Source organism: Candidatus Eisenbacteria bacterium, from assembly GCA_016235265.1.
Classification (GTDB): domain Bacteria; phylum Eisenbacteria; class RBG-16-71-46; order RBG-16-71-46; family JACRLI01; genus JACRLI01.
This window is the reverse complement of record JACRLI010000022.1, coordinates 1-57671: the sequence shown is the minus strand read 5'-3', so window position 1 is coordinate 57671 and position 57671 is coordinate 1. Positions and strand designations below refer to the sequence as shown.

The window sequence follows — 57671 nt, the reverse complement described above, 5'->3', positions numbered from 1 at the left end:
GAACGGATCACGACCCCGACCAGGACCGCCGCGAGCACTCCTCCGAGAGCGACGAACGAGGCCACCACGATGCGCGGCAGCACCTCCGCCAGCCGCTGGCCCACGGCATCCCGCACGTGGATCCCCACGAGGTCCAGCGACACCATCATAGCCAGCAGCATGATTCCCCAGAACACGATCCAGCCGGCTGTGGTGGATGCCTCCAGACTCCCGGCCAGCGAGGACTGGCCGAGAATTCGCCGGACGACGTGGTTGAACCGCAGCTTGCGCAGCAGCCACTGCACCAGTGCCAGACACACGCGGGCCAGCAGCCAGCCGACCGCGAGGACCACCAGCGCCAGGCCGACGTTGGTGGCGGCATCCCTCACCCCGGTGCCCAGCCAGCCCAGCCGATCGCCCAGCGGGGCCGGTGTGGACGCACCCACTGCAAGCAAAACGCTTTTCAAGGGTCACCTCGCTTCATGAGGACCGGGCCCGAGCCTCCGGATGGACTCCAGGAGCTCCTTCGCCCAGTCATAAATCGTGTGTCGGTGCAGCCTCTCGCGCAGTGCCGCCATGCGCGCTCGCGAAGTCTCGGGTGGCCCGCTGAGTACCTGATGGAACGCATCCGCCAGCGCATCCGCGTCGTACGGGTTGACCAGCACCGCTTCCTGCAGCTCCCGGGCCGCACCGGTGAACGGGCTCAGAATGAGCGCCCCGCCCAGGTCGCTGCGCGCAGCGACGTATTCCTTGGCCACCAGGTTCATCCCGTCGTGCAGTGACGTGACGGCGGCGAAGTCACCCAGACGGTACCGGGCGATCACGTCCGCGAAGTCGAAATCCCCCTTGAGGAAATGCACCACCGGGTCGTCCGGAGATCCGAACTCCGCGTTCAGCGCGCGGACCTGCTCATCCAGCCGCTCCGTGAGCCGGCGGTACTCGTCGAGCATCACCCTGCTGGGCACGCCCAGTTGGATGAACTTGAGGCGCCCCCGCCATTCCGGGTGCTTCTCAAAGAGCCGACGCAACGCGGTCATGCGCTCGGGGATGCCCTTCGTGTAGTCCAGGCGATCCACCCCCAGCCCGACGAGATGCCCACCGACACCTAGGCGCTCCCGCCAGCGTGCCGTGGCCCGAAGGCACTCGGGGCTCTCCGCCTGGGCGGCGATCCCATCGATGTCAGTGCTGATTGGGAACGCCCGCACCTTGGTGAGGTGCCCGCGCCGCTCCACGGACATCCGGGCCAGGTCTACCCGCGCCTCCAGCTCCGCGGACACCGTGTCCAGGAAGTTCATCCCGTGGTACCGGAGGTGAAAACCGAGCAGGTCGTTGGCCAGCAGGCCCTCGAGGAAGGGGGTCTTCCATGGGAGGATCCGGAAGATCTCCGGGTTGGGCCACGGAATGTGCCAAAACAGTCCCACCGGGATGTCGGGACGCTCCTCCTTGATGAATTTCGCGCACAGCCCGAGGTGATAGTCCTGGAGCAGCACCACCGCCCGCGTCGATCCCGCCACACCCAACACCGCCTGGGCGAACTTGCGGTTCACCGCCTCGTACTGGTTCCAGTCCGAGAGCTCGAATCGAGGCCGGACGTAGGCCACGTGGCACAGCGGCCACAGCGCGCCGTTCGAGAATCCGGAATAGTACCCATCCTGTTCCTCCTGGCTCAGCCACGTCCGCGCCAGCGTGTAGGCTGGGGCATCCACGGGAACGCGAACCCGCCCGGCGGAATCGGACTGCTCAAGATCGGCATCGCCGGACCCGTGCGCCACCCAAACACCCCCGGTGGCGCGCAGGACGGCGTCGAGCGCGACCACCAGCCCGCCGGGGTTGCGTAGCACACGAACTCCATCTCCAGACCGGACATGAGAATAGGGCTCGCGGTTGGAGACGATAATCAGGCGCCGGCCGGATAAGGCCTCCTCGGCCCAAGCACGCAACAGAACCGCGTCGAAATGGCCCGTCAGCGGACGGTGCAGGAACTGACGCTTCACGGCCTGGCTGAGCGCGCCCTGCACGCGCTCGAGGACCCCGGGATTGGCGCCCGCGCCGCGAGGCTCATTCCGGTCGTTCATGCCGCGCCTCCGTTCTCCTCACGGTCGGTGCTCGCAAACAAGCCCGGTGCGCCCTCAGGCCTCCGGCCGCCAGCCGAAGGAACGTAGCCAGCTCGCCGATGTCGGCCAGGTGGAACTCCGCCTCGGGCGGAGCGTCCCCCCCAACACCGAGGGCAATCCCACCGAGCACCTGCACCTCGCGCATCGCCTCGGCGTCGTTCTCGTCGTCTCCGGCGTAGAGCAATATATCGTACTCCGACCTCTCCCAGCGCTCCAGCAGCGCGCGCAGGCCGCGCTCCTTGCCCGCCCCAGCCGGAGCCCACTCCAGCGTCTGCCGGCACCTCATCCATCCTGACTTCGCAGCGGCGCGGGCGGGATTGCCGGGTAGAGTCCGCAGGCGGCGCTCAAGTTCCACGCGGCTGCCTTGCCGGAGGTTTCGCAGATGCACCGCCAGGGCAGCGGGTTTGATCTCCAGCCAGCTGCCGGGGTAGTCCACTAGCACACCTTGGATTGCTGCGCTCCAGAACGGATCCACCTCACCGAAACTGGGGAGCGTCAACTCCTGGTCGTCAACCCGCAACTCCAAGCCCTGGCTGGCCACAAGATCGACCCCGGCCACCCCCACGCGCTCCTCCAGGTCGTGCAGGCCCCGACTGCTCACGATGGCGACCCGCGCCCCAGGATCCCGGGCCAGCGTTTCCACGGCGTTGCGCACGTGTTCGTCCATGCGCGCGAGGTGTGGATGCTCGACGAAGGGGGCCAATGTCCCGTCGAAGTCGAGGCCAACCAGCAGCCGATGGCCCTCCTCAGCGCTGACGCGGATCCGCCTGATCGTGTCTGAGAGATTGCGCACCTCCGACCTCCTCTGGCGCATTCAGCAACGGAGTACGGCCGCCACGCAACCACCTCCAAGGAACTCCGTTGGCGGAAAGCCGAAGACGTCTCCGACCTTTGTTATCGTCCTCGGGCTCTCAGGGCAGCTGGGACTGCGCCGAAGGCAACCAACTCTGTGGGCACTCCAAGGCTCCGCTTGCGAACCGCTTGAGGACGCAGGCACATCCGTACCCACCCAGTGTCCCGATGCGGAGAGCATAGCTGCCCGACCCATATGGGTGCGATGCAATTCGGGGGCTGTTGGTGTGATCATCGGTGGGCACGTACAGGATCTCTGCACACGCTGCTCCAATCCTCCGAAACTTCCGGGTGAAGGGGGCCCTCGGAAGTCGGAAGACTCATTCTGGGGCACAGGTGCTCCCGGCCTGCGGTTGGAGGCAGGCATTCATTCCTGACCTGCCTGGACTACTTCACACACTTCCTCACCCAGCACGTGATGCGCGGTCCGCCCCGGAAATAGCCCAGGAACTCGTGCCCCGCGGAATGGCACCATGCGGGCACGTCAATGATCACGCCCGGGTCGGTGGCGCGGATCTCGAGCACTTCGCCCGCCGCGACGGTGACCATGCGCTCGGTCGCGCGCGCGATGGGGATGGGGCAGAACAGCCCCTCCACCGCCAGCACGTGGTCGGCGCGCACGGCATCACAGGAGTCGAGACGCAAGCTCGTACTCCCCGCGCGGCGCCACGTCCAGCTCGCGGGACTCGCCGCTCCGGCGCGAGGCCAGCACCCGCACTTTCGGCTCCCGCTTGCCGTCGCAGTAGCGGGCCGCGATGCGCGCGCACTCCAGCAACTGCTCAGCGGTGGGCTCGCCGTCCAGCAGCGTCAGCGGGCCGGGGTGGTCGGGGGTGCCCAGCAGCCACCGCTCTCCGCGCCACATCTCGAGGAACTTGTTCTCGCCCTCGTTGCGGCCCACGATCAGCTTGAGCCCCGGCGCCAGCCTCAGGTGCCGGCCCAGCTTGAGCATCACGTACTCCTCGGGCTGGATGGACTCCGGGTCGCGGTGCGCGTAGAGGTCGCGCAGGCGCCGCCCGAAGTTGGCGTCCACCAGCGAGCAGCAGCCCCCGGCGGGCTGCGGGTACTCGCCGATCTGGAACTGGTCCGCCAGCTCGATCTGGGCCCGGCGGCTGCGCCCCGAGATGTTCATCAGCTGCTCGCGGTCCACCCAGCCTTCCTTCTCCGGGATCGTCGGCGGCAGCAACCGGGCGGACAGCGGGCGCAACACCAGCCCCTCCAGCCCGGCCTCGCGCTCGATGAGCTGCAGCGCGCGCAGGTGCTGGGTCATGGGGCGCTGGCCCAGCACCTCACCGGTGAACACGAACTTCGCGCCGATCTCGTCCATGAGCGTGCGCGCGCGGCGGAGCATGAAGATGCGGCAGTCGATGCACGGGTTCATCGCCGAGCCATAGCCGTAACGGGGCTGTGTCACCACCGGCAGGTAGTCCTTCGAGACATCCACCACCCGCACCGGGATCCGCTCGTGCGCGCCGGCGCGCAGCGCCTCGTTGCGGTACGGCGTGCCATTCTTGTTGGCCGTCTGGCCCAGCGCCCGGTGGGCGTCGGTGAGACAGAAGCCCGTGTGGAAGTTCACCGCTTCGACCTCGATCCCCTGCGCCTTGATCAGGTGCAGCGCCAGGGATGAATCGAGGCCGCCGGAGAGCATGGCGAGGGCCTTGATCGGCTCGCGTTCGGTCATGTGGGGCTCTTTCAGAGATGTGGGCGACTCGGGACGGCCGCCCCCGGAAGGATGCGTGTACCGGGGACCGCGTCGGGAAATGTGTGGATATGGTACGGCTCCCCGGGCGGGCCCGTCAATGGACACCCCCCCACCCACCGCGCTACCCTGACGCTCCCGTCCCGGCACGCCGCCGGGACACCCGTTCCAGCACGGAGGCATCGGCGAACGTGACCCACAAGCAACGGGCGGCCGGCCCCTGGGCCGCGCCCACCACCCGCCTCACCTCCCTGGACTTCCTGCGCGGCGTGGCCGCCCTCTCCGTGGTGGCCCACCACGCCATCAACTTCGGCTGGGGCCAGAACATGCCCATGCACCTGGGCTGGTTCCGGGCGCTCCACGCGGTGGTGGATCGCGGCGACCTGGGCGTGCCGCTGTTCTTCGTGATTTCCGGATTCTGCATCCACATGCGCTGGGCCCGCCGCTTCGCGGAGACAGGGGTGGGCGATTCGGACTTCGCCGGCTTCTGGAAGCGGCGCATCCACCGCCTGTATCCCCCCTACTTCTTCATGCTGCTGATCAGCACCGCGCTGCTGCTGACCGCGGTGTGGATGGGCCGCCAGACGCCCCTGGTGACCCGCTACCCCGAGCCCCGCCTGCCGTGGATCGCGTGGGACTTCGTGAGCCACGTGTTCATGCTGCACGGGCTCCACCCGCTTTTCGACCTGGGCGGCGGCAATCCCCCGTTCTGGACGCTGGCGCGCGAGGAGTACTTCTACGCGCTGTACTTCGTGCTGCTGGCGTGGCGGAGGCCGCGCGGCGTGGGCGGCGCGGTGATGGCGAGCCTGGTGCTGGGCATCCTCTTCCCCGCAGCGATCGCCCCGCTGCTCATGCGCGTGCCGGGCGGAGCCGAGTGGTGGACGCTGGTGCGCACCTCCGCGTTCTCCCTGTGGATCCAGTGGACGCTGGGGATGCTGGCGGTGGAGGGGTACTTCGGGCTGGTGAAGCTCCCCCGCATCTGCTCGGCGCCCTGGCTGGTGCCCGTGTGGGCGGCGCTGGCGCTGCTGGCGGAATCGCGCTTCCCGGTGGCCGGCCCCGCCCCGGTGCCCTCGCTCTCCCCCGCGCTGTGGGGCATGACCTTCTTCACGCTGCTCAATTACTGCGTGCGGCTGGAGCGCGGGGGCCGCTGGCCCTCCGGCCGCGTGGTCGCCTGGCTGACGCGGGCCGGCATCTTCTCGTACTCGCTCTACCTGGTGCACGTCCCCGCAAGGGCGGTGATGAAGCAGCTCCTGGGACCGCTGGCGGCCACCCACAACCCGTACCTGTACCTGGCGCTGGCCGTGGCGCTGGCGGTGGGAGGCTACTTCGCCGGCAAGGCCTACTTCCTGGCGGTGGAAAGCAGGTTCCTCAACACGCGCCCCTCGACAGCGACAAGGAAGTCGTAGCAGCCCGGTGGGCAGTCGTGCCTGCCGGAGCGGCGCCGCGATGAAGTCCGGTCACGCAGGCCCGCCCCGCATACGACGAGGGAGGACGTCCCGGACGTCCTCCCTCGTTCGCTGTCGGTCCACCGGCCGGCGGCCAGACCGGCCGGCAGGCAGACATGTTGCCGGAAATTAGCGGCGGCGCAGGGCGACCACGCCCAGCAGGCCCAGGCCCAGCAGGCCGAGGGTCGACGGCTCGGGGATGGGGTCCTTCGAGCGGGCGTTCGGGCGCTGCGCCAGCAGGAACGGCTGGTTGTGCTGGTTGTCGCGCAGGCCGAAGCTCATGAGGTCGGTGCCACCGAGGCCGCCGACGGAGCCGTCGAAGAAGTCGATGAAGTCACGGGCGTCGGTCAGCTCGTCGGAGAACACCGAGGCGAACGCGCCGGAGGTGCGGGGGATTCCCGAACCCTGGGCGAAGCTCAGTCCGTCGTAATCGTTCGAGGTGGAGAACCGCTCCGGCACGAAGGCCGGGTACGGCTGCGGGTCCAGGTCGTCGTTGCTGCCGGGGCCGTCGAACGGGTCCAGCAGCTCGTTGGCGAAGCGGGTCCAAGTGAGGCCGGTGTTGTTGGTGATGTGCTTGTACACCACGTAGTCGGCGCCGGTCACCAGGTCGTCGAGCATGACGAACCCAAAGCCCACCGAGCCCCAGGTCTCGTAAAGGTCGATGCGGTTGCCATCCACCGTGTAGTCGAACGAGGTGATGCCGACGTTGGCCGGCGCGTACAGCGAGGCGGTCACGGCAAACGTGGTGCCGGCGCTGCCCGTGATGGCGATGACAGCCAGCAGTGCGAGAGCGAGAGCCTTTTTCATTGGAGACTTCTCCTACCCCAAGGGGGCGCTGGCGGCGGGACGCCGCGTGGGACATGGTCCGCGTCGCTCGATCCGGCCGGGACCGGCGGGAAACACAGACTGTTGCGTTCAGTTGACATAAACATTCTATCAGATTACGGCCGGGCATGACAAGCGGATTTTCTGCGTCACTATTCTCAACAGTCACATAGTACGTTGCGGCCATTGACTTTACAAGATTGAATCGTTGCGCCATGCGGCCGCCTGTGGTAGCTTCGCCGCTCGGACTTCTTCGAGACAAGGGGGGACTGCCGTGAACTGGATGCTCCTCGTGGCGCTGGGGGCGGGAGTGGGTGCCACCGCCGGGTTCTTCGGGATCGGCGGGGGCATCATCGCCATCCCCGCGCTGGTCTACCTCTTCAAGTTTGGCCAGAAGGAGGCCCAGGGGACCTCGCTGATGATGATGGTGCCGCCCCTGGGCCTGGTGGCGGTGTACGAGTACTGGAAGCAGGGCTGCGTCGGCCCGAGAAACCTGCACGCCGCAGTGTTCCTGGCGGTGGGCTTCGTCGTGGGCTCACTGATCACCTCGTCGCTCATCGGGAAGGTCTCCGAGCCGCTGCTCCGAAAGGCCTTCGCGGTCTTCCTGTTCCTGGTGGCCGGAAGGATGTTCTTCGAGAAATGACCCCCCCGCGGGCGGACGACCGCCCCTGAACCGGAGGCACTCGTGAGCCAGGCATTCCGGGCGCTCTTCGGCCCGAAGGACCGCGACCGGCCGCTGCTGGTGGGCGTGGTGCACCTGCTGCCGCTCCCCGGGGCGCCGCGCCACCGCCCCGCCGCGGAGGGCCGCGGGGGCATGAACGCGGTGATCGAACACGCCCTGGCCGACGCGAGCTCGCTTCAGGCGGGAGGGGCGCGGGCGATCATCGTGGAGAACTTCGGTGACGAGCCGTTTCACGCCGACCGCGTGCCCCCGGTGACCACGGCCGCCATGGCCCGCGCGGTGGCGGAACTGCGGCGCGAGGCGCGCGTGCCCCTGGGCGTGAACGTGCTGCGCAGCGACGCGGAAGCCGCGCTGGGCATCGCCGCGGCCTGTGACGCCGACTTCATCCGGGTGAACGTGCACACCGGCGCAATGGTCACCGACCAGGGCCTGATCCAGGGCCGGGCGGCCGGGACGGTGCGGCTGCGGCGCGCCCTGGGCAGCGCCGCGCTGATCTTCGCGGACATCCTGGTGAAGCATGCCTCCCCCCTGGCGCCGCTAGAGCTGGAGCAGGCTGCCGAGGACACCTACCTGCGCGGGGCCGCCGACGCGCTGCTGGTCACCGGCTCGGGCACCGGCAAGCCGGCCTCCCTCGAGGATGCCGCCCGGGTGAGGGCCGCGCTGCCATCGGCGCCGCTGCTGGTGGCCAGCGGGGTCACGCTGGAGACCGCCGCGGCGTGGTTCGCGGCCTGCGACGGCGCGGTGGTGGGTACGTGGGTGAAGCGCGAGGGCGACGTCTCGAACCCGGTAGACGCGGAGCGGGTGAAGCAGCTGGTGGCCGCGGCCCGGGGCTGACCGTACAGTACACCGAACCCCGGGCGGCGGCTGGCCGCCACGGGCCGCGGGAAGCCAGGAAGTCGGCGGCCCCGCGATCCCCCATCATCCCCCGTCATCGAACCCGGAATCGGAGGAATCCATGAGACGTGTGATCCCGTTCCTGCTGCTGGCCGCCGTCGCGCTCCCGGTGGCCCTCCTTGCCGCCGACGTGTTCAGCCAGTACGAGATCGACAAGGACCAGGCGAAAGAGCACCTGTACTACGGCCTCGCGCGCGGCCTCAAGGGCGTGCCGGACGGGGCATCGGCCCTCAAGGCCATTCCCGCCGGCAGGCGCGCGGAGGTGGTGCGAGCCCTCGGCTCGTTCACGCGGGCCTACTTCGAGTCCGCCGAGTTCAAGACGCGCTACTCCCAGTACGTCGCCTCCGAGACCCCGCGCAAGCCGGTCCCGCCCCTGGACAACGCCGCCGGGGCCGAACAGGCCGACGCGAACGCCGCCAAGGCCATGAAGGCGATGAAGGACAACATGGCCAACATGCCGCCCGAGATGCAGGAGCAGATGAAGCAGGCCATGGCCCAGGTGAAGTCCAGCAAGGGCGCGGCGAAGGCCGACTACGACAAGCGGAAGGCGCGCTATGACAAGGAGCTGGCGGAGTACAACGCGAAGATGGCATCCGCGAAGATCCCGCCCGCCGATCCCAACGTGTCGCTGCGCAAGCGGCTCAGCGAGTTCCTGGCCACCACCGCGGACATCAACTTCGACGCCGAGCTCACCAAGGTGGGCTACAAGAAGCACTTCGCGGACAAGACCCTCGAGGCCAGGCCCGAGGAGTGGAAGATGTGGTACCGCGCGGGTCGCGAGGCCACCGGGGCGGCGCGCGAGTTCGCGCAGGAGTGGCTGAAGGACCTGCCGAAGGCGAAGTAGCGGCGCGCGGGGAGCTGGCGCGGGCCCGGTGCGGGTGTGGGATCGGCGCAGGCTGGCGCCCGGAGCGGACTGCGGGATCAGCGCAGGCGCAGGAAGCGGGTCACCTGGCGGCGGCCGGCTCCGCCGACCTCCAGGAAGTAGATTCCCGAGGCCGCCGGAACGCCCGAGCGCAGGCGCCCGCCCCACTCGAGCACCGGATCCCGGCCTGCCGCGGGGGCCTCGAGTCGCGCCGCCTCACGGCCGGCCACATCCAGCACCCGGGCTCGAAAGCCCGCCACCGCGGCCCACGAGGCGCCGAGTCGGAACCGCGCCGCGGCGCCCGGGGCCATGGGCATCGGGGTGACACGGTAGTCTTCGGCGCGCCCGGCGATGGCCGGGGACTTCGCCACCCCCCCGGGGGTCGCGGCCGAGTCGCGGTCCCCGGACGTCTTCGGCGCCGTCGCGGTGACACTCACTTCGAACGGCACCCGCGGTGACTCCGGGTCGTTGGACCGGATCTCGGAGCGGAACACCACGGTGCTGCCCTCGGCGATGTCGGTGGCGTCCACGTCCACGCGCACCCGGGCCGAGTCGTGCGCGGCGATCTTGAACAGGTCGATTCCCACCACCGAGATCCCCCACGCCACCCCGGGCGCGTCGAAGGGCGGCAGCGAACCGTCCAGTCTCGCGTCCCCGAGGTTGTGGATCCTGAAGAACCTCGAGGCGTTGGCGCCCGCGGAAACCTGCACCGCCAGCGAAGCCGGCGACACCATGATGGTGGGCGGCGCCTGCAGGGTCACCACCACGTCGTTGGAGACCGGCCCGCGCGTGTGGTAGCGGTCCAGCGCGCGCAGCGCCAGGTGCACCGTCCGCCGCGGCGGCAGCCCGGAGAAGACCACCGTGTCGCGCGAGCCACCGAACGCCGGCCGGCGCGCCACGACCACGGGCTGTGCGGTGTCGAATGAGGCTTCGCCCAGCGGAGCAGTGGACCAGCGCGCTTCGTAGGCGGCGGCGCGCCCGCGCCGGCCGTCCTCGCCGGGAGCGGTAAGCGTGCAGGTGGCGCGGTTCACTCCCAGCAGCAGCGGCGCCAGGTCCACGGCCCGCGCCGGCGGGAACGAGTCCCCCAGCGCCTCGTCCACCAGGTGCGCCAGGTCCAGGCGGCCGCCGGTCGCCACCTTGCCCGCCAGCCCCTCCACGGGTTTTACCGCGGCTGCCAGGGCATCCATCACCTGGCGGTAGTTCTCCCACGGCCGGAGTGTCCAGTACAGCGCCGCGGCCGCGGCCGCCTGCGGCGCGGCGAACGAGGTGCCGCTGGCCGCCTCGTAGCCTCCCCCCCGCTTCGTGGTCCAGATCTCGATGCCCGGCGCCGACAGCGTCACGCGGCTGCCGCGGCCGGAGAACAGCAACAGCGTGTCGGCCAGGTCGCTGGCCCCGACCACCACCAGGTTGTCGAGGTCGAAGGAAGCCGGGTACCTGGGGCTCACGTCCAGGTTGGCACCGTCGTTGCCTGCGGCCAGCACCGCCAGCGCGCCGCGGTCGCGCGCGTAGGCCAGCGCGTCGCGCAGCGGGGTGGAGAAGTCCTCCCCGGACACGCTGAGATTGAGGATGCGGGCGCCCGAGTCCACCGCGTACACCACCCCGGCGGCGATCTGCGTCCCGCTGCCCGTGCCCCGGGCACCGAGCACCTTCACGCTGAGCAGCTGGGTGCGCCACAGCACCCCGGCCACGCCGCGCCGGTTGTCGCCCAGCGCGCCGAGCACGCCGGCCACGCCGGTGCCGTGCCCGAAGTCGTCCGTCGGGTCGGGGGTGTTGGAGATGAAGTTCCACCCCAGGGTGTCGCCCGGGAACGGGTCCGCGGGTTCGCCGGGAGCCGGGGGCCGGCGCACCGGGCGGCGGAAGAGGTTGGTGCCGAGGTCGGGGTGCGCGAAGTCCGAGCCGGAATCCAGCACGCCGATCAGCAGGAAGCCGGAGTCGCGCACCCGATTCCAGGCCGGCTCCGCGCCGAGGTCGTGTCCGGCAGTGCCCGGCTGCAGCTGGCCGGAGTTGCGCAGGTGCCACTGGCGCGGGTAGAGCGAGTCGGAGGGCGCGATGGCCGCATGGAACAGCGCGTCCGGCTCGGCATAGCGGATCCCGGGCTCGTCCCGCAGCCGCGCGGCCCAGGAGCGCTCGGTGCCCGCGGGGACCTCGAGCACGACCGCGCCCAGCGGCGCCAGCCCGGCCTCCCGCGAGGGATCCGGGCGGGGCGCGGCCAGGCCCCAGGCGCGCGCCCGCGCCGCGAGGGGCGCGGAGCCGGCGCCCGATGCCAGGCCCACCACGACGCGGCCGGGCACGATCTCCGCGCGAACCGGCACGGCTGGCTGGCACAGGAGCGCCGGGAAGAGCAGCGAGCAGCGGAGCACGGCGCGGATCGCGGCGATCCGGGCGGCCATGGGCGGGCCTACCAGTGCCCCAGCAGCGAGGGGTCGGGCATCATGGAGGGGTCCCACGGATCGGCCAGCACGTCCACCTTGGCGGGGCCGGCGGTGACGCGCTCCACGACGGCGGTGATCTGCTCCACCAGCATGGGCCCGTAGGGACAGAAGGGCGTGGTGAGGATGAGGTCCACCTCGGTGGGGTGGCCGTCCATGCCGAGGCGCACCTCGCGGACCATGCCGAGGTCCACCACCGAGAGCAGCAGCTCCGGGTCCATCACCTCTTCGAGCGCGGTTCGGATTTCGGCTTCGGTGGCCACGGTGATGATTTCCTTTCGGATGTTCAGTCGCGCTGCCCGGTCTCCGCTCCGGGCTCCCCGGCGTCGCCTTCCCCGGACGGACCCTCCCCGGGCCACTCGTGGATGCCGTACACGCCACCCTTCATCACCTTGAGCGCCAGCAGCGCGCACTTCAACCGCACCGGACCGAGGGCGATGCCCAGGTCCTCCAGGATCGCCTCGCGGGAAATGCCCTTCAGCGCCTCCACCGGCTGGCCCTTGATCCGCTCGGTGAGCATGGAGGCCGCGGCCTGGCTGATGGAGCAGCCGTTCCCGGAGAATTTCACGTCCACCACCACGCCGTTCTCCACCCGCATGTCGATGCGCAGCTCGTCGCCGCACAGCGGGTTGGAGTCCTCGAAGGTGATGTCGGGGTTCTCGATCGTGCCCCGGTTCCGGGGGTGCTTGTAGTGGTCGAGAATGTGCTCCCGGTACAGGTCTTCCACGTTCCCTACGCCCTGAAGAGGTCCACGGCCTTGCGCAGCCCGCGCAGCAGCGCGTCCACGTCCGAGGCCTGATTATACACGTGGAAGCTGGCCCGCGCACTGGCGTGCACGCCCAGTTTCTCGTGCAGCGGCATGGCACAGTGGTGGCCGGCGCGCACCGCCACGCCCTCCCGGTCCAGGACCGCGGCGATGTCGTGGGGGTGCACCCCGTCCACGGTGAAGGCCGCCAGGGCGCAACGCTCGGCGGCCGGCGGGCCCAGCACGGTGAGCCCGGGGATTTCGGCCAGACGCTCCAGCGCGAGCCTCACCAGCGCCTGCTCGTGGGCGTGGACCGTCTCCCGGCCCGCCGCCTCCATGAAGTCCACCGCCGCCCCCAGCCCCACCGCCTCGGCGATCGCCGGCGTGCCGGCCTCGAACTTGTGCGGGACTTCGTTCCACCGCGAGCCCGTGAGGCGCACCTCGCGGATCATGTCCCCGCCACCCATGAACGGCGGCATGGCCTCCAGCAGCTCGCGGCGCGCCCACAGGCCGCCGATACCGGTCGGCCCGAGCATCTTGTGCCCGGTGAAGGCGAAGAAATCGCAGCCCAGTTCCGGCACCGACAGCGGCAGGTGCGGCGCGCTCTGGGCGCCGTCCACCAGCACCAGGGCGCCGGCCGCGTGGGCGCGGGCCGCCAGGTCGCGCACCGGGTTGATGGTGCCGACCACGTTGGAGACGTGGGTCACCCCCAGCAGCTTCGCCCCGTCCAGCAGCCGGTCGAGGCCGGAGAGGTCCAGCCGGCCCTCGGGGGTGACGGGGATGTAGCGGAGCTCGATGCCGCGCTCGTCGCGCAGGATGTGCCACGGAACCAGGTTCGCGTGGTGCTCCATCTCGGTGAGCACCACGGCATCGCCGGCCTTGAGCGTGGAGCGGGCCCAGGCGTACGAGACCAGGTTCACCGCCTCGGTGGCATTGCGGGTGAACACCAGTTCCCGGGCGGGCACCCCCAGGAAGCGCGCCACGCGCGAGCGCGCCCCCTCGAAGAGCGCCGTGGCCTCCTCGCTGAGTGAATACACGCCGCGGTGGATGTTCGAGTTGGTGTGCTCGTAGAAATGCTCCATGACCCGGAGCACCGCCCGCGGCTTCTGGCTGGTGGCGGCGCTGTCGAGGTAGACCAGCGGCTTGCCGTGGATCCTGCGCGCGAGGATGGGGAACTCCGCGCGCAGCGATTCCAGGCCCTCCCGGGTCGATGGCGTCATGGTCACAAGATCAGCCTCCCGGTGAGCCGCGCGCGCGCCAGGTCGCGCAGCGATTCCGCGCCCAGGCGGTCGAACACCGGCTCGTAGAACCCCTCCACGATCAGGCGCGCCGCCTCGGAGCGCCGGATGCCGCGGCTGCGGAGGTAGAACAGCTGCTCCTCGTCGAGCTGGCCCACGGTGGCGCCGTGGGTGCAGCGCACGTCGTTGGCCTCGATCTCCAGCGAGGGGATCGAGTCCGCGCGCGCGGTGTCGGCCAGGAGCAGGTTGCGGTTGGCCTGGTAGGCGTCGGAGCGCTGCGCGTCCTTGTGCACCTTGATCAGGCCGGTGTACACCGAGCTGCCTCTCTGCTCCAGCGCTCCCTTGTACAGCAGGTCCGAGGTGGTGTGGCCCTTTACGTGGTCCTGGAACGTGCGGTGGTCCAGGTGGCGCGTGCCGGCGCCGTGGTAGAAGCCCGCCAGCACCGCGTGTGATCCCTCGCCGCGCAGGCTCGCGGTCATCTCGGAACGGGCCACCGCCGCGCCCAACGCCCCCCAGCCCCACTCGGCGCTGGCGTCGCGCTCCAGCAGGAGCCGCTCGCTGGAGAGGAACGCGGTGGCGGCCCCCAGCTCCTGGATGCGCAGGTAGCGCAGCCGGCCGCCCGCCTCCACCCGCACGTCCAGTTCCTGATGCGCCAGCGAGGCCGCGGCGTCGTCCCCGTGGAGCAACTCCACCACGGTGACGGAGGCCCCGGCCTCGACGTGGATCACGGTGTGCAGGAACGCGGCGCGGCCCGGGGCGTCCACCCGGTGCAGGACCCAGAGCGGGGCCTCCACCGTGGCACCGCGCGGCACGCGCACCAGCGCGCCGCCGGTGACGAACGCGGCGTTCAGGTGGGACCAGCGGTCCGCGCGCGCGGTGGCCGGAGGCAGGCCGGCCTGCAGCATGTCGCCGTGCCCGCGCGCGGCGGAATCGAACCCGGCCAGCACCGTGCCGGCGGCCGCCACTTCCGGGGAGACGTCCTCCCGGACGACCACCCCGTCCACCGTGGCCACCAGGCCGCCACGCCCCTCGGCCTGCGGCAGGTCGCGGAGCAGCGCGTTCAGCGCCTCGCCGGAGCCCGGGCCCGCCGCGGGCGCGGGGGTGAGCCCGTCGAGCCGGAAGCGCGCCGGGTCGGTGCGGCGCCACTGCGGGTCGTCGCGCATCGGGAATGCCCGTTCGGCGGCGCGCTCCAGCGCCTCGCGGCGCCGGGCCGAGAGCCATGCGGGCTCCTTCGCCGCGGACGGCAACGCCCGCAGCGCCTCCTCGCCGAATGTGGCAGGCAGTTCCCGGGTCGCCGGGGACCTCTTGAGGATGGCCATCAACCCACCGATCCTTCCATCTGCAGCTGGATCAGCCGGTTCATTTCCACGGCGTACTCCATCGGCAGTTCCTTCACCACCGGCTCGATGAAGCCGCTCACGATCATCGCGGACGCCTCGGCTTCGCTCAGGCCCCGGCTCATCAGGTAGAACATCTGCTCCTCCCCGATCTTGGAGACGGTGGCCTCGTGGCCCACCGAAACGCGGTCCTCCTCGATCTCCATCGTCGGGTAGGTGTCGGAGCGCGACTGGTCGTCCAGGATCAGGGCGTCGCAGCGCACCGTGGACTTGCAGTCCACCGCCCCCTTGGCGATCTTCACCAGCCCGCGATAGCCGGCGCGGCCGCCGCCCTGCGAGATGGACTTGGACACCACGCTGGAGGTGGTGTTGGAGGCGAAGTGCACCGCCTTGGCCCCGGCGTCCTGGTGCTGGCCCTTGCCCGCGAAGGCGATCGAAAGCACCTCCGCCTTCGCGCCCGGCTCCATCAGGTGCACCGCGGGGTATTTCATGGTCAGCTTGCTGCCCAGGTTGCCGTCCACCCACTCCATGGTGGCGTCGCGGTAGGCGGCGGCGCGCTTGGTCACCAGGTTGTACACGTTGTTCGACCAGTTCTGGATGGTGGTGTAGCGGCAGCGCCCGCCGGGGCGCACATAGATCTCCACCACCGCCGAGTGCAGCGAGTCGCTGGAGTACGTGGGCGCGGTGCAGCCTTCCACGTAGTGCACGTAGGCGCCCTCGTCCACGATGATCAGCGTGCGCTCGAACTGTCCCATGTCCTTGGTGTTGATGCGGAAGTACGCCTGCAGCGGCACGTCCACCCGCACGCCCTTGGGGACGTAGATGAACGACCCGCCGGACCACACGGCCGAGTTCAGCGCCGCGAACTTGTTGTCGGAGGGCGGGATCAGCTTGCCGAAGTACTCCCGGAACAGCTCGGGCCGTTCCTTCAGGCCGTGATCGCACGACAGGAACACCACGCCCTTCTTCTCGAGGTCCTCCTTGATGCGGTGGTACACCACCTCGGAGTCGTACTGCGCGCCGACGCCCGACAGGAACTTCTGCTCCGCCTCGGGGATCCCCAGGCGGTCGAAGGTCCGCTTCATGTCCGCCGGGATGTCCTCCCAGGTGCGGGACTCCTGGTCGGTGGGCTTCACATAGTAGTAGATGTCCTGGAAGTCGATGCCCGAGAGGTCGCCGCCCCAGTTGGGCATGGGCTTCTTCATGAAGATGTCGAGCGACTTCAACCGGAATTCCCGCATCCAGTCCGGCTCGCCCTTCATGCGCGAGATCTCCTCCACGATGGACGCGTCCAGGCCCTTGCGGATCTTGAACACGTGCTGCTCGTCATCGTGGAACCCGTATTTCTCGGTGTAGCCTTCGCGCGAAACATCCAACGCGTCCGCCATGATGTCGTACTCCGATCCGGCCCGCGGGCCCGGCTCCGGGGTCAGGCCCCGATGTTCTCCGCCTCGGGTTCACGCAGCCAGTCGTAGCCCTTCGATTCCAGTTCGTGCGCCAGTTCCGGCCCGCCGGAATGCACCACGCGCCCGGCCACCAGCACGTGGACGAAGTCCGGGGTGATGTAGTTCAGGATCCGCTGGTAGTGGGTGATCACCACCACGCCCAGTTCCGGTCCGCGCAGCGCGTTCACGCCGTCCGAGACGATCTTGAGGGCGTCGATGTCCAGCCCCGAGTCGGTCTCGTCCAGCACCGCCACCTGGGGGCGGAGCACCGCCATCTGGAGCACCTCCGCGCGCTTCTTCTCCCCTCCCGAGAATCCCTCGTTCAGGTAGCGGCCGGCGAAGGAATCGTCCATCTTGAGCGTGGCCATGTGCCGCTTCACCAGGTCCCGGAACTCCTTGACCGGGATCGCGCCCAGGCCCTCTTCCTTGCGGCGCGCGTTGAGCGCGGTGCGCAGGAAATTGGCCACGCTCACGCCCGGGATGGGCGTGGGGTACTGGAAGGCCAGGAACAGGCCCTTGCGCGACCGCTCGTCCACCGACATCTCGAGGATGCTCTGGCCGTCGAGCAGGATGTCACCCTGGTCCACGACATATTTCGGGTTGCCCATCATGGTGTTGGCCAGCGTGCTCTTGCCGGAGCCGTTGGGTCCCATGATGGCGTGCACCTCCCCCTTGCGGACCTCGAGGTTGAGGCCCTTCAGGATCGGCTTGCCGTCCACGCTGACGTGGAGGTCCTTCACGATCAGGTTCGCCGGGTTCATGCTGCGTCCTTCGCCAAGCGGCGGTTCGTGATGTTCCAGGGCGCTCCGGGCATCACCGCACCCGCACGCCGTTCTCGCTTCCATCGTCCACGCTCACCGTCGCGGCGTGCTCCGCGGCACGCACGGCGACGTACACGTAGGTCCACAGGGGCGCGCACCCGGTGAGGCACAGCTCGGCGCCGCGGTAGCGCGTCCAGTCGTGCCCCTCGAGCGCCGCCTTGAAGGCAGCCTCCTCCACCCGGCCGGGGAGCACCTCGGACAGGTCGAACGTCACCCGGGCACCGGCGGACGGCGCGCTCATACCGTGAAGCTCTCGCCGCACGAGCAGCTGCGCTTCACGTTCGGGTTGTTGAACTTGAACCCGGCGCCCATCAGTCCCTCCACGTAGTCCAGCTCGGTGCCGTTCAGGTACAGATAGCTCTTCAGGTCCACGTGCACCCGGACGCCCCCGAACTCGAATGTCTCGTCGCCCGGCTTCTCCGCACCGAATTCCATGACATAGCTCATGCCCGAGCAGCCGCCACCCTGAACGGCGATGCGCAGGCCCACGGCCTCGCGCTTTTCGCGGGCCATGACTTCCTTGAGCCGCACAACGGCGGCGGGGGTCAGCGTGATCATTCGGCGGCGCCCTCCGGCGATGAAGACGAGGGCGCGCCGGCTGCGGGGCTCGCCTCGATCTGGACGAGCTCCCCGGCGCGGGCGCGCCCGTGGGGGTTGAGCATGTGGAGGCCGGCGACCAGCGCCGGCTCCTCGGTCATTCCGTGGTCATGCGGACACCGGGTACACGTGGCCACGTCCGAAAACGGGGAGCACGAGCTGCTGCAGGTCTCGATGTAGCGGATGGAGCTCTCCAGCTCGCGCGCCAGCGACTGGTACCGGCGCGCCTGGCGGCGGGCGTCCTCCAGGCGGGACTCGAAGACCTCGCGGACCCGCCGCATGGCGGCGGGCCCCAGCTCGTGGCTCCACCAGTTCTGGAGCAACTCCCGGATCTGCTGCAGCGAGAGCCCCATTTCCTGGAGCAGCCCGATCCAGTGGATGCGCCGGAGCGCCTCCTCGTCGAACAGGCGGAAACCCCCCGTGGTGCGCGTGACCGGTCGGAGCAGGTCCAGCTCCTCGTACAGGTGCAGCGCGCGCACGCTCTTGCCCGAGCGCCGGGCGAGGTCACCGATCTTCAGCAGTTCCATGGGCTCCCGCATCGGGTTTTCCATCTCGCACTCTCACGTATGGGTTAGATTTGATTTCACCGTAAAGGATTCCCCTGCGCGGGTCAAGTCAGGTCTTCCCAAAGCGGCGCGCCGCCCGGTCAGGGAGCCCGGGCGGCGCGTCGTAGGCACTTACGTGATATAGGTTTGTCGTATCCGCCTGCGGGCTACCGGCGGCGGGGGGGCTCGTCGTTCCGGCGGGATTCGGGAGCCGCGGCCTCCCTGCGGGGCGCGGTCTCCTCCCGGCGCGGCTGGGGCGCGGCTTCCTCGCGCCGCGGCTGTGGTGCCGCCTCCTCGCGCCGCGGCTGCGGTGCGGCCTCCTCCCGGTGCGGCCGGGGGGCCGGCTCCTCGCGGCGCGGTGGCGGCGGGGCCTGCTCCTGGCGCGGCTGGGGGGCAGGCTCCTCGCGGCGCGGCGGAGGCGGGTCGCGGCGGGCCTCGGTGTCCTTGCGCGGCTCGCGGGTCTCCTGGCGGGCCGGATCGCGGGCCGGGTCCCGGGCCTCGCCACGGCGTCCCTCGATGCCGCGCGGCGGCTCCTGCCCCTCGGGCGGGTTGGAGCGCCGGTTCACGATCGGCGGGGCCTCATCCGGCGGCACGCGGCGCTTCTCCACCCGGGGCGCGTCGGGCGGGGCCAGGTCGCGACTGCGCGAGCGGAACCGGACGGGCTCGCTGCCGGGCGCGACTTCGCGGATGTTCTCCTTCACCGGCTGGGTGCGGACGGTGCGCCGGCGGTCCCCCATGCCGGGCAGCGCCGAGGGCGGAGGCGAGTCCTTGCGCCCGTCCCAGCGCGGCGGGGAATTTCCGGCCTTGGGGTCCGGCCCGGGGTTCTTCTTCCACAGCACGCGCTCGCCGAAGCTGTCGCGGAAGTGGACCCAACCATCCTCGCTGGACCAGCGCGGCTTGTACGTGAAGTAGCGCGGCGGACAGTCGTTGCGCCGGAAGTAGTACCAGTAGGGCGCGCCGTAGAACGGCCAGTGGTTGCGCCAGCGCCAGTCGTAGTCCACCCGGATCTCGAACACCGAGCATTGCATGCCGTACGGGTCGTAGCTGTAGGCGGCATACGGCCCGTGGCAGTCGGCGCACACGTAGCGCGGATACGACACCTTCCTCTCGACGTAGTAGCTGGTGTACGCGGCCGAGTAGCAGTCGTCCTCGTCGCAGTCGTAGGGCAGGATGGCGCGGTTGATCCGCTCCATCCCCACGAACGGGTCGCCCGCCAGCTGGCCCCCGTTGCGCCAGTCGGTCCGGTCCAGGTCGTAATCGCCCGGGTCGTACTCGGGATCGAGGTAGTCGGGTAGCTGCTGGAACGGCTCGAGGCTCGCCAGCGCCTGGACGTACTCCACCCCCGCCGGTCCCTGCACCGTGAGCTCGTAGGTGGAGCGAGGTGCCGGCAGCACGTAGTCTCGCCCGCCCTCGACCCAGTGCGGGTCGAAGCGCCGGTATGGGAACAGCAGGTGGGCACGGCCCTCGGTGTCCACGTTGTAGATCACCACGTAGCAGTCACGCGAGGCCCGGAAGTGCACCCGGATGGCGTCCCCCACCCGGTACACCGCACCCTCGCCCCGGTCGGTCCACACGTCCACCACCAGGCGCGCGGCGGCCGTCTCGATGTGCGCGGGTCGCGGAGCGGCCGCCTTCACACTCACCGCCCCGGCCGCGGCCGGGGCCATCCCGGCCAGCGCCAGCAGAAGCCCCAGGGTCCGCAGTTTCATGGCGTTCTCCTCACTTCACCGAGGTGGCGGCGCGGTCGCCCGCGCGGGGGGAGACCGGCTTCAGCTCCCGGTTCCCCTGGTCCACCTGGAAAGCCCAGTCCATGAGCACCCGATCGTCCGTCAGGTCCTTGACGATCACCATTGCATAGTGGTTGTCGCGCGTCCACACCACGTAGGCGTGCCCCCGGGTCACCGTGACCTTGCCGGTGGCGGACCAGCCGTCGAGCGGCGCGAAGTCGATGTCCGCGAGCGAGGCCGCCGGGCCCATGTCCTGGATCTGGGTGTCCACGTCGCCGGCGTACAGGTACGGGTTGCCGGGCGCACCGTAGTAGTACACGTCGCATTTCAGGTTGCGCCAGCTGAGCAACTGCGGCTGGGTGTCGAATCGCAGCCCGCTCTTGGAGCTGTAGTCCCCGCCGCGCGTTTCGTCGTACCACGCGTTGTACAACGGCAGGTTGGCGCCCGCCGGACGCGGCGTGTCATGGACGTTCGCGGCCGAGAGCTCGCTCTCCATCCCGCCGTCGTTGACTGCCGTCACCGCGTAGTAATAGGTGACGCCGTTCGAAACGTCGGTGTCCATCCACTGGGTGTGCGAGGTGAATCCCAGCTTCTTGTACGGGCCCGTGCCCTTGCTGCTGCCGGGGGCCCAGTACACGTTGTAGCCGCGGACGTCCTTCTCGGTGTTCGCCTGCCAGTAGACCGAGACCTTGCCGTCCCCGGTCACCGAGTACACACCCCGCGGCGCGGCCGGAGCCACCCAGTGACGCTCGTCGCACCCGGCGACGGCAAGACCGGCGATCAGCAGTGCGGGAAGCAGTATGGCGTTCTTCATGTGTTCCCTCCCTTCTCCCACCCGGATGTATCGCACGGCGCGTGCCAGCGGCGCCCCAGTGCGGAGGGTCTGCCGTAACCGATGAAAAAGCAAGTGGATCGCGGCGTGGCGGGCGCTGGCCGGGCGGCCTGCGAAGCGGCACGGGTCACCATGTGTGTGACGCCCCGGCTCCCGGGTGTGACGGGAATGCGACAGGTCGGAGGCGGCGAGTCTTGAGGTCAGCGCACGGGCCCGGGACTCCGGTCCAGGCCCGTGGCCACGAGCCCCCGATGTCCCGCCCGGAGATGAAGCGGGCCGCGACCCCGTTTGCGGAGTCGCGGCCCAAGAGACGAGGTATCAGTCTCCACATCCACCAGGGCGCCGCCCGGAACATATCCGTTTCGGTGGTCGCGCGCCGAGGTCACTGACACCCCATCTTCGAGATCTGTAACGCCCCGGCCCTCTCCGTGGCCGGCACGTCCCATTAAGGTGCGCGCTCCGAGGCGGCTGCCGGGTCTCTCGTGTGCCTCCGAGGTACCCGATCGCAGGTGAGCCGGGACCCCCTGAATCTCTGAAGCGGCTCACCGGACCGCGCGCTCCGGGGAGCCCGGGCAGGACTTCCGGAGTCTTCGCGCGCACAATGGTGAATGGCATCTCAAAGAACTGGGTCTGGAACAAGTCTCCCGGGCAGGTCGGTGCGGAGCTACCTGGTGCGTCTCGTGGACCGGGCTATTGCCTTTTTTGGCGGCCCCGACGGCCGACCGGCCCAGGTGGACTTGTCTTGGAGGTCCCCCCCCTCCGACTACCTGCTATCGCAATGCCCGTGCCATATCACATTGCGGCGCGAAGCACGCTTGGGATTCGTGCAGAACGTGTTGTCCTGCAATATGTTGGATGACACGCATCGAATCACCCGGGCAACCGGGTCGGGATCGCCCGGGGGTCATTCCTGGAAATGAAATTCACAATTTGGATCGGGATGGGATTCAAGTGATTGCGGGACAACAAGGTGGGATTAGAAAGAACGTTTCCAGCTATTTGTGAAGACTCTTGCCCCTGCTGCGCCGGTCGAGCGAGAAGAGTTTCACCTTCTGAAGCAGTGCGGGGTAGGAAATGCCAAGTTCACGCGCGGTCTGGCTCTTGTTCCATGCGCACTCCTCGAGGGCCTGGGCAATCACGCGCCGTTCGGTGTCGGCCACCTGCGCCCAGAGCTTGCCCCGGACGCCGTTGATGACCGGGCGCTCCTCGAAGAACTCCTCCGGCAGCAGGTCCGCGCCCAGATCCGAGCCGGCGTCTGCCAGCACCACCATGCGCTTGACCACCTTCTCCATCTCGCGCACGTTGCCGCGCCACTGGTGACGCAGGAAGTGCTGGCGGACCTCCAGGGTGAACTCGCCGATCTCCTTGCTGAACTGGCCGGCGAACTGGCGGCGGAAGAAGTCCGCCAGCAGCGGGATGTCCTCGCGTCGGTCGCGCAGGGGCGGGACCTGGATCAGGATGTCATTCAGGCGGTAGTACAGGTCCTCGAGGAACCGCCCCTCGGAGATCCGCTGCTTCAGGTCCGCGTTGGTGGCGCAGATCACGCGGACGTTCACCTTCTTCCAGCGGTTGGCGCCCACGGCGCGGATCTCGCCCCGGTCGAGCACGTGCAGGAGCTTGCCCTGGACCGCCTCGGAGAGCCGGTCCACCTCGTCCAGGAACACGGTCCCGCCCTCGCCCTCCTCGAACAACCCCAGCTTGTCGCGGTGCGCGCCGGTGAACGCGCCCGTGACGTGCCCGAAGAGCTCGCTCTCCAGCAGCGGTTCGGGCAGCGCGGCGCAGTTGATGGGCACGAAGGGCCGGTCGCGGCGCACGCCGCGCTGGTGGATGGCGCGGGCGACCAGCCCCTTGCCGGTCCCCGTCTCTCCCTGCACCAGCACGCTGGCGGTGGCGTCGCAGACCTTGTCCACCAGCGCCAGGATATCGAGCATCTGCGGGTTCTGGGTCACAATGCCGTCGGCGGTGGCCACCTGGAGCTGCGCCCGGAGGTTCTTGTTCTCCTCCCACAGCCGCTGGCGGCGCGCTTCCACCGCGCCGGCGGCCGCCAGGTTGGTGAGCGCGACCAGCAGGTCCAGCTCACGCTGGCGCAGCGGGCCCACCGGGCCCCGCAGCGTGCGGCCCACAAACAACAGACCGCGCACGTGGTCGGCGACCCCGAAGGGCAGCGCCGCCACGGAGCCCATCGGGGCCAGCAGCGTGGAGACCGCCTCCGGGAGCAGCGGGTCGGACGACGGCCGCGTGGAAAACACCGGGCGGCCCGGCGCCGCCGGGGCGCCGAAAGCCGCGGCCAGCGACAGCGCCGACTGGCCGTCCACTCCATGCCGCGCGCGCACCACCCAGTCGGTTCCATCGGCCTCCGCCAGGAACACCGCGTCCGCCGGCAGCCGCTTCGCCAGCAACTCCACCAGGCCGGTGCTCCAGTCGCTGGAGGGCGACTCTCGGAACATCCGGCTCACTTCCTCCAGCAGGCGGAAGTCATTGGCCGGGGAGGCGGAGCCGCGGACAAAGCCATCTTGAAGTCGCGCGCGCAACTCCGCGGCGGCGGGCTCGAGCGAGGAGCGGAACGGCCCGGCGTAGGTCAGGCTCTCGTCCAGCTCGGCGAGGGCCTGGTCCAGCCTGCCCTGCGCCAGGTCCAGCCGCGCCAGCTCCATGGTCACGTGGGCCAGGTAGTACTCACAGTCGAAGGACACGAACAAGGTGCTGGAACGGCGCAGGTGGCGCGACGCGCGCTCGGCGAGGTTCTCCTGGCGCTCCTTCTCGAAGAGCCGGCGCTCCAGCGAACCCGCCGCGAGCAGCGTCGCAGCCAGCTCGAAGCGCTCGCCCACGTCGGAGAGCTGCCGGATGGCCTGGTCCATGAGCGCGGTGTAGTTGGCGACGTCGTCGTGGGCGCCGGCGACCAGGGCCAGCAGGCGCCAGCAGGTCGCCTCCTCGAGCCGGTCGTGCTGGCGGCGGGCCAGCTCCAGCGCGCGGCGGCCGCACGCCTCGGCCTCCGCGAGCCGGCCCTGGCGCAGCCGCAGGTCGCCCTGCCGGCGCAGCAGTTCCAGGGCCACGTCACCCTCGGGGGCCAGCTTCTCCACGGCCGCGAGACCCTCGGCGTACAGCCGGTCGGCGTCCTCCAGCCGGTTCATCTCGAGCATCAGGTCGCCCAGGAATTCCTGGGCCAGCGCCTGCTCGCGGAGGTGGCCCCGCACCGCGGAAAGCCTCAGGGCCTCGTCCAGGGCCTCCTCTGCCGCGGTGAAGTCGCGCCGGCGCCGGTGGAGGCAGGCCAGCGAGTTCAGGGCCGACACGCGGGCCAGGGAGTCGTCGGTGTCACGGGCCATGCCCAGGCAGCGCTGCAGGTACTCGCGCGCGATGTCCCACTCGCCGAGCTTGAACCGCACGATGCCGAGGTTGAGGCAGTGGGTGGTCACCCGGGCGTAGTTGCCCAGGCGCTCGTTCACGCGCAGCGCGCGCTCGAGGTGTCGAAGGGCGCCTTCGAGATCGCCGGAGTTCTTGGCCACCAGGCCGAGGTTGTTGTAGGCGAGCGCCTCGCCCTCCTCGTTCTCGATGCGGCGGAAGGTGCCGAGCGCGCGCTCGAAGTAGTCCCGGGCTCCGCCGAAATCCCCGCGCCGCGCCAGGCTGACGCCGAGCGCCAGCTCGAGGTTGCCGATCTCCTGGTTCTCGCTGGAGTCCCGCAGCAACTGGTAGGCTCGGAGGCCGGCTTCCATGGCCTCCGGGTAGCGACCGCAGTAGTTGAGCACGTTCGCCTGCCGCGCGAGCACCCGGCCCAGATCGGGGCCTTCCGGAAGGCCCTCGAGCTCCCCGAGCGCACGCGCGAGTGCCTCCAGGGCGAGCGAGTGCGCGCCATGCAGGCGATGTGAATCGGCGATTTTGAGCAACAGGCGCACACGCTCACCCGGCTCCGGGCCGGACGCTGCAGCCTCGAGGGCCTGCGCGTAGTATCCGACCGCGTTTCCGAAGTGGGCGCCCGCGAAGTTCACGTCCCCGACGGCTTCCGGATTCGCCGGTCCACGATCAGCCGGGTCCGCGTGGGCTTCGCTGCCTGAATTTTCCAACCATTCCCTAGGAGGGGCCATAGCAATCCCGACGGTTCGAGACTCTGGGGGACGCCGTGCTATTGCTCCGTGATCCCTAAGAACGCCCGAAGGTAGTTCCTCAGCAGCTGGGAAAACGGGACACCGGGGCGCACGCCTGCGTGGCTGCCATTGCACGAGACGTTTCGGCTGCCGCCGCCGCCGCCTCCGACTGCGGGCGGGCTGACTTGCGGCTGGACCGGGGCCACGATGTTTGTCTGCGACGGGGGTGGCGTGGTCTTCGTGGTGTACTGATCGGAGTCACCATACGGCGACCAGCCGCGATGGCCCAGACCGGGACCGGAGCCGGTGCGTCCGTCGATTCCGGACACCCCTGCCCCTTGTGCGGGGGGGGACGAAAGGCACGCCGCCGCCACGGCGACTGCAAGAAGAAGTGCAGTCCGTGGACGATGCATAGCATCAACTCCTTTCGTTACGGGTTTGCACAACCCGTGGGTGGAAAACAGAGCATGTCCAGCTACCAAAGTATAGGCGCGGACCCGGTGGCAGTCCACGGGTGTGTGACAAAATAGTTGCTACAATCCCAAGAATCTTTGCCTGCGGGTTATCATGACCCGCCCGGACCGGCCCCCTGCCGGTTCACCTCGTGCAGCAGCCCGTAGCGCAGGCCATGGGTGGACACCTGCACCTCGGACGCCCGGAACCACTCCACCGCCTCGTCCAGGATGGCGGCACCCGCCAGCACCAGGTCCGCCCGGCCCTCACCCACCAGCCGGCGCCGCTCCTCCAAGGGCATCACTCTCAGCGCCAAGGAGATACGTGCCTCGTCGGCCGCCGTCAAGGTGGTGCCTTCGAGGCTCCCGGGCTCGTACCTCTGGCTTCCGCGCTGGACCATCGCGAAGGCCGTGAAGGTGCCCCCCACCCCGCGAATTGGCGCGCCGGCGTACCCAGCCCTCAAGCCCCCGCACTCCGCGGCCAGGGCCTCGCGCATCTGCTCCCGGGCCGCCCGGTATCCGGCCTCGCCCTCCAGGCCCCCCCGGTGGATCGCCCGCTCGAACAGACGCACACACCCCAGGTCGAGGCTCCGCGTGGCGGCCAGATCCCGGCCGCTGCCGAAGGCGAACTCGGTGCTGCCGCCGCCGATGTCCATCACCACGACGGGGCCCGTCCCGGGCTGACCCGCCTGCACCGCCCCGAACACCAGCCGGGCTTCCTCCTCACCGCTCAGCACGCGCAGCTTCAGCCCGGCGAGCCGCTCGATCGAGGCGGAGATCTCCGACCCGTTGGATGCGGAGCGCAACGCGCTGGTGGCCGCGAGCACGATCGGGCCCGCGCCGGTGGCGCGGGCCTCGGAGAGAGCTTCCTGGATGGCCTTCAAGGTGCGGGCGGCGGCCGACTCGGAGATCCTGCCGGAGGCGTCCAGCCCCTCGCCCAGCCGGGTAACGGTGCCCCGCTGGACGAGCGCGCACACGCGCCCGTCGGGATGAACGTCGGCCACCAGCAGGCGGACCGAGTTGGTCCCGATGTCGATGGCGGCGCGGCGCTCCGAGCGCACCCGGCTCATCGGCGACTAGAGCAGGTAGTCTTCGCCGGAATCGCGAACGGCAGGTGCCTGGGCGGTGGTGAACTCGGGAAAGACCTCGACCTCGGCGGAAGGCGCCGCGGCAACCGCGGCTTCCCGGACCGGTCCCCCGTCGAGTCCCAGCGCCTCGAGGCTGCGCTGGGCCGACCAGTCCACCGGTAGCGCCTCGTAGATCATGTTGCGGCCCTTGCGGGTGACCCGCACCAGGCCCGCGCGGCGCAGCGCATTGAGGTACTGGGATACGGCGGGCTGGCTGCGGCCGGAAAGCGCCACGAGCTCGCTGACCGTCAGGGGCTTTGCGCACGCCTCGAGGTAGAGGCGGAAGCGCACCGGGTGGCCCAACGCCTTGAAAATCTGTGGCCAGCGGGATTCGTCGGGTTTCTTCATGGGTCCTCAATTGGGCAATGGCGGCCTTCATTGACCCGCCTGACGTATAATGATACCATACGAGCGTTGCGCATCCAACGGATTATTTGCCGCCACGCCTTCCCGGAGAGCCAACCCCCGTGTACAGCCTTCGACCGCACATACTCGGCCGTGACCCGCTGCAGCTGGAACGGGACTTCGTGGAGCACGGCTGGGATGGCTACCGCGCCGCCCAGGTCCTGGCGTGGGTCTTTCGAGGGGTCACCGATCCCACGCTGATGGCCAATATTCCCAAGCATTTGCGGGATGAACTCGGCGAGGTGTTCGAGCTCGGCCTGCCCAGCGTGGTGCGCGAGGCCCCCTCGCTCAAGGACCGCAGCGCCAAGCTGGCGCTCCGCCTGCACGACGGCAAGATCGTGGAGTGCGTGCACCTGCAGACCCCCCGGCTGCACACCCTGTGCGTGTCCTCCCAGGTGGGCTGTGCGCTGGATTGCCACTTCTGCGCCACCGGCAAGATGGGCCTGCTGCGCAATCTCCAGCCCTGGGAGATCCTGGCGCAGATCCTCATGCTGCGCCTGCGCGCCCCCGCCGAGCGTCACGTGAACGTGGTCTTCATGGGCATGGGCGAGCCGATGAACAACTACGACCGGGTGCTGGCGGCCATCCGGCTGGCCAACGACGAGCGCACCCTGAACCTGGGGGCGCGGCACTTCACCATCTCCACGGCGGGGGTGGTGCCCGGCATCCGCAAGCTGGCGGCGGAACCGCTGCAGGTCAACCTGGCCGTCTCGCTCAACGCACCCACGGACGAGCAGCGCAGCGAGATCATGCCCATCAACCGCAAGTGGCCGCTCGAGGAGCTGCTCAAGGCGGTGCGCCACTACGCCGAGAGCGGCCAGCGCCAGCTCACCTTCGAGTACGTGCTGCTGGGCGGGTTCAACGACTCGGCGGCCGACGCGCGCCGGCTTTCGCAGCTGGTGCGCGAGTTTCCGCACAAGCTGAACCTCATCAACTGGAACCCCACTCCCGGCACCCCCTTCAAGAGCAGCCTGCGCGCCAACCAGTTCCGCGATTACCTCGAGTCGAAGGGACACCGGGTGATGCTGCGCTTCAGCCAGGGCAAGGACGTGAACGCGGCCTGCGGACAGCTGGGCGCCGACCTGTTGAAGCGGGCCTGACGGCCCGGGGAGTCATTCCTTCCGATGCCCGGACGTCCGCCGGCCCGGCTGCGACACCGGCTCTTCCTCACCTTCCTCGCCTTCTCGGCCGCGCCCAGCCTGCTGCTGGCCGCGCTGGCCTACCGCACCCTCGACGCCAGCCTGGAGTTGTGGCGCACGCCGGCGGTGAGCCGCGCGCTGGAGGGCTCACTGGGCGTGGCCCGCCAGTTGCTGTCCGAGCGGCGTCCCGCGCTCGAGGATGATCTCGACACACTCATCGCGGCATCGGCTGCCCCGGCGCGCGGCGCCCTCCCGGGGGGAGAGGCTCCGGATGCTCCGGGCGCCGACCGCGAGGTTCCGGCGACGGGTATCTCCCCGGCGGGCCTGGCCCGCTCGCCATTCGACGCAGTGGCGGTGGCCCCCGCCCGCCGGCCCGACCGAGCTCGCTGGCTCGTCAAGCCCGGACGCACCGCCCCGCACGGTGTGCTGGAGCGGCGCCTGCACTCCATGGTCGGCGACACCCTGGTGGTCGCGGGTCCGCAGCACCTCGCCCTGGTCCACGTGGACGGCGCGCGCCGCTGGACCGCGATGACCCCGCTCCCGCCGGGGGTACAGGGCCCGCTCACCAACATCATCGAGGCCCAGGCGTTCTACGACGAGCTGGAGGACTACCGGCGCGTGGCGCGCGGGGGCCTGCTGCTCGGAACTCTGGGCATCCTGACCCTGGTGATTGTACTCTCATGGCTGGCCGCGTCCGCGCTGGCGCAGGGCGTCACGCGCCCGCTGGAGTCGCTGGCGCGCGCCATGGGGGCGCTGAGTCGCGGGGAGGCCGGCGAGCCCGTGGCCGGTGGCGGGTTCGAGGTGCGCGAGCTGGCGGCGGCGTTCGAAGCCATGCGCGCCGACCTGGAATCCAGCCGGCGCAATCTCGCCCGCGCCGAGCGGGCAGCGGCCTGGCGTGAAGTGGCGCGGCGCATCGCGCACGAGATCAAGAACCCGCTGACCCCGGTGAAGCTGGCGGTACACCGCCTGCGCGGGCTGGAGGAGAAGCTCGAGCCCGCCGAGCGCGACCGGCTCTCGGAAAGCCTGGACTCGGTGGATCGGGAGGTGGAGTCGCTGCGCCGGATGGCCGATGCGTTCTCGCGCTTCTCGCGGCTGCCCGAGCCGGATCGCCGGCCCGCCGACGTCGCCGCGGTGGTACGCTCCGTGGCCGAGATGTACGAGGGCGGCCGGATGCGCCTGGCCCACGCGGCCCCCGAGGGCCTGACCGCGCGCGTGGACGAGGGGCAGCTGCGGCAGGCCTTGCACAACCTGATCCAGAACGCCTCGGACGCCACCCGCGGCGCCGGGCCGGTGTGGGTGGAGGCGGCAGCCGAAACGCGCCGCGCGCGGACCGGCTTCCGGTTGCGCGTGCGCGACGGCGGGCCCGGGTTCGGCACGGATGCGCTGGAACGCGCGGGCGAGCCGTACTTCACCGAGAAGACCCACGGCACCGGCCTGGGCCTGGCGATGGTGCGCCGCATCGCCGAGGCGCACGGCGGCGAGGTGACGCTGGGCAACGAGGCGGGCGGCGGCGCCCGCGTGGACCTGTGGATTCCGCTGGAGGAGGACGCGTGACCGGCCGGCTGCTGGTGGTGGACGACGAGGCGAACGTGCGCCGGGCCATCCGGCAGTTCTTCGAGGACCTGGGGCACTCCGTGCGCGAGGCGGGCAGCGTGGCCGAGGCGCGCGGGGAGCTCCATGGGGGCGGCGTGGACCTGGTGCTGCTGGATGTGCGCATGCCGCGCGAGGACGGGCTGACACTCCTGCGCGAGGCACAGGCCGGCGCGGCGGTGCCGGGCGCGGACGTCCCGCTGGTGCTCATGATGTCCGGCCATGCCACGGTGGAGCTGGCGGTGCAGGCCACGCGCATGGGCGCGCATGACTTCCTGGAGAAGCCGCCCGACCCGGAGCGCTGGAGCCTGGCCGTGCGCAACGCCCTGGAGGTGCTCCGCCTGCGCCGCGAGAACGCGCGTCTGCGGGGGGCGGTGCCTTCTCCCGGTCTGCTCGGCAACTCCCCCTCCATGCGCAGCCTGCTGGCGGCCATCGGCAAGGTGGGGCCCACGCTGGGCCGGGTCCTGATCCAGGGCGAGAACGGCACCGGCAAGGAGCTGGTGGCCATGGCGCTGCACGCCGCCAGCCCCCGCGCCGGCGGACCGTTCGTGAAGCTCAACTGCGCGGCGCTGCCGCGGGACCTGGTGGAGAGCGAGCTGTTCGGCCACGAGAAGGGCGCATTCACCGGGGCCGCCGCGGCCAAGCCCGGCCGGCTGGAGCTGGCGCAGGGCGGCACGCTCTTCCTCGACGAGATCGGCGACCTCTCCGCCGAGGCCCAGGCCAAGTTCCTGCGCGTGCTGGAGACCGGCGAATTCGAGCGGGTGGGCGGGGTGAAGCCGATGCGGAGCGACGCGCGCATCCTCTCCGCCACCAACAAGGACCTGCCCGCGCTGGTGAAGAAGGGCGAGTTCCGCGAGGACCTGTTCTTCCGGCTGCACGTGGTGCCGCTGCAGGTGCCGGCCCTGCGCGACCGGCCCGGCGACGTGGCGCTGCTGGCCCGGCACTACCTGGACGTGTTCGCCGCGCTCCACGACCGCCCGCGCCGCGACCTGGAATCCGGGGCGGTGGAGCTGCTGGAGCACCACCGCTGGCCGGGCAACGTGCGCGAGCTGCGAAACCTCATGGAACGCCTGGTGATCCTGGCCGAGCCGGGCCCGCTGAGGGCGGCGGAGGTGGAGCGGGCGCTGCCGCGCGAGGACGCCCCCTCGGGCTCCGATCTGCGGGGAGCGCTCGATGGCGCCGAGCGCGAAGCCCTGGTCCGCGCGCTCGCGGGCTCGGGTTGGAACGTGAGCGAGGCGGCCGAGGCCCTGGGCATCGACCGGGCCAGTCTGCACCGGAAGATCCGCAAGTATGGCCTGCGCCGGGAAGCGGGCTCGGCGTGAGGAGGGCCGCGCTGGTGCTCGCGGTCGCGGTCCTGGGCCTGCCGCAGGCGGCACAGGCGCATCCGGGCCTCTCCCCGGGCGGCGCGCTGGCCGAGGCCGCGTCGCCGTGGGTGCTGGGCATCGTGCGCCAGCCGCGCGACACCACGACGGCGGGCGGCGACTCGCTGTCCCCCGCTCCGCCGGTGCCGTTTCCCGGGGACAGCCTCGCGCCGTTCGGCCCGCGGCCGGACCGCCGCCTCGACGGCCTCCGGCGGTTGCGCGAGCGGCTGCGCCACCAGCGGGAGATCACCCTCGCGGGAGACTACAACCGGGTGGACCAGCTGCGCCTCGGGGCCCGGCTCACGCCGCGTCCCCCGGAGCCCATGTACCCGCGGGCCGAGCTGGAAGCCAGCTACTCCGTCGGCCGCGGCCAGTGGAACTACTCGGTCGGGCTGGAGCAACCGCTTGGGCTGCGCCCCTATATCGCGGTGGGGGGCCGGATCTACCGGCTCACGGACTCCCCGGACTGGACGCTGTTGAGCCGCACCGAGAACACCCTTTCGGCGCTGCTCCTGCGACAGGACTACCTCGACTACTTCGGGCGGAACGGCGCATCGGCGTTCGCAAGGATCGCGTGGGGCGAGTCCGGCGGGCTCACCGCGGGCTTTCGCTCCGACGACCTCGTCGCGCTCCGGGCGCGCACCGAGACCTGGACCCTGTTCGGCGGCGACCGGAAGTTCCGCGCCAACCCCGTCTACGACGCCGGCGTGCTGCACGAGGTCTCCGCCGCCCTGTGGCTGAGCTCACGGGGCGGCCGGCCCGCGCCCCGGCCGGGCGTGGAGCTGCACGCGGAGGCGCGCGCCGCGGGGGGGTTCCTGGGCGGCGACTTCGGGTACTCGCGGGCCAAGGTGGAGTCGCGCTGGACCTCCAAGCTGGCCCCGGGGCTGTGGCTGAACGTGCGGGCCGCGGCGGGCGCGCGCCTGGGCGGGCGCCTGACCGCGCAGGACGAGTTCACCGTGGGCGGCGTGGGCACGCTGCGCGGCCACGAGTACAAGGAACAGGCGGGCGACCGCTACTACCTGCTGAATGTCGAGTACTCCATGAACCTGGGGCAGCACGTCGCGCTGCTGGACCGCGACGAGACGCTCCGCGCGCTGGAACTGGTGCTGTTCACCGAGGTGGGCCATGCGTGGCGCGCCGAGGGTGACCCGACGCGCCCCGCGTGGGACGCCGGCCTGGGCCTTCAGACCGGCAGCGACGGGTTCCACGTGTATGCCGCCCAGGGGTTGAACGCCGGCCACGGCGGTCCCCGGCTCTCCTTCCGGATGAACAGGACCTTCTGATGTTCCGCCGCGCCGCCCTGGCCTGCCTGCTCCTCGCCGCCGTGGCCATCCCCGCGCGCGCGCAGGACTCGGGCAGGGCGGAGAAGGCGGAGCGCCCCCCGTTGCGGCTGGAGTTGGAGCAGGTGGAAGCCGGTTCGGGCTGGTGCTGGACCGACTTCAGCCTGCTGCATGCGCTGGAGGGCCGCACCCATGACGACCTGCGCCACGGCCGCCCGCTGACCTTCCTCTACACGGTGGAGTTGTGGCGCGAGCGCAGCCACTGGTTCGACGCGCTCATCGCCTCCCGCACGCTGGAGGTGCGGCTGCGCTACGACCCGTGGCAGGAGATCTACGCGGTGGCCGGCCTGGGACCCGACATCCGGCAGTACCTCACCGCGGAGGAGGCGGAGGCCGGCGTGAGCCGGCACGTGCACCTGAAGACCGCCCCGCTGGACAAGCTGCAGGATGAGAACCGCTATTACCTGGTGATCCGCGCGGACATCAAGACGCTCACGCTGCACGACCTCACCGAGGTCGAGGGCTGGCTGCGCGGCGAGGTGCAGGCCGAGTCCGACAAGGGCGGTGGCCTGGGCATCGCGCGCTCGCTGATGCGGGTGATGCTGGGTGTCTCCGGCCTGGGCGACCGCTCCGTGGTGCTGCGCTCCGAGCCGTTCGAGGGCTCGCGCCTGGGCCTGGGGGGCGCGGGTAACGGAACCACGCTGCCCGCCCCGGGCGGTGCGGCCAACCCTGCCGCACCCGGCGGCCCCTGACGTGGACCTGCTTACCTGCCGGCGCCTCGCCTCCGAGTGGGCGGAGCGCACCCGTGGCGCGCGCTTCGGGGGGCTCGCGCGCCTGGACCCGCGACGGGTGGCGTTGCGCCTGGACCGGAATCGCTGGGCGCTGCTGCTGGACGAAGGCTGCTGCGGCATCTGCCCCGCGGCGGCGGACGCGTTGAAGGGCCTGCCCATCTCCCTGGAGTACATGGACCAGGCGCTCACCGGCTGGCAGGCCACCGGGGCCGCCGCCGAGCCCGGCCGGCTGCGCCTTTTCGGCGAGGTGGTCTCAGGTCCGCTCGAGATCTCGCTGGTCGGCCCTCCCCGCCCCTGCCTGCTGCTGCTCTCGGGCGACGAGGTCCGTGCGGGCCACCGACGCCCCTCCGACCGGCCGTGGACGAGTTCGCTTCCCACATTCGCCCCCGGCGCCACCGAGGGCCCTCCCGGCGAGGAAGTCCTCGAGGGTTGGATCCGGGAGCATCCCGAGCCGCTCCGCGACACCGCGCTGGCGCGTCTTTCCCTCGCGTTCACCGTTCCGGTGGCGCGCGAGGTGCGAACGCGTGCCGGCAGCGACGAGCCCGGCGCCGTGGCCCGCGCCGCGGCCGAGGTGCTCGACGAGGCGGCCCATGGCGGGCGCGCCTGGCTGCATGGCCCGGGTGCGCGACCCGCGGTGGTGAGCGGAGTGCGTCTCACCCACCTCGGGGTCGAGCCCGAGCCGGTGCCCTCGGTGATGGAGGCCCTCGAGCGGCTCGACCGCGCGCACCTGGAGCCGGCCCGCCTGCTGGTGGCGCGCCGCGCCGCCGCCCGCGGGGCGCTGCAGCGCCAGGCCCGCGCTGCGCGGGCCCTGGAGAAGCTGTCGGCGGAGGCGGACGAGGCGGGCCTGGTACAGCGCATCGAGCGGCAGGCCCACACCCTGCTGGCGCACGGCGCCGGCCTGCCGCGCGGCACCTCGCTCGCGGAGCTGCCCGACCTCGAAGATCCCGCGGCAACCGTGGCCATCGAGCTCGACCCCACGCGCACCGGCGTGGAGAACGCCACCGAGATGCTCCGGCGCGCCGCGCGCCTGGCGCGCCGCTCCTCGATGCTGGCCGGCCGCCGCGCGCAAGTGCAGGCGGAGCTGGAAGGCGCAGCCGCCGAGGCGGGGCGGATCCTGGATTCGGCCGGCTGGCGGGACCTGGATGCCATGGGGGTGCTGGAGGAGGAACGCGCCGGCGCAGACGCAGCGGGCCCGCGCGCCGGTGACGCGGGCGCGGGACGAGGCGGCGCCGGCGCGCGCGGCGGAGGACCGCCGGGTGCGCGCGGCGGCAGGGCGGGAGACCGCGGCGCCGGCGCGCGTGGCGCGGGCCAGCCGCGGGCAGGGCGCAAGGGCAGCGATGCGCGCGAGGAAGGCTCCGGCGCCGGCGAGGTGTCCCGCGTGGTGAGCGAGGAGGGCTGGGCGGTGCTGGTGGGCCGCAACGACCGCCAGAACGATTTCCTGACCCATAAGCTGGCGCGACCCGGCGACCTGTGGTTTCACGCCGCCCACGTGCCCGGCTCCCACGTGGTGCTGCGGCGCGACAGCCAGCCGGGCGATCCCAGCCGCCACACGCTGGAGGAGGTGGCCGGCTACGCGGCGTGGATGAGCAAGGACCGGAATTCCTCGCGCGTGTCGGTGCTGGTGGCCGAGAAGCGCCACGTGCGCCGCGCGCGGGGCGGGCCGGGCAAGGTCACGGTGGAGCGGGCGAAGACGCTGATCGTGCGGCCGCGCAAACCCGGGGGAAAGCAGGCCCCGGAAGCCTCCTGAAGGCAGCCCGGGCCTGGGGGGCCCCGGATGCCTTGTTCACCCCTTCCCCGGTCCTCCCGCCACGCGAACGTCCCCCTCCCGCCGGGTCACGCCCACGGCGTCCAGGTGCTCCAGCAGCGGCACGAGGTACTTCCGGGACAATCCGAACAGGTCCTTGAAGTCGGAGACCGCGAGTCTCGGCGCGGTGTGCAGCCGCTCGCGGACGAGGGCCGACGCGGCCACGAGCGCCGCCGGATCGAACACCAGGTCTGGCCCGAGCTTCACCAGGCTGCGCTCGAACAGCAGCCGCGCCAGGACCTCCGCGCCCTGCGGCCCGCCCAGGGCCGCGAGTTCCGCGGGCGGCCGCGCCTGCAGGCCCGCCTCGCGCGCGGCCTCGAGCATCGCGGCCGCCGCGCGGGCGGCGTCCGCCGGCAGCGCGACCTCCGCGGTGGCCGAGACCCGGTCCTCGCGCGCGTGCAGCACGCCATCCGCCACGGCGCGCGCCAGCAGCGAGTCGAAGAGGGCCGCGGGCACGCTGCGCTGCAGCCGGCTCTTGAGCTCGCCCTTGCCCACCCCGAAGCGCAGCGGGAATTCCCGGCGGAGGCTCTCCACCTCGGACATCAGGAGCGCGCGCGCCTCCTCGAACCGCCGCGCGGATACGTAGGCCCCGCCCACGCGCGCCGCGCGGCCGGCGGTCACGAGCTCGGCGAGCGCCTGTGGTGTCTCGGAGGGCGCGCACTCGGCCGCGCGCTCCAACTGTGCCGGGGTCATGGGGCCGGCCGAGGACTCCAGCGCCTCGGCCAGCCGATCGGCGGCAGTACCCCGCTCCAGCCGCCCGAGACGCTCGAGGCCCGCGGCGTCGTGCACGCGGTGGCGCTGCACGCCCGTCTCGATCACCGTGCCGCCCCCGAGCGTGGCGGCCGGCGAGGCCGCGCGCACCACGAAGCGGTCGCCACGCTCGGCCACCGCGGGACGGCGAAGTTCCAGCTGCGCCAGCGCGGTGCCTCCGGGCTCGAGGCCGGGAACACCCAGCAGGCGCAACACGCCCGGCGAGTCCGAGGATCCCAGGTGAAACGTCACCCGCGTGCGTTGGCCCAGCGGCCGCGGCGCGGCGCGCAGCAGTTCGAGCCTCACCGACACGCGCCGTCGCGGCTCGGCGGAGCCGGGAGAGACCAGCCAGTCGCCGCGCCGCGCCTCGTCGCGCGCCAGGGGATGCAGCGAGAGCGCCACGCGGCTGCCCGCACCGATGGCCTCCACCCGCCGGTCGTGCGACTCCACGGTGCGCACCCGCACGCTCCGGCCGGAGGGCTGCAGCGTGAGCGTGTCGCCCACGCGCACCCGCCCCCGCCACAGCGTGCCGGTCACCACGGTGCCGAAGCCTTCCAGGGTGAACACGCGGTCCACGGGCAGGCGCACCGCGCCGGTGTCGGAGCGCAGCGGCAGGCCGCCGAGGGCCGCCGCCACGCTGGCCTTGAGCGCCTCCGCTCCCTCGCCGGTGCGCGCGGAGAAGCGCGCCACGGGAGCGGCTGCGAATCGCGTGGCGCCCAGCACCTCGCGCAGCTCGTCCTCCACCAGCGGCAGCATCGCGGGGTCCACCAGGTCGCACTTGCTGAGCACGGCCACGCAGCGGGGAATGTGCAGCAGGTCCAGGATGGCGAGATGCTCGCGGGTCTGGGGCATCACGCCCTCGTCGGCGGCCACCACCAGCAGCACCAGGTCGATGCCGCCCACGCCGGCGAGCATGTTGTGGATGAAGCGCTCGTGCCCGGGCACGTCCACCACCCCGGCGCGCAGCCCTCCCGGCAGCTCCAGCGGTGCGAACCCCAGGTCGATGGAGATGCCCCGCTGCTTCTCCTCCTTGAGCCGGTCGGTGTCCACCCCGGTGAGGCGGCGCACCAGCGCGGTCTTGCCGTGGTCGATGTGGCCGGCGGTGCCGATCACGGCGAAGCGCTCAGGCACGGAGGCGCGCTCCTGCCCGCGCTCGCTGCGGACGGTCGTCCTCCTGCCTGTCACTCGCCGGGGCCCTGCTCGCGCCGGATCACGGCACCCACCGCGGAGAGCTTCTTCTCCAGCTGCTCGTAGCCGCGGTCCAGGTGGTACACGCGCGAGACGGTGGTCTCGCCGTCGGCGGCCAGTCCGGCCAGGACCAGGGCGGCGGAGGCTCGCAGGTCGGTGGCCATCACCTGCGCGCCGGTGAGGCGGCGCGAGCCGTTCACCACGGCCACGTTGCCTTCCACGCGCACGTCCGCGCCGAGGCGCTGCAGCTCCGGTACGTGGCCCCAGCGGTCGTGGTAAATGGTGTCGGTCACCACGCTCTGCCCGCTCGCGAGCGAGAGCACCGCGATCATCTGCGCCTGCATGTCGGTGGGGAACCCGGGGTAGGGCGCGGTGGTGACGCGCACCGCGGAGAGGCGGTGCGGGCTGGAGATGACGATCTCGGAGCCCTCGCACATCACGTTCGCGCCGGTCTCCTCCATCTTGCTGATGGCCGCCCTCATGTGCTCGGGCCGGGCGCCCTCGATGCGCAGGGTGCTGCCGGTGACCGCGCCGGCGGCCAGGAAGGTGGCCGCTTCGATGCGGTCCGGGATCACCGCGAAGGAGGCGGGCTTCAGCCGCTTCACGCCCTCGATCTCGATCCGCGAGGTGCCCTGTCCCCGGATCGGCACCCCGCACGCGGCCAGGAAGTCCCCCAGGCATTCGATGTCCGGCTCGCGGGCGGCGTTCTCGATCACGGTCTTCCCGTCCGCCAGCGCCGCGGCCATCATGAGGTTGCCGGTGGCGCCCACGCTCGGGAATTCGAAGAAGAAGCCGCAGCCCTTGAGCCTGGCGGCGGAGGCCTCGATATAGCCGTGCTCCACGGTCACCGCGGCCCCCAGCGCCTCCATGGCCTTCAGGTGCAGGTCCACCGGGCGCGGGCCCCACGCGCACCCGCCGGGCATGGACACCCGCGCCGTGCCGAAGCGCGCCAGCAGCGGCCCCAGCACGTAGATGGATGCGCGCATGGTCTTCACCAGCTCGTAGGGCGCGGTGGTGGACGTGATGGTGGTGGCGTCCACCGTCACGCTGCCGGAGCGGAATTCGGCCTTTGCCCCCAGTGTGCGCAGCAGCTCGCAGGTGGTGTGGACGTCCTTGAGGTCCGGGACGTTGTGCACCTCCACCGGGCCTTCCACCAGCAGCGAGGCGGTGAGCACCGGCAGCACCGCGTTTTTCGCGCCGCTCACGCGGATCGCGCCCCTGAGCGGATGACCGCCCTCGATCACGAAACGGTCCATGTCTCCCCTTCCCTTCCACGTACCCGGCCGGGACCGGGATTCCATTGCCCCGGGCGTGCGCCGGGGCGGGCCTACCGCCAGCCGAACAGCATCCGTGGACGGCCGGCCAGGTCGGGCCGCACCTCCGCGCGAGCGAACACGCCGCGGGAGCGGGCCAGCGAGAGCGCGGCGGCCTCCTGCTTCCATCCGATCTCGACCGCCAGCAGACCGGGGGCGGCCAGCCAGCGCGGGATCCCGGCGATGATCCGGGAGATGTGGTCCAGGCCCTCGGGGCCGGAGAACAGCGCCCCCGCGGGTTCGTGCCCGCGCACCTCCACCGGGAGGGCCTCCCGCTCCCCGTCGGCCACGTAGGGCGGGTTCGAGATCACCAGCGAGGCGAACCCGTCCCGGCAGCCGGCCGCCTGCAGCGGCTCGAACAAGTCCCCCTTCAACAACCGCACGCGGCCGGCGAGGCCGTTCTCGTACACGGTGCGCGCCGCCCACGCCAGCGCCTCGCCGGAGATGTCGGTGGCCGTGACCCGCGCCCGCGGGTCGGCCAGCGCCACCGCGGCGGCGATGCAACCCGACCCGGTGCCCACGTCCAGCGCGTGGCGCGGTTCCGGGATGCCCAGTTCCGCCCACAGTTCCAGCGCCGTGGAGGTGAGCAATTCCGTCTCCGGCCGCGGCACCAGCACTCCAGGCCCCACGCGCACGCGCGCGTCCAGGAACGGCACCCAGCCGATGAGGTCCTGCAGCGGCTCGCCCGCCGCGCGGCGGGCAGCGAGCGCGCGGGCGCGCTCCCACTGTTCGGGATCCGGGCTTCCGGCCCCCGTGAACAACTCCGCCCGCCGCACTCCCAGCACGTGCGCCAGGAGATCCTCGGCTTCGTGCGGCCCGACGGGACCCATCAGGGATTGGAGCTCGCGCAGGACCGCTTTCATCGGCTGGAAACTACCACGCGGCCGGGGGAACGCAAAGAAGCGCCCCGCAGGAGCGCCCCCGCGCGCAGGCAACAGGAGAGGGGTGGAGCCGCATACCCGGCTCCACCCCTCTCCTGTTGCCTGCCCGTGCGGCCCGCGGCGCCTCGCGGGGAACGATCAGTCCTCCTCCGCCGCCGCCTTCGCGTCCGCCAGCGAGCGCCCTTCCATGCGGGCCTGCACGTCGGCAGCGCGCAGCCCCTCCGTGAATTCCTCCAATTCCCCCTCCAGCACGCCTTGCAGGCGGTAGACGGTCAGGCCGATGCGGTGGTCGGTCACGCGGCCCTGCGGGAAATTGTAGGTGCGGATCTTGGCGCTGCGATCGCCGGTGGACACCTGCGAGCGGCGTTCCTTGGCCTGCTTCTCCTCCTGCTCGCGCTGCATGCGGTCCAGCAGGCGGGACTTGAGCACCTTGATGGCCTTGGCGCGGTTCTTGATCTGGGAGCGCTGGTCCTGGCAGGTGACCACCAGCCCGGTGGGCAGGTGCGTCACGCGCACCGCCGAGTCGGTGGTGTTCACGCCCTGGCCGCCGGGCCCGCCGGCGCGGTACACGTCGATCTCGAGGTCCTCCTGGCGGATCTCGACATCCACGTCCTCGGCCTCGGGCAGCACCGCCACCGTGACCGCCGAAGTGTGGATGCGCCCCGACGCCTCGGTGACCGGCACCCGCTGCACCCGGTGCACGCCGCTCTCGAACTTGAGCCTGCTGTAGGCGTCCCTGCCGTTGACCTGGAAGATGGCCTCCTTGAGACCGCCGATGCCGGAGGCGCCGCTGGTGTTCAGCACCTCGATTCCGTAACCCAGCTTCTCCGCGTACTTGGTGTACATGCGGTAGAGCTCGGCGGCGAACAGGGCGGCCTCGTCCCCGCCGGTGCCGGCGCGGATCTCCACGATCACGTTGCGGCTGTCGTTGGGATCCTTGGGCAGGAGGATCTCGCGGGCCCGCGCCTCCAGCCGCGCGAGCTCGTCACGCAGCCCGGGCAGCTCGGCCCGGGCCATCTCGGCCAGCTCGGCATCGTCGCTGCGGGAAACGGCCTCGTCGTCGGCGATCGAGCGCTCCAGGCGCACCAGGTCGTCGAAGCAGGCCACCGCGTCCTCCAGATCGGAGCGCTCCTTGGCCACCTTCTGCGTCTCACGGTGGTCGGCCAGCACCGCCGGATCCACCAGCCGCTCCGAAAGCTCCCGGTGGCGCCGCACCGCCTGCTCGAGGGCCCGCCTCATCCCGGATTCTTCGGCCACGTCCCCCTCACCCCTCGCAGGCCGCAGCCAGCGCCGCGTCGGGCGCCATGGCCGCGGTCTCTTCGTTCCACACCGCCTTGAGCGCGGTGATGGCCACCTCGAGCTGATCCATCGAAGGCTCGCGGGTGGTGAGCTTCTGGAGGTCCAGGCCGGGCTGGATCAGCCACGCCACGGGCCGCAGCGAGCTGTACTTCGCCGAGAGCCGCACGAATTCGAACCCCACACCCGCGATCACCGGGATGAACAGGAAGCGCTCCACGCGCTGCAGCCAGTTCTCCGGCTTGCCCAGCAGCGAGAACACCACGATGCTCAGCAGCATCACGATGAGCAGGAAGCTGGTGCCGCAACGGGGGTGGAAACGGCTGAACTGCTGCACGTTCTCCGGGGTGAGCTCCACGCCCGCCTCCAGCGCGTGGATGGTCTTGTGCTCCGCGCCGTGGTACTCGAACACGCGCTGCATCTCGCTCCAGCGGCCGATGCCCCAGAGGTAGAGCAGGAAGATCGCCAGCCGGAACACGCCGTCCACCAGGTTGAACCCCAGGCTGCTCCGCAGGTGGAACAGACCGGTGAGCCACAGCGGCAGCGCGAAGAAGGCCAGGAAGCCCAGCACCAGCGAGGCGGCCACGGTGAGCGGCAGCACCAGCGCCGAGAACCACGAGGTCTTCTTCTCTCCCGGCGCGGGGGCGGCCTCGCCCGGCTCGCGCGCGGCCTCGTCGGCCGCATAGGACAGCGAGGAGATTCCCAGCGACATGGCCTCGATGAGCACCACCGCGCCGCGCACCACCGGCCAGCCCAGCGGCTTGACCTTGCGGGTCACGGAGATGAACGGCTTCTCCTGCCACACGATCGCGCCGTCCTGGCGGCGCACCGCGGTGGCCACGCGGCCCGGGGAGCGCATCATCACGCCCTCGATCACCGCCTGCCCGCCCACGGGCAAAAATCGTCCCAAGGAATCCTCCGGGGGCCGCGCGGCCACGGCCCGGAAATCTCCGCCGGTCACCCCGCGCTGCCGCCGCGAAGCCCGCGGCCGGCCCGCCCGGGGGCCAAACAAACGGCGTGCGGGGCGCCGGAACCGGCCCCCCGCACGCCCTGGATCTTCGTCGCTACGAGGAGGCCGGAGCCTCGTCCTTCTTGGCGTACTTGCGGCGGAAGCGCTCCACGCGGCCGGCGGTGTCCATCAGCTTTTGCTTGCCCGTGTAGAACGGGTGGCAGTTGGAGCAGATTTCCACGTGGTGGCTGCCCATGGTGGAGCGGGTCTCGATGACATTTCCGCACGCGCAGAGGATCTTGCTGGTCTTGTAGTCGGGGTGAATGCCTGCCTTCATGGTCCTGGTCTTTCCGTGTTGCCGCCCGGGCCCAGGGGCCCCGCAGGCACGATCCGGTTCGACATTCCGGCCGCCGTGCCCCCGTGGACGGGTCTTCTCGTGGGGGCATTCGCGCCCCCGGTGGACTGCACGATTCTACAGCATGCGGGCTCCCGGGCCAACTTCGGCCCCAGGGGGGACCGCCCGGACTACGAGTTCATCATTTCCAGGAATTTCCTGTTGGTCTTGGACTCACTCATCTTCGAGATGAGGAACTCCATCGCCTCCACCGGGTTCTGCTCGTTGAGGAACTTGCGCAGGATCCAGACCTTGTTGATGGTCTCCGGCTCCATGAGCAGCTCCTCCTTGCGGGTCCCCGAGCGGTTGATGTCAATGGCCGGGTAGATGCGCTTGTCGGCGATCTTGCGGTCGAGGATCAGCTCCATGTTGCCGGTGCCCTTGAACTCCTCGAAGATCACGTCGTCCATGCGCGAGCCGGTCTCGATCAGGGCCGTGGCCATGATTGTAAGGCTGCCGCCGCCCTCGATGTTGCGCGCCGCGCCGAAGAAACGCTTGGGGCGCTGCAGGGCGTTGGCGTCCACGCCGCCGGAGAGGATCTTGCCGGAGTTCGGCACCACCGTGTTGTGGGCGCGCGCCAGGCGGGTGATGGAGTCGAGCAGGATCACCACGTCCTTCTTGTGCTCGACCAGGCGCTTGGCCTTCTCGATCACCATGTCGGCCACCTGCACGTGCCGCTCGGCGGGCTCGTCGAAGGTGGAGCTCACCACCTCGCCCTGCACCGAGCGCTCCATGTCGGTGACTTCCTCCGGGCGCTCGTCGATGAGCAGCACGATCAGCACGATCTCGGGGTGGTTCTCGGTGATGCTGTTGGCCAGTTTCTGCAGCAGGACGGTCTTGCCCGCACGCGGCGGGGAGACGATCAGCCCGCGCTGCCCCTTCCCGATGGGGGTCAGCAGGTCGATGATCCGCGTGCAGATGTCGCGGTTCTTGTTCTCGAGCTTGATGCGCTCCTGCGGGTAGAGCGGCGTGAGGTTGTCAAAGAGGATCTTCTCCTTGGCCGCCTCGGGGCTCTCGAAGTTCACCGCCTCGACGCGCAGCAGCGCGAAGTAGCGCTCCCCGTCCTTGGGGGGCCGGACCTGGCCCGAGATCGTGTCGCCGGTGCGCAGATCGAAACGCTTGATCTGGGACGGCGAGACGTAGATGTCGTCGGGACCGGGCAGGTAGTTGTAGTCCGGCGAGCGCAGGAAGCCGTAGCCCTCGGGAAGGATCTCCAGCACCCCTTCGGCGAAGATCAGACCGTTCTTCTGGGTCTGCGCCTCGAGGATCTTGAAGATCAGTTCCGATTTCCGCAGGCCGCTGGTTCCGGGAACGTTCATCTCCTGAGCCACCTGGAGCAGCTCCGAGATGGTCTTTCCCTTCATTTCCTGCAAATCCATTCCTTGGGCTCCTTCGCCGGGGCCGGCAAAACGGGTGGGGCCGGGACCGGGGCCGCCTGGGCGGCTCGTTGATCGAGGGTGGGTGTGTGGGTCGTAACGGTTTGTCCGAAAACGGGGTCTCCAGGGGTCGAACTCTGCGGGCTCCGGGCCGAGGGTTGGGCCCGCGGCGGCATTCGTCCAAGGTTCGGGGGCTTTGAAAGAACTCGCGTTACGAACAGGGATTGAACCCGATGGGATTTGGACGAGGCTTGCGGAAGCGCCGGGCGGGGAGCCCCATGGCCACGGCACTGGAAAGAGCCTACGGGCGGCCGCTGCCGGTGTCAACCGCCATTTTTTGATGCGCCGGGCCCCTCCCGCGATTCCCCGCGCCGGACCTCGCCCCCCGCCGCGGCCCTAGCGCGCGGCCCCGGAGCGCACGAACTCGATGGTGTTCCGCAGCCCCTGCCGGAAGTCCACCCGGGGCTCCCATCCCAGCCCGGCCCGGGCCTTCGCGGCGGACAGGTAGATGCGGCTCACTTCGCCGGGCCGCGCCTCGGAGTAGCGCACCGGCTGCGGGAACGGCACCAGTTCCTGCAGCAGGCCATACAGGCGGTTCACCGAAATGCCCTCTCCCCACCCCAGGTTGAATGCCTGGCCTTCCCCGCGCGACAGCGCCAGATGGTTGGCCTCCACCGCGTCCAGCACGTACAGGTAGTCGCGCTCGGCGTTGCCGTCGCCGTAGATCACCGGGACGCGGCCCTCGAGCATCATCCCGATGAAGATCGCGTTCACCCCCGCCTCGCCTCTGGGGTTCTGGCGCGGGCCGTAGATGTTGGGGTAGCGCAGCACCACCGTCTTCAGCCCGAACAGCCGCCGCTCGATCTCGAGATAGTGCTCCACGGTGTGCTTGGTGATGCCGTAGGGCGCCTCGGGGCTGACCGGGTGCTCCTCGTCCACCGGCAGGTAGCGGGGCTCGCCATAGATCGCCCCGCCGCTGGAGATGTACACGAAGCGTTCCACGCCGTGCTTGCGGCATAGCGTCAGCAGGCGGCAGCTGCCCACCACGTTGATCAGGGCGTCGCCAGCCGGGTCGTCCACCGACACCCGCACGTCAATCTGGGCGGCGTGGTGATTCACCACCTGGGGCCGGAAGTCCTGGAACACCCGGGCCACGGCGTCGGCATCGCGCAGGTCGGCCTCGTAGAAACGGGCCTGCGGCGGCACGTTGGGCAGGAAGCCGGTGCTCAGGTTGTCCAGCACCGCCACTTCGTGGCCCAGGGCCACGTAGCGGTCGGCGACGTGCGAGGCGATGAATCCGGCGCCGCCGGTGACGAGGATGCGCAAGGTGGTCTCCAGGAGGGTCTGCGGTTCCCGGGCAGGACGGGACGCGCCCGAAGGACGTTTTCGGCGGCCGGCCGCCGAATCTTGAGCCGAATTCGCGGGGCTTCCGGGCGCTCCCCGCGCTACCGGTGGCTGCGTCCCCCCCGGCGGCGACGGCGCTTCCCGGGCCGGGCTCCCCCCGCCGGGGACCCGGCCGCGGCCGGCGCGGCGACGCCGGAACGGTGCTCCTCGTCGCCCTCCCGGGGTCCGATCCCGATGGCCCGCGGGGCGGCGCCGGGCGGCTCTGCGGCCACCGCGGGCCGGCCCGGCGCGGAGATGCCCGGGACCCGCTGCAGCAGCAGGCGCGGCTCGGTCATCTCGCGCATCGCGGCGCGCACCCCTTCCCGGCCCTGCCCGGAGGCCTTCACGCCGCCATAGGGCAGGTGGTCGAAGCGCAGGGTGGGATAGTCGTTCACCACCACCGCACCCACCTCCAGCCTGCGGAAGGCCCGCTCCGCCCGGCCCGGATCGGAGGTGAACACCGCGGCCTGCAACCCGTAGCGCGAGTGGTTCACCCGGTCGAGGGCCGCCTCGAAATCGTCGTAGCCCTCCACCAGCGCCACCGGGCCGAAGACTTCCTCACGCGCCAGGCGGCTGTCGCCCGGGGCGTCCTCCAGGATGCACGGCGTGAGCACCGGGCCGCGACGCTCGGCCGCCAGCAGCGTCTTCGCGCCGCCGCGCACCGCCTCCGCGGTCCAGGACCGCACCCGGTCCTGGGCTGCGGCGTCGATCATCGGGCCCACCACCGTGGCGGGATCGGCCGGGTCGCCCACGGCGAGGTCCTCCGCGGCGTGTGCGAACAGCCGCGCGAAGCGGCGCAGCGCGCCGCGCTCCACCAGCACCCGCTGCACCGAGATGCACACCTGCCCGGCATACAGGAACGCGCCCAGGGCCAGCCGCACGGCGGCCCATTCCAGGTCGGCATCCCCGTGCACCACCGCGGCCGCGTCCCCGCCCAGCTCCAGCACGCAGCGCCTGCCGGAAGCCAGGGCGCGCAGCTTCCAGCCCACCGCGTCGCTGCCGGTGAAGGACAAGAGCTTCACGCGCGGGTCCGTGGCCAGCGCCTGGGCCACGTCCGCGCCGCACGGCAGCACCTGGATCGAGGCGGGCGGCGCGCCGGCTTCGACCACGAGCCGGCCCAGGTGCAGCGCGGCGGACGGCGCCTGCGGCGGCGGCTTCACGATCACCGGATTGCCGGCCGCCACCGCCGGCGCCACCTTGTGCGCCACCAGGTTGAGCGGGAAGTTGAACGGGGTGATGGCCGCCACCACCCCCACGGGGAACCGCTCGGTCCGCGCCAGGTAGTCCTCGCCGCCGGGCTCCACGTCCATCGCGTGCGCCTCGCCGAGCGGCTGCAGGGCCTCCACGGCGGCCCACGCGAAGGTGCGCACCGCGCGATCCACCTCCAGGCGGGCGAAGCGCAGCGGCTTGCCGGCCTCGCGCACGATCATCCCGGCCAGCAGTTCGCCGTCGCGGCGCAGCAGGCGGGCCACCTCGGCCAGCACCGCCGCGCGCGCGTGGCGCGGCCACGCGGCCAGCGCCGGCTCCGCCAGGCTCGCCGCTTCCAGCGCGCGCTCCATCTCCCGCGGCCCGGCCTGCCCGACCATGGCCACCGGCAGCCCGGTCCAGGGCGAGAGCACCGGCGCGGGGTCGGCTCCCCGTTCCCAGCGATGGGCGATCAGCAGGCTGGAGGCCTCACTGCCGGGATGCGGGGCGGTTGCAGGCTGGTGCGCCGGTTTCGCCGCGGGGTTCTTCCTCGTTCCGGCGGCCGCGACGGGCCCCGCAGGAGTGCCCCTCTTCCGCGCCCGCGCGGGGCGCTTCGGCGCGCTAGCCACGGGCGCGAAGGTCGCGGCCGGTCATCTCGGGCGGGGCTTCCAGGCCCAGCAGGCCCAGGAACGTGGGCGCCACGTCGGCCAGGATGCCGCCGGAGCGCAGCGGCCGGCGCTCTTCCGCCTCGGCCACGATGAACGGCACCGGATTGGTGGAGTGCGCGGTGTGCGGGCCGTGGGTGGTCTCGTCCCACATCTGCTCGCAATTGCCGTGGTCGGCGGTGACCATCACGGCACCACCCCGCGCCAGGATGGCGTCCACCACCTGGCCCACGCCCGCGTCCACGGTCTCCACGGCCTTGACGGCCGCCTCCAGCACGCCGGTGTGACCCACCATGTCGGGATTGGCGTAGTTCAGCACGAACGCGTCGAACTTGCCCGAGGCGACCTGGGCCAGCATGGTGCGGGTCACCTCGGGGGCGCTCATCTCCGGCTGCAGGTCGTAGGTGGCCACCCGGGGCGAGGCGATCATGATGCGCTCCTCGCCCGCGAAGGGGGTCTCCTCGCCGCCGTTGAAGAAATACGTGACGTGGGCGTACTTCTCGGTCTCCGCCAGTCTCAGGTTGGTGAGCCCGTTCGCGGCGAACACCTCGGCCAGGATCCGGGTCAGGCGCACGTTGTCGAAGGCCACCGGGAACGGGAATTCCTCGCGGTAGCGGGTCATGGTCACCAGCTCGATTCCCGGCACCTGCCGCGGAAAGCCGTCGAAGGCGGGATCGGCGAGCGCGGCACACAGCTCGCGCGCACGGTCGGCGCGGAAGTTGAAGCAGATCACCCCGTCGCCGGGACGCAGCGGGCCCCGCGGCGCGCCGTCGCCGATCGCCACCGGCTCCATGAATTCGTCGGTCCTGCCGGCGGCGTAGGAAGCCCGGATGGCCTGCACCGGGTCAGGCAGCAGCGGCCCCTTCCCCTCCACCACCACGTCCCAGGCGCGTCGCACGCGTTCCCATCGCTTGTCGCGGTCCATGGCGTAGTAGCGGCCGCCGACGCTGGCCACGTCGCCCACGCCGAGGGTGCGAATCCGCTCCTGCAGCTCGGACATGAAGCCGGCGCCGCTCTGGGGCGGCGTGTCGCGCCCGTCCAGGAATGCGTGCACGTGGACCCTGTCCAGCCCCTGCTGCCGGCACATCTCCAGCAGCGCCCACAGGTGCCGCTGGTGGCTGTGCACGCCCCCGTCGGAGAGCAGGCCCATCAGGTGCAGCGCGCCGCCGCGCTGCTTCAGCGCGCGCACCAGGTCCACGAACGCCGGGATACGGAGGAACTCGCCGGACTCCACCGACCTGGAGACGCGCACCAGGTCCTGGTACACGATGCGGCCCGCGCCCAGGTTCAGGTGGCCAACCTCGGAGTTGCCCATCTGGCCGGCCGGGAGGCCGACCTCCTCGCCGGACGTGATCAGCGAGGTCCACGGGAACTCGCGCCGCAGCCGGTCGTAGTTGGGGGTGCGGGCGATGGCCACGGCGTTCATCCGGGGGTCGTCGCGGAGCCCCCAGCCGTCCATGATGACCAGCGCGACGGGTCGGCGTCGGGACATCAGTGTCTGATCTTCTCCCAGTACTTCGCGAAGTTGAAGTTGGGGCTGCGCTCGGCGGTGTGGCAGCGCCGGCAGCTCTGCTCGTCGGGGTGGCCGATGATGGTGGACTTGCGCTCCGAGTCCCGGGCCACCGAGTGCTTCACGCCCGCGCCGTGGCAGCTCTCGCACTGCACACCCTGGAACAGCGGGTCCGGCCGGGCGGGATTGAAGCCGCCGGGGCTGCCCAGCCCCACCACGTGGCACTTCAGGCATTCCTGCTCGCCCTGGTTGCCCTCCTTGACCAGCGTCTGGTAGGCCTTCGCGTGGGGCGTGCGCGACCAGGCGTCGGTGATGCCCTGGTGGCAGTTCACGCACACCTGGAAGGAGGCCCACTGCGGGGATGTCTCCAGCTTCAGGGGCGCGCCCTTCGCCCCGCCCGCCCCGCGCACCCGGTCCAGGTCGATCTTGAACTCCTTGACGATGTTCTCGGCGAGTGTGTCCTTGCCCACGCGGTCGTCGAGGGGCGTCTGGCGCGGCGAGGGGTCGGACAGTCTGTGGTTGCGGTCCAGGTTGAAGCGCAGCTCCGCCACGAAGCGACCCCGGTCCCCGTTGGCCACCACCCAGGTGTTCCCGGCGCGGCGCGGCGGGTCCACGATCTGCTCGTTGGTGTGGCCGGTGACCACCACGTCGATGCCGGGCATGTCGGTGGCGAACTTGAGCGCCTCGGTGGAATTCATATGCACCAGCGCCACCACCACGTCGGCCTTCTTGCGCGCCCGGGGCACCCACTCGGCGGCCGCCTGCAGCGCCGGCAGCACGGTGAGCTTGCGCTTCTCCTTCTCGAAGTAGAAGTCCATGGGGCCCTGGTGGCGCTCGTCCAGGAAGGACAGCACCGCCACCTTGAACTTCTCGTCGGGCAGGTTCTCACTGGGAATGCCGCGGTACTCCTTGATGATCATGGTCTCGCCCAGCGGCTTGCGCGTGTCCGACCACACGATGTTGGTGGTCAGCAGCGGCAGCCCCTGCATCGCGTCGAGCAGGGTCTGGATCCCCTGGGAAAAGTCGAAGTCCGCCACCGTCACGGCGTCGTAGTGCATCATGTGGAAGGCCTTGAGTCCCGCCTGGGCCTTCATCTTCTCGTCGAAGGAACCCGGCGCGAAGAAGTCCCCTCCGGCGACCAGCAACCGGTGGCCGGGCTCTCCCGCGGCCTTCTTGAGGTAGGCGACCCTCCGGGCCACCCCGCCATACTGGCCCGCGTGTCAGCCACAGGGCTCGATGTTGCCCTTGAAGTCGGCGATGAAGTCGAGGGTGAAGTCCGCCGGCGCGGTGGCGCTGTTGGGGCTGCCCGCGGCCAGCAGCCCGAACGAAAGCGCCATCAGCACCCGCACGCCGAGCGTGGCGATACGATGGGGATTCATGGTCCAGGGTCCCTCTTCCTCGTGCCCGGGATCGCGCCGGGGTTACAGCAGCTTCTGGACGGCCGCTTCCAGCGTGGATTCGTCGGTGTAGCCGATGAACTTGCCCACCACCTGGCCGTCGCGGTTGATCACGAACACCGTCGGGTAGCCCACCAGGCCGCCGAACGAGTCGGCCGTGCCTTCCACGCTGTAGGCCACCGGGTAGGGAATCTGGTTCTTCGTCACGAACGGGGCCACACGGGAGTGGTCGTTGGGATCGTCCGCCACGCCCAGCACCACCAGGCCCTTGTCCTTGTACCGGTCGTACAGCGTGACCAGGTGCGGGATCTCCTTCTTGCACGGCGGGCACCAGGTGGCCCAGAAGTCCACCAGCACCACCTTGCCCTTGAGGTCGGCCATGCGCGCCGTGCCCCCGTCCACGGTCTTCAACTCGAACGCCGGGGCCGGCCAGGGCTTCTCGCCGCCCGGGGTCGCCTGCACTTCACCGGCCGGCGCTTCCGGCGGCGTGTTGACCGCCTGCCCGGCGCCGCCGTGGGCGGCTTCGGTGGCAGGCGCTTCTTTCCTCTGCGCGCAGCCAGTGGCCAGCACGGCCAAGAGCGCCGCGAGGAGCAGGGAGGTCGGGAGGGCGCTGCGGGAGAATCGAACGGTCATTCCATCACCCCACGCTGGGCAGCCACTGGCTGAACCAGTTCGAGAGCACGGTAAGGTAACCGGTGAGGATGAGCAGGCCCGCGGCGATCATCACCACACCGCTCACCACTTCCACCGTGTGGAGGTGCTTCTTGAAACCCTGGAAGAACTTGAAGAACCCGTTCACCGCCGCGGCCGCCAGCAGGAACGGCAGCCCCAGCCCCAGCGAGTACACCGACAACAGCAGGATGCCCTTGGCCACGGTGTGCTGCGCGGCCGCCAGCGTGAGGATGGCCGCCAGGATGGGGCCGATGCAGGGCGTCCACCCGAAGGCGAACGCCAGCCCCACCACGTAGGCTCCCAGGGGGCTGATCGGGCGCTCGCGCGCCTGGAAGCGCTTCTCGTAGGTGAGGAAGGGGATCTTCAGCAGCCCGGTCATGTGCAGGCCGAACACGATGATCACCACCCCCGCCACCCGCGCCAGCAGCACCGAGTTGTGCTTGAGGAACGCGCCCACCAGGGTGGCCGAGGCCCCCAGCGCCACGAACACCGTGGAGAAGCCCAGCACGAACGCCAGCGCGGCAAACATCACCTTGCGGGCGGCCTTGTCCCCCTGCATCTCCTCCAGGGACACCCCGGAGATGAACGACAGGTACCCCGGGACGATCGGCAGCACGCAGGGGGAGATGAACGAAGTGAGGCCGGCGACGAAGCTGACGAAGATGGACACTTCCTGGTTCAAGGCGGACTCTCCCGGTGGCGCCCGTACGGCGCGGTAACACTTCAAGATAGCAGAGCCGGACAGGGGCCGTCAAAGCCGGGGCGGGCTGCCGGAAGTGGGACGGCCGGCGCCGCCCGGAGGTTGCCATCCGGCGGAGGCGGGCCTGGCGGGCGCCGGTCCGGGCGGGGGTTGGCGCCGGCTTGACCCGACCGCAATCCTGGCCGATGCTCGCGGCCTATGGCCGCTCCTGTCCCATCCGGCTCCGCCGCCAGCCCGCTGCTCGCCCGCCGCGTGATCTGCGCGGCGATGACCGCGGCCACGCTGCTCTACACCGTCCTCGGCTGGTTCGTGATCGCGCGCGCCCGCGTCGTCCCCGAAGGCGCGATCCCGCCCGTGATCCAGTACGCGCTGATGGGCGCGGCGCTGGGGATGCTCCTCGCGGGCTCGTGGCTCTCGCTGCGCGCCACGGACGTCCCCGCCGAATCCCCCCCCGGTGGCGATCCGGTCTCCCCGGTGGCGCTCGACTCGCTCCGCCGCGGGCTCATCGCCCTGGTGGTGCTGGAGGGCAGCGCGCTGGTGTTCACGGTGACGGCCGTGGTGTCGGGACGCCTCGAGATGCTGGCGGGGCCACTGGTGTGCGCCGGACTGATGCTCCGGATGTGGCCGCGGGAAAGCGGCTCCTGACGCCCGGCGCCGGGGCAGATTCCCCCGTCCCAGCTCCTCCCGCCCCGCCGCCGCCCGGCTTGCCCTCTCCGGTCGTTCTGATATTCTCGCTCCGACTTCCTCACCATCTTATTATTGGGAACATGGCCTCCTGGCCCGGGGCGCCCGCCCGCGCTCCGCTGCGAACGGAAGGACTCCCGCGATGAACATCCTGGTCCTCGGCGGCGGCGCGCAGGGGCGCGTCCTGGCTTCTGACCTGGCCCGCTCCATGCCGGCCGCGCGCATCAACGTGGCCGACCTGCGACGGCCCGAACTCCCCCGGTTGCCCAACATCGAGTTCACCGAGGCCGACTGCTCCTCCGTGGAGACCGTGGCGCGCCTGTTGCGCGACCACGACCTGGGTGTGGGGGCGCTGCCCTCCCGCTTCGGCTTCGGCGCCATGCAGGCGGCCATCGAGGCGCGCCGCGACCTGGTGGACGTGAGTTTCTGCGCCGAGGACCCGCTGACGCTGGACGCCGCCGCGCGCAAGGCCGGCGTGGCGATCCTGCCCGACTGCGGGCTGGCACCGGGGCTCTCGAATCTCGCCGTGGGCCGCTCCTTCGCCGTCGGCGGGCCCTTCGACGAGGCGGTGATCTACGTGGGCGGCGTGACGCAGGATCCGACGAAGCCTTACGGCTACGTGATCACCTGGTCGCCCGACGACCTGCTGGAGGAGTACACCCGCCCGGCGCGCGTGCTGCGCGGCGGCCGGGAAGTGAGCTTCCCGGTGTTCACCGAAATGGAGACCCTGGAGGTGCCCGGCGTCGGCACCATGGAGGCTTTCACCAGCGACGGCCTGCGCACCCTGATCACCACCCTGCCGGGGGCGAAGGAGATGGCCGAGAAGACGCTGCGCTGGCCCGGCCACGTGGCCGCCATCCAGCCGCTTCTGAAGAGCGGCCGGCTGGTGGAGGAATTCCGGGCGCGCTGCGCCGAGGTGCCCCCCAACGACCTGGTGGCCTTCCTGGTGCGCGTGCGGCGCGACAAGCGCGTCGAGACCTTTTCCATGGTGGACCGGTACGATCCGGCCACGGGCCTGAGCGCCATGGCCCGCACCACCGCGCTGACCACCTCGGTCACCGCGCAGCTGGCCGCGGCGCGCGCGGTGCGCGAACGGGGCGTGCTGCCGCTGGAGCACGTGGCCCGCGACGCGGCCGCCTACGACTTCATCGTGGGGGCGCTGGATCGGCGCGGCGTAAAACTGGTCCACACCCCGTGAGCCTGCCCGCGTTCCGCCCCGCGCCGCTGGCCACCCTCGCCCGGTGGCTGTTTCCCGCCCTCGACGGCACCGGCCCGGTGCTGGGCGTGCCCCGCGCCAACCTGGCCTTCCCCGACGCGCGCATGGAGATGCGCCTGCTGGGCGGGAGCGTGGAGGCGCCGCTGGGAGTTGCCGCGGGGCCGCACACGCAGCTGGCGCAGAACCTGGTTTCGGCGTGGCTGTGCGGGGCGCGGTTCATGGAGCTCAAGACGGTGCAGGCCCGCGACGACATCGAGGTGGCGCGCCCGTGCATCGACTCCGCGGACGAGACCTACAACTGCGAGTGGTCCCAGGAGCTGGCGCTGGAGCAGTCCTTCGACGAGTACCTGAAGGCCTGGGTGCTGGTGCACGTGCTGGCCCGCCGCATGGGCCGTCCCGGACCGGGCGTGATCTTCGACATGAGCGTGGGCTACGACCTCGAGGGCATCCGCGGCGGGAAGATGCAGCGCTTCCTGGCCCGCATGCGCGACGCCGGCGCCGAGGTGGCCGCGGCCCTGGAGGAAGTGGCGAAGGTGGAGCCGCGGGCGCGGGAGGTCGAGGTCCCGGCGCGCATCTCCGGCGCCGTGACCCTCTCCACCATGCACGGCTGCCCGCCGGCGGAGATCGAGCGCATCGCCCGCTACCTGCTGGAGGAGCTGGGGGTGCACACCTGGGTGAAGCTCAACCCCACGCTGCTGGGCCCGGACACCCTGCGGGGACTGTTGAACGCGCGCCAGGGATTCGACATCGAGGTCCCCGACGCGGCCTTCGAACACGACCCGCGATTCGGCGACGCCGTGGCCATGATCCGCAACCTGGCCGCCGCCGCGAAGTCAGTGGCCGCGCGACCCGCCGGCGCGCCCGGGCGCGACGTCACCTTTGGCATCAAGCTCTCCAACACCCTCGAGGTCCGCAACCGCGGGCGGGTGTTCCCGCCGTCCGAGCCGATGATGTACCTCTCCGGCCGCGCGCTGCACCCGCTCACGCTGACGCTGGCGCACCGGCTCACCGAGGAGCTGGACGGCACCGTGCCCATCTCCTTCTGCGGCGGCGCGGACGCCGACAATTTCCCCGACCTGGTGGCCGACGGGCTGGGGCCGGTCACGGTGTGCACCGACCTGCTCAAGCCAGGCGGCTACGCGAGACTGGGGCAGTACCTGTCCAACCTCGGCGCGGCCATGGAGACGGCCGCGGCGAAGACGCTGGCGGAGTTCACGGGGACCGGCGCCCGGGAGCGCCTGGCCCGGCACGCCGCGCACGTGGCCGGCGAGCCCCGCTATGCGCGCCGCGAGCGGCCCATGGCCACCAAGCGCTCCCGCGAGCTGGGAGCATTCGACTGCGTGGCCGCCCCGTGCATGGAGGCCTGTCCGGCGCACCAGAATGTGCCCGACTACATGTTCCTGGTGGCCCGCGGCCGGCGCGCCGAGGCGCTGGACGTGATCCTGCGCACCAATCCGCTGCCCACCGTGACCGGCAGCATCTGCGACCAGCCGTGCATTGATGCCTGCGTGCGCAACCACTACGACGCGCCGCTGGCCATCCGCGAGGTGAAGCGCTTCGCCGCGGAGGCGGCCCCGGCCAGCACGCCGGCCCCGGGCAGGGACCACGAGGCGCGCGTGGCGGTGATCGGCGCGGGCCCGGCGGGTCTTTCGGCCGCGTTCTACCTGCGCCTCGCGGGCCTGCGCGTGACCCTCTTCGACGCCGCGCCCGCCCCCGGCGGCATGGTCTCGGGCGTGGTGCCGGAATACCGGCTGCCCGCGGCGTCCTCGCAGCGCGACATCGAACGGGTGAAGTCCCTGGGCGCGGAGGTGCGCACCGGCGTGCGCCTGGGCTCCGGGGCGAACCTCGACAGCCTGAGGCGCGAGGGCTTCCGGAACTTCGTGGTGGGCGTGGGCGCGCAGCGCGGGCGGCGGCTGGGCGTGCCCGGAGACGACGCCGCGGGCGTGACCGACGCGCTCGAATTTCTGCGCCATGCGCGCCGCGGGGGCGCGCAGGACCCCGGCCCGCGGGTGCTGGTAGTGGGCGGAGGCAACACCGCCATGGACGCCGCGCGCACCGCGCGCCGCCTGGTGGAGGCTGGATCCGTCACGCTGGTCTACCGCCGCTCGCGCGCGGCCATGCCCGCCGATCCCGAGGAGATCCACGCGTGCGACCTTGAGGGCGTGGAGATCCGGGAGTGGCTGGCGCCGGTGGAGGTGGTCCTGGATTCCCCGGTTGGCATTCCCGCGGCCGGTGGTCCGGACGCCACCGCCACCGAAACGCCCCGGCGGGCCGTGGGCCTGCGCTGCCGCCCGATGAGGCCCGGCGCGACGGACTCGTCCGGGCGCGCCCGGCCGGTGCCCACGGGCGAGCCCGACGTGGTGCTGCCGTGCGAGCTCATCATCCCGGCGGTGGGCCAGGACACGGCGCTGGATTTCCTGGACGGCGAGGACGTGGAGATCGGGCGCGACGGCACGCTGCGCGTGGACCCCGGGACCGGCGAGACGCGCGTCCGGGGCATCTTCGCGGGCGGCGACGTGGTGCGCGGGCCGGCCTCGATCATCGAGGCGGTGGCCGACGGAAGGCGCGCCGCCGCGGAGATCGCGCGCCGCCACGGATCGGCGCTGCCCTCTGAAGTGGAGCTGGAAAAGTTCCTGGGGTTGCCGGAACTGATGGCGAAGCGGGCCGCGCGGGCGCCGGCGGAGCCGGTCCCGGTGCTCCCGGTGGCGCGCCGGCGGGGCTTCGACGAGGTGAACCTGCCTTTCGGCGCGGACGCCGCCGCGCGCGAGGCGTCGCGATGCCTGGACTGCGACGAGGTCTGCAGCCTGTGCGTGACCGTGTGCCCCAACCGGGCGCTGCAGGCGTTTGCCATGTCGCCGCTGAGGGTGGAGCCCGGGGAGCTGGCGATGCGCGGGGGCGCGCTGGTGCCGGCGGACTGCGCCGCCTTCGAGGCGCGCCAGCGGGTGCAGATCGCGCACGTGGCCGACTTCTGCAACCGCTGCGGCAATTGCACCACCTTCTGTCCCACCCGCGGCGAACCGTGGCGGGCCAAGCCGAGCTTCTGGCTCGACGTGGCGGGCTTCGAGTGCGCCGGAGACGACGCGTACCGCGCGGAGCGCTCCGGGGAGGCCGTGGTGCTCGAGGCGAAGATCGGCGGCGGCAGGCACCGCCTGGCGGTGAGCGGGAACGAAGCGGTGTATCGCGGTCCGAAGGTGCGCGCCTTCTGGAGGGTGGAAGGCTGGAAGCTGGTGTCCGCGGAGCCGGTGGGCATACTGGCGGAGGGCGAGCGGGTGGACCTCCTGCCGTGCGCCACGCTCATCGCGCTGCTGCCGGCGCTGGAGCAGCTGCCGGGCTGGTAGGCGCTACCTCTCCACCCCGGTGAACAGCACCGCCACCACCTCGTCTTCCCGCACCAGCCCTGCCGCGCGCAGCTCCAGCAGGCCCGCGAGCCCGGCGGTGCCGGTGTGGTCGGCGGGCGCGGCCGTGGCGGAGCGCGCCAGGTCGCGCGCCTCGCGCAGGCGCTCCTCGGAGACCGTCACCGGCCAGCCGCCGCTGGCGATCATCCCCTCCACCACCGCGAACCAGTCGTAGGTCTCGTCGTCCAGGATGCCGTGCGCCGCGCTGCGCGGCGTCTGCTCCCACGGCCACATGTACTCCGCGCGGTGCGCCCGTGCGTGGCGCAATGCCTCGCGCACCTCCGGGGTCCCGGCCTTGCCGCGAAGGAAGTCCGCGCCCGCCGCGTCGCGGGCGTGCCCCGGCCCGCCGGGCGGCGAGTGCCCCAGGCGCTCCATCGCACGCGCGCGCAGTTTCTCGTAGGCGCGCCGCAGCGGCCACGCGCCGCGGGTCTGCACCGCGTGCAGACGAGGCGCGCCGAACGAGGCGCCCGCCGCAGCCGCCTCCCGCAGGCCCTGCGCGCAGGCGCTGGCCAGCGCCCCACCCCCCACCTGCACGAACAGCCGGTCGAGGCGGGCGCCCGCGCGGTCTAGCTCCGCGGCCATCTCCCAGGCGAGCGTCTCGCCGCCCTCCACCGTGAGCCCGTTGTCGCTGCCCTGGCAGCAGAAGGGCAGCGCCCCGGCCGCGGTGGCCGCGCGGAACGCGTGGACGCACGGATCGCCCGCGACGCCGGCGATCCGGCGGCAGATTTCGACCCGCGCACCCAGCGAGCGCAGCCGCTCCAGCACCCGCGGGTTGGCATCCTCGGGCACGAACACGCGCAGCGTCCGCTCCGCGGCCCGGGCCACCACCGCCGCCGCGAGCGCGGCATTGCCGCAGCTGGCGATCGCGAGGTCCGGCGGCACCGCCGCGGGCCCCGGGCCGTCCCCCGCGGGGTGTGGCCCCGCCCCGTCAAGGTCCACCGCGCTCCGCGCCCGCTCGCGCAGCTTCGCAACCACATCAAGATACAGCGCGATCCCCATGAGATGACGCGCCTTGTGGGATCCGGAGACGTTCCCGGTTTCGTCCTTCACCCAGGCCGCCCCGGGGGACTTCAGACCCAGCCGCGCGGTCAGCTCCGGGTGCGGGGCGAAGGACGTGGAGCGGAATCCGTGGCCATCCACGGCAGCCACGGCGCGGTCGAAACCCTTCACGAGGGCGATGAAGTCGGCGTCGGAAAGACCCCCCGCCCGGGCCACGTGCCAGGAGTGCAGGAACTCGCGGAAGCGCACGAAGGGGTTGGGATCACCCTGCCGGGGAAAGTCGGCCAGGTCGGCCGGGAGCACGCGCGCGACGACGTGGTCGGCGCCGTCGCCGGATCCGGCGTTGGGGCAGCGGAACGGCCAGAAGCGGCCGTCGGGTCCGGGCATCGGCGCGGCGCATCCGGCGCACACCAGGCGCGAGGCCGCGGGGGGGATCCCCCCGAATCCGCCGGAAGAAGCGCCGGCCGACCCGCCGCCGGCCGCGCCGCCCGCGAATGCGCGACCCGGTCCGCTCACGATCCGACCGTCACACCCGTGCGCTGGTTGAACTCCCCGATCATCGCGTCCCACACCGGGAGGAGCTCGCGCAGGCCGCGCCAGAACGACTGACCGCGGCGCACCTCGAACT

General features: G+C 71.3%; 48 protein-coding genes and 1 pseudogene (1 of these 49 running past the window's edge). 13 read left to right on the top strand and 36 right to left on the bottom strand.

Going from position 1 to position 57671, the window contains the following annotated elements; translation table 11 throughout:
* The 5 genes from HZB25_12420 to HZB25_12400 all read right to left on the bottom strand — a co-directional run.
* A protein-coding gene (locus HZB25_12420; protein ID MBI5838034.1) for a hypothetical protein crosses the window boundary here: on the bottom strand, window positions 1-446 show its 5' portion. It extends 286 nt beyond the left edge of the window; 446 of the gene's 732 nt are visible here — the first part of the coding sequence; its start codon is at window positions 444-446; its stop codon lies off the left edge, out of view.
* 3 nt (window positions 447-449) lie between these two features.
* The gene (locus tag HZB25_12415) at window positions 450-2054 is read right to left on the bottom strand and encodes a trehalose-6-phosphate synthase (protein MBI5838033.1); all 1605 of its coding nucleotides are present in this window, start codon (window positions 2052-2054) and stop codon (window positions 450-452) included.
* Window positions 2038-2886, bottom strand: a complete 849-nt coding sequence (gene otsB / locus HZB25_12410) for a trehalose-phosphatase (protein MBI5838032.1) — start codon at window positions 2884-2886, stop codon at window positions 2038-2040. Before otsB ends, HZB25_12415 begins: the two co-directional genes overlap by 17 nt.
* A gap of 446 nt (window positions 2887-3332) precedes the next feature.
* The gene (locus HZB25_12405; protein ID MBI5838031.1) at window positions 3333-3566 is read right to left on the bottom strand and encodes a sulfurtransferase TusA family protein; all 234 of its coding nucleotides are present in this window, start codon (window positions 3564-3566) and stop codon (window positions 3333-3335) included.
* A gap of 4 nt (window positions 3567-3570) precedes the next feature.
* Window positions 3571-4623, bottom strand: a complete 1053-nt coding sequence (locus HZB25_12400; protein MBI5838030.1) for a thiamine biosynthesis protein — start codon at window positions 4621-4623, stop codon at window positions 3571-3573.
* Window positions 4624-4832: 209 nt separating this feature from the next.
* Here HZB25_12400 and HZB25_12395 point away from each other — a divergent pair, with 209 nt between their 5' ends.
* Window positions 4833-6047, top strand: coding sequence for an acyltransferase (locus HZB25_12395; GenBank protein ID MBI5838029.1), 1215 nt, complete (start codon window positions 4833-4835; stop codon window positions 6045-6047).
* A gap of 168 nt (window positions 6048-6215) precedes the next feature.
* On the opposite strand, the pseudogene HZB25_12390 reads toward HZB25_12395, so the two are convergent.
* Window positions 6216-6293 (bottom strand): annotated as a pseudogene (locus tag HZB25_12390) (VPDSG-CTERM sorting domain-containing protein).
* A gap of 892 nt (window positions 6294-7185) precedes the next feature.
* Between HZB25_12390 and HZB25_12385 the strand changes: the two are divergent.
* From HZB25_12385 to HZB25_12375, 3 genes are all read left to right on the top strand, one after another.
* Window positions 7186-7554 carry a sulfite exporter TauE/SafE family protein gene (locus tag HZB25_12385; protein ID MBI5838028.1) on the top strand — a complete coding sequence of 123 codons (369 nt, stop codon included), beginning with the start codon at window positions 7186-7188 and terminating at the stop codon, window positions 7552-7554.
* A gap of 42 nt (window positions 7555-7596) precedes the next feature.
* Entirely contained in the window at window positions 7597-8427 is an 831-nt protein-coding gene (locus HZB25_12380) for a BtpA/SgcQ family protein (protein MBI5838027.1), read from the top strand.
* Between the two features lie 121 nt (window positions 8428-8548).
* Complete coding sequence (locus HZB25_12375; GenBank protein MBI5838026.1) at window positions 8549-9331, top strand: hypothetical protein; 783 nt, start codon at window positions 8549-8551, stop codon at window positions 9329-9331.
* A 77-nt stretch (window positions 9332-9408) separates the two neighbouring features.
* On the opposite strand, the gene HZB25_12370 is transcribed toward HZB25_12375, so the two are convergent.
* The 15 genes from HZB25_12370 to HZB25_12300 form a co-directional block, all read right to left on the bottom strand.
* Window positions 9409-11739 (bottom strand): S8 family serine peptidase, encoded by a 2331-nt coding sequence (locus tag HZB25_12370; protein ID MBI5838025.1) that lies wholly within the window; start codon window positions 11737-11739, stop codon window positions 9409-9411.
* An 8-nt stretch (window positions 11740-11747) separates the two neighbouring features.
* Window positions 11748-12041, bottom strand: a complete 294-nt coding sequence (locus HZB25_12365; protein ID MBI5838024.1) for a metal-sulfur cluster assembly factor — start codon at window positions 12039-12041, stop codon at window positions 11748-11750.
* Between the two features lie 23 nt (window positions 12042-12064).
* Window positions 12065-12505: an SUF system NifU family Fe-S cluster assembly protein gene (locus HZB25_12360; GenBank protein ID MBI5838023.1), complete on the bottom strand. Its 441-nt coding sequence runs from the start codon at window positions 12503-12505 to the stop codon at window positions 12065-12067.
* A 5-nt stretch (window positions 12506-12510) separates the two neighbouring features.
* Entirely contained in the window at window positions 12511-13743 is a 1233-nt protein-coding gene (gene sufS, locus HZB25_12355) for a SufS family cysteine desulfurase (protein MBI5838022.1), read from the bottom strand.
* 2 nt (window positions 13744-13745) lie between these two features.
* Window positions 13746-15080 (bottom strand): Fe-S cluster assembly protein SufD, encoded by a 1335-nt coding sequence (gene sufD / locus HZB25_12350; GenBank protein MBI5838021.1) that lies wholly within the window; start codon window positions 15078-15080, stop codon window positions 13746-13748.
* The gene (gene sufB, locus HZB25_12345; GenBank protein ID MBI5838020.1) at window positions 15080-16486 is read right to left on the bottom strand and encodes a Fe-S cluster assembly protein SufB; all 1407 of its coding nucleotides are present in this window, start codon (window positions 16484-16486) and stop codon (window positions 15080-15082) included. The genes sufD and sufB overlap by 1 nt, the downstream gene beginning before the upstream one ends.
* 41 nt (window positions 16487-16527) lie before the next feature.
* Entirely contained in the window at window positions 16528-17304 is a 777-nt protein-coding gene (gene sufC / locus HZB25_12340) for a Fe-S cluster assembly ATPase SufC (GenBank protein MBI5838019.1), read from the bottom strand.
* Between the two features lie 52 nt (window positions 17305-17356).
* Window positions 17357-17605 carry a DUF2480 family protein gene (locus tag HZB25_12335; protein MBI5838018.1) on the bottom strand — a complete coding sequence of 83 codons (249 nt, stop codon included), beginning with the start codon at window positions 17603-17605 and terminating at the stop codon, window positions 17357-17359.
* Entirely contained in the window at window positions 17602-17922 is a 321-nt protein-coding gene (locus HZB25_12330; protein ID MBI5838017.1) for an iron-sulfur cluster assembly accessory protein, read from the bottom strand. The genes HZB25_12335 and HZB25_12330 overlap by 4 nt, the downstream gene beginning before the upstream one ends.
* Window positions 17919-18512: a MerR family transcriptional regulator gene (locus HZB25_12325; protein ID MBI5838016.1), complete on the bottom strand. Its 594-nt coding sequence runs from the start codon at window positions 18510-18512 to the stop codon at window positions 17919-17921. Before HZB25_12325 ends, HZB25_12330 begins: the two co-directional genes overlap by 4 nt.
* Window positions 18513-18673: 161 nt before the next feature.
* Complete coding sequence (locus HZB25_12320) at window positions 18674-20215, bottom strand: DUF4384 domain-containing protein (GenBank protein MBI5838015.1); 1542 nt, start codon at window positions 20213-20215, stop codon at window positions 18674-18676.
* 10 nt (window positions 20216-20225) lie between these two features.
* Window positions 20226-21047, bottom strand: coding sequence for a fibronectin type III domain-containing protein (locus tag HZB25_12315; GenBank protein ID MBI5838014.1), 822 nt, complete (start codon window positions 21045-21047; stop codon window positions 20226-20228).
* A 1013-nt stretch (window positions 21048-22060) separates the two neighbouring features.
* Window positions 22061-25045: a sigma 54-interacting transcriptional regulator gene (locus HZB25_12310; protein MBI5838013.1), complete on the bottom strand. Its 2985-nt coding sequence runs from the start codon at window positions 25043-25045 to the stop codon at window positions 22061-22063.
* A 661-nt stretch (window positions 25046-25706) separates the two neighbouring features.
* Window positions 25707-26663 carry a Ppx/GppA family phosphatase gene (locus HZB25_12305; protein MBI5838012.1) on the bottom strand — a complete coding sequence of 319 codons (957 nt, stop codon included), beginning with the start codon at window positions 26661-26663 and terminating at the stop codon, window positions 25707-25709.
* Between the two features lie 6 nt (window positions 26664-26669).
* Window positions 26670-27068, bottom strand: coding sequence for a winged helix-turn-helix transcriptional regulator (locus HZB25_12300; protein MBI5838011.1), 399 nt, complete (start codon window positions 27066-27068; stop codon window positions 26670-26672).
* A 119-nt stretch (window positions 27069-27187) separates the two neighbouring features.
* Between HZB25_12300 and rlmN the strand changes: the two genes are divergently transcribed.
* From rlmN to HZB25_12270, 6 genes are read left to right on the top strand one after another with little or no spacing between them, the layout of a single operon-like run.
* Window positions 27188-28225: a 23S rRNA (adenine(2503)-C(2))-methyltransferase RlmN gene (rlmN, locus tag HZB25_12295; GenBank protein ID MBI5838010.1), complete on the top strand. Its 1038-nt coding sequence runs from the start codon at window positions 27188-27190 to the stop codon at window positions 28223-28225.
* 24 nt (window positions 28226-28249) lie between these two features.
* On the top strand, window positions 28250-29818 hold the full coding sequence (locus tag HZB25_12290) for a HAMP domain-containing protein (GenBank protein MBI5838009.1): 1569 nt from the start codon (window positions 28250-28252) through the stop codon (window positions 29816-29818).
* Window positions 29815-31176: a sigma-54-dependent Fis family transcriptional regulator gene (locus tag HZB25_12285; protein ID MBI5838008.1), complete on the top strand. Its 1362-nt coding sequence runs from the start codon at window positions 29815-29817 to the stop codon at window positions 31174-31176. Before HZB25_12290 ends, HZB25_12285 begins: the two co-directional genes overlap by 4 nt.
* Entirely contained in the window at window positions 31173-32498 is a 1326-nt protein-coding gene (locus HZB25_12280) for a BamA/TamA family outer membrane protein (GenBank protein ID MBI5838007.1), read from the top strand. Before HZB25_12285 ends, HZB25_12280 begins: the two co-directional genes overlap by 4 nt.
* A complete protein-coding gene (locus HZB25_12275; GenBank protein ID MBI5838006.1) occupies window positions 32498-33247 on the top strand; it encodes a DUF4390 domain-containing protein in 750 nt (249 codons plus the stop codon). Before HZB25_12280 ends, HZB25_12275 begins: the two co-directional genes overlap by 1 nt.
* Before the next feature lies 1 nt (window position 33248).
* Complete coding sequence (locus tag HZB25_12270; protein MBI5838005.1) at window positions 33249-35033, top strand: DUF814 domain-containing protein; 1785 nt, start codon at window positions 33249-33251, stop codon at window positions 35031-35033.
* Window positions 35034-35069: 36 nt separating this feature from the next.
* Here the strand turns inward: HZB25_12270 and selB are convergent, their stop codons facing one another.
* From selB to HZB25_12200, 14 genes are all read right to left on the bottom strand, one after another.
* Window positions 35070-36971, bottom strand: coding sequence for a selenocysteine-specific translation elongation factor (gene selB, locus HZB25_12265; protein ID MBI5838004.1), 1902 nt, complete (start codon window positions 36969-36971; stop codon window positions 35070-35072).
* Between the two features lie 50 nt (window positions 36972-37021).
* Window positions 37022-38284 (bottom strand): UDP-N-acetylglucosamine 1-carboxyvinyltransferase, encoded by a 1263-nt coding sequence (gene murA / locus HZB25_12260; protein ID MBI5838003.1) that lies wholly within the window; start codon window positions 38282-38284, stop codon window positions 37022-37024.
* Between the two features lie 71 nt (window positions 38285-38355).
* Window positions 38356-39204 (bottom strand): peptide chain release factor N(5)-glutamine methyltransferase, encoded by an 849-nt coding sequence (prmC, locus tag HZB25_12255; GenBank protein ID MBI5838002.1) that lies wholly within the window; start codon window positions 39202-39204, stop codon window positions 38356-38358.
* A 156-nt stretch (window positions 39205-39360) separates the two neighbouring features.
* Window positions 39361-40461: a peptide chain release factor 1 gene (prfA, locus tag HZB25_12250; GenBank protein MBI5838001.1), complete on the bottom strand. Its 1101-nt coding sequence runs from the start codon at window positions 40459-40461 to the stop codon at window positions 39361-39363.
* Between the two features lie 25 nt (window positions 40462-40486).
* Entirely contained in the window at window positions 40487-41380 is an 894-nt protein-coding gene (locus tag HZB25_12245) for a DUF1385 domain-containing protein (protein MBI5838000.1), read from the bottom strand.
* Window positions 41381-41582: 202 nt separating this feature from the next.
* Window positions 41583-41804, bottom strand: a complete 222-nt coding sequence (gene rpmE / locus HZB25_12240) for a 50S ribosomal protein L31 (protein ID MBI5837999.1) — start codon at window positions 41802-41804, stop codon at window positions 41583-41585.
* A 188-nt stretch (window positions 41805-41992) separates the two neighbouring features.
* Window positions 41993-43240 carry a transcription termination factor Rho gene (rho, locus tag HZB25_12235; protein ID MBI5837998.1) on the bottom strand — a complete coding sequence of 416 codons (1248 nt, stop codon included), beginning with the start codon at window positions 43238-43240 and terminating at the stop codon, window positions 41993-41995.
* A gap of 393 nt (window positions 43241-43633) precedes the next feature.
* Window positions 43634-44563, bottom strand: a complete 930-nt coding sequence (locus HZB25_12230) for an NAD-dependent epimerase/dehydratase family protein (protein MBI5837997.1) — start codon at window positions 44561-44563, stop codon at window positions 43634-43636.
* 119 nt (window positions 44564-44682) lie between these two features.
* Window positions 44683-46239: an aldehyde dehydrogenase family protein gene (locus HZB25_12225; protein MBI5837996.1), complete on the bottom strand. Its 1557-nt coding sequence runs from the start codon at window positions 46237-46239 to the stop codon at window positions 44683-44685.
* 187 nt (window positions 46240-46426) lie between these two features.
* Window positions 46427-47962, bottom strand: a complete 1536-nt coding sequence (locus HZB25_12220; GenBank protein MBI5837995.1) for a 2,3-bisphosphoglycerate-independent phosphoglycerate mutase — start codon at window positions 47960-47962, stop codon at window positions 46427-46429.
* On the bottom strand, window positions 47962-49179 hold the full coding sequence (locus HZB25_12215; protein MBI5837994.1) for a hypothetical protein: 1218 nt from the start codon (window positions 49177-49179) through the stop codon (window positions 47962-47964). The genes HZB25_12220 and HZB25_12215 overlap by 1 nt, the downstream gene beginning before the upstream one ends.
* Before the next feature lie 21 nt (window positions 49180-49200).
* Window positions 49201-49359 carry a hypothetical protein gene (locus tag HZB25_12210; GenBank protein ID MBI5837993.1) on the bottom strand — a complete coding sequence of 53 codons (159 nt, stop codon included), beginning with the start codon at window positions 49357-49359 and terminating at the stop codon, window positions 49201-49203.
* A gap of 42 nt (window positions 49360-49401) precedes the next feature.
* A complete protein-coding gene (locus HZB25_12205) occupies window positions 49402-50010 on the bottom strand; it encodes a TlpA family protein disulfide reductase (GenBank protein ID MBI5837992.1) in 609 nt (202 codons plus the stop codon).
* A 4-nt stretch (window positions 50011-50014) separates the two neighbouring features.
* Entirely contained in the window at window positions 50015-50731 is a 717-nt protein-coding gene (locus tag HZB25_12200) for a sulfite exporter TauE/SafE family protein (protein MBI5837991.1), read from the bottom strand.
* A 216-nt stretch (window positions 50732-50947) separates the two neighbouring features.
* Between HZB25_12200 and HZB25_12195 the strand changes: the two genes are divergently transcribed.
* The 3 genes from HZB25_12195 (at window position 50948) to ygfK (ending at window position 55987) form a co-directional block, all read left to right on the top strand.
* A complete protein-coding gene (locus HZB25_12195) occupies window positions 50948-51394 on the top strand; it encodes a hypothetical protein (GenBank protein ID MBI5837990.1) in 447 nt (148 codons plus the stop codon).
* A 181-nt stretch (window positions 51395-51575) separates the two neighbouring features.
* Complete coding sequence (locus HZB25_12190) at window positions 51576-52631, top strand: saccharopine dehydrogenase NADP-binding domain-containing protein (GenBank protein ID MBI5837989.1); 1056 nt, start codon at window positions 51576-51578, stop codon at window positions 52629-52631.
* Window positions 52628-55987 (top strand): putative selenate reductase subunit YgfK, encoded by a 3360-nt coding sequence (ygfK, locus tag HZB25_12185; GenBank protein MBI5837988.1) that lies wholly within the window; start codon window positions 52628-52630, stop codon window positions 55985-55987. Before HZB25_12190 ends, ygfK begins: the two co-directional genes overlap by 4 nt.
* Window positions 55988-55990: 3 nt before the next feature.
* On the opposite strand, the gene HZB25_12180 is transcribed toward ygfK, so the two are convergent.
* Window positions 55991-57430: a pyridoxal-phosphate dependent enzyme gene (locus tag HZB25_12180; GenBank protein MBI5837987.1), complete on the bottom strand. Its 1440-nt coding sequence runs from the start codon at window positions 57428-57430 to the stop codon at window positions 55991-55993.
* Between the last annotated feature and the right edge of the window lie 241 nt (window positions 57431-57671).

Coding starts and splice junctions, on each gene's coding strand:
- HZB25_12415 (MBI5838033.1), bottom strand. CDS start 2,054: ATGAACGACCGGAATGAGCCTCGCGGCGCGGGCGCCAATCCCGGGGTC.
- HZB25_12400 (MBI5838030.1), bottom strand. CDS start 4,623: ATGACCGAACGCGAGCCGATCAAGGCCCTCGCCATGCTCTCCGGCGGC.
- HZB25_12375 (MBI5838026.1), top strand. CDS start 8,549: ATGAGACGTGTGATCCCGTTCCTGCTGCTGGCCGCCGTCGCGCTCCCG.
- HZB25_12370 (MBI5838025.1), bottom strand. CDS start 11,739: ATGGCCGCCCGGATCGCCGCGATCCGCGCCGTGCTCCGCTGCTCGCTG.
- sufS (MBI5838022.1), bottom strand. CDS start 13,743: ATGACGCCATCGACCCGGGAGGGCCTGGAATCGCTGCGCGCGGAGTTC.
- sufD (MBI5838021.1), bottom strand. CDS start 15,080: ATGGCCATCCTCAAGAGGTCCCCGGCGACCCGGGAACTGCCTGCCACA.
- sufB (MBI5838020.1), bottom strand. CDS start 16,486: ATGGCGGACGCGTTGGATGTTTCGCGCGAAGGCTACACCGAGAAATAC.
- sufC (MBI5838019.1), bottom strand. CDS start 17,304: ATGAACCCGGCGAACCTGATCGTGAAGGACCTCCACGTCAGCGTGGAC.
- HZB25_12335 (MBI5838018.1), bottom strand. CDS start 17,605: ATGAGCGCGCCGTCCGCCGGTGCCCGGGTGACGTTCGACCTGTCCGAG.
- HZB25_12330 (MBI5838017.1), bottom strand. CDS start 17,922: ATGATCACGCTGACCCCCGCCGCCGTTGTGCGGCTCAAGGAAGTCATG.
- HZB25_12325 (MBI5838016.1), bottom strand. CDS start 18,512: ATGGAAAACCCGATGCGGGAGCCCATGGAACTGCTGAAGATCGGTGAC.
- HZB25_12320 (MBI5838015.1), bottom strand. CDS start 20,215: ATGAAACTGCGGACCCTGGGGCTTCTGCTGGCGCTGGCCGGGATGGCC.
- HZB25_12315 (MBI5838014.1), bottom strand. CDS start 21,047: ATGAAGAACGCCATACTGCTTCCCGCACTGCTGATCGCCGGTCTTGCC.
- HZB25_12305 (MBI5838012.1), bottom strand. CDS start 26,663: ATGAGCCGGGTGCGCTCGGAGCGCCGCGCCGCCATCGACATCGGGACC.
- HZB25_12300 (MBI5838011.1), bottom strand. CDS start 27,068: ATGAAGAAACCCGACGAATCCCGCTGGCCACAGATTTTCAAGGCGTTG.
- HZB25_12290 (MBI5838009.1), top strand. CDS start 28,250: ATGCCCGGACGTCCGCCGGCCCGGCTGCGACACCGGCTCTTCCTCACC.
- HZB25_12275 (MBI5838006.1), top strand. CDS start 32,498: ATGTTCCGCCGCGCCGCCCTGGCCTGCCTGCTCCTCGCCGCCGTGGCC.
- murA (MBI5838003.1), bottom strand. CDS start 38,284: ATGGACCGTTTCGTGATCGAGGGCGGTCATCCGCTCAGGGGCGCGATC.
- prmC (MBI5838002.1), bottom strand. CDS start 39,204: ATGAAAGCGGTCCTGCGCGAGCTCCAATCCCTGATGGGTCCCGTCGGG.
- prfA (MBI5838001.1), bottom strand. CDS start 40,461: ATGAGGCGGGCCCTCGAGCAGGCGGTGCGGCGCCACCGGGAGCTTTCG.
- HZB25_12245 (MBI5838000.1), bottom strand. CDS start 41,380: ATGATGCGCTCCCCGGGCCGCGTGGCCACCGCGGTGCGCCGCCAGGAC.
- rpmE (MBI5837999.1), bottom strand. CDS start 41,804: ATGAAGGCAGGCATTCACCCCGACTACAAGACCAGCAAGATCCTCTGC.
- rho (MBI5837998.1), bottom strand. CDS start 43,240: ATGGATTTGCAGGAAATGAAGGGAAAGACCATCTCGGAGCTGCTCCAG.
- HZB25_12220 (MBI5837995.1), bottom strand. CDS start 47,962: ATGTCCCGACGCCGACCCGTCGCGCTGGTCATCATGGACGGCTGGGGG.
- HZB25_12210 (MBI5837993.1), bottom strand. CDS start 49,359: ATGAATCCCCATCGTATCGCCACGCTCGGCGTGCGGGTGCTGATGGCG.
- HZB25_12205 (MBI5837992.1), bottom strand. CDS start 50,010: ATGACCGTTCGATTCTCCCGCAGCGCCCTCCCGACCTCCCTGCTCCTC.
- HZB25_12195 (MBI5837990.1), top strand. CDS start 50,948: ATGGCCGCTCCTGTCCCATCCGGCTCCGCCGCCAGCCCGCTGCTCGCC.
- HZB25_12190 (MBI5837989.1), top strand. CDS start 51,576: ATGAACATCCTGGTCCTCGGCGGCGGCGCGCAGGGGCGCGTCCTGGCT.
- HZB25_12180 (MBI5837987.1), bottom strand. CDS start 57,430: ATGCCCGGACCCGACGGCCGCTTCTGGCCGTTCCGCTGCCCCAACGCC.